50 protein-coding genes are annotated in these 45,490 nt (G+C 67.3%); 20 read left to right on the top strand and 30 right to left on the bottom strand.

Annotated elements, in window-relative coordinates:
* Positions 1-311: 311 nt before the first annotated feature.
* Complete coding sequence (locus C8N44_RS23855) at positions 312-710, bottom strand: hypothetical protein (RefSeq protein WP_244641029.1); 399 nt, start codon at positions 708-710, stop codon at positions 312-314.
* Positions 711-771: 61 nt separating this feature from the next.
* Positions 772-1,176 (bottom strand): hypothetical protein, encoded by a 405-nt coding sequence (locus C8N44_RS23850; protein WP_244641028.1) that lies wholly within the window; start codon positions 1,174-1,176, stop codon positions 772-774.
* 348 nt (positions 1,177-1,524) lie between these two features.
* Here C8N44_RS23850 and C8N44_RS15605 point away from each other — a divergent pair, with 348 nt between their 5' ends.
* Both C8N44_RS15605 and serA read left to right on the top strand, forming a co-directional pair.
* Positions 1,525-2,679: a phosphoserine transaminase gene (locus C8N44_RS15605; RefSeq protein ID WP_107977700.1), complete on the top strand. Its 1,155-nt coding sequence runs from the start codon at positions 1,525-1,527 to the stop codon at positions 2,677-2,679.
* 123 nt (positions 2,680-2,802) lie between these two features.
* Positions 2,803-4,398, top strand: coding sequence for a phosphoglycerate dehydrogenase (gene serA / locus C8N44_RS15600; protein ID WP_107977699.1), 1,596 nt, complete (start codon positions 2,803-2,805; stop codon positions 4,396-4,398).
* A 361-nt stretch (positions 4,399-4,759) separates the two neighbouring features.
* Here serA and C8N44_RS23845 read toward each other — a convergent pair whose 3' ends face one another.
* Together C8N44_RS23845 and C8N44_RS23840 are read right to left on the bottom strand one after the other, a co-directional pair.
* Complete coding sequence (locus tag C8N44_RS23845; protein WP_244641027.1) at positions 4,760-4,981, bottom strand: hypothetical protein; 222 nt, start codon at positions 4,979-4,981, stop codon at positions 4,760-4,762.
* Entirely contained in the window at positions 4,978-5,118 is a 141-nt protein-coding gene (locus tag C8N44_RS23840; protein WP_244641026.1) for a hypothetical protein, read from the bottom strand. The genes C8N44_RS23845 and C8N44_RS23840 overlap by 4 nt, the downstream gene beginning before the upstream one ends.
* 105 nt (positions 5,119-5,223) lie before the next feature.
* Between C8N44_RS23840 and C8N44_RS15590 the strand changes: the two genes are divergently transcribed.
* A complete protein-coding gene (locus tag C8N44_RS15590) occupies positions 5,224-5,943 on the top strand; it encodes a metallophosphoesterase family protein (RefSeq protein ID WP_107977698.1) in 720 nt (239 codons plus the stop codon).
* Here the strand turns inward: C8N44_RS15590 and C8N44_RS15585 are convergent.
* The 3 genes from C8N44_RS15585 to C8N44_RS15575 all read right to left on the bottom strand — a co-directional run bounded on the left by C8N44_RS15585 (position 5,875) and on the right by C8N44_RS15575 (position 10,132).
* Positions 5,875-7,638 (bottom strand): SulP family inorganic anion transporter, encoded by a 1,764-nt coding sequence (locus C8N44_RS15585; RefSeq protein WP_107977697.1) that lies wholly within the window; start codon positions 7,636-7,638, stop codon positions 5,875-5,877. The genes C8N44_RS15590 and C8N44_RS15585 overlap by 69 nt on opposite strands.
* Positions 7,639-7,736: 98 nt before the next feature.
* On the bottom strand, positions 7,737-8,750 hold the full coding sequence (locus tag C8N44_RS15580; RefSeq protein ID WP_107977696.1) for a cytochrome d ubiquinol oxidase subunit II: 1,014 nt from the start codon (positions 8,748-8,750) through the stop codon (positions 7,737-7,739).
* A 5-nt stretch (positions 8,751-8,755) separates the two neighbouring features.
* Complete coding sequence (locus C8N44_RS15575) at positions 8,756-10,132, bottom strand: cytochrome ubiquinol oxidase subunit I (RefSeq protein ID WP_107977695.1); 1,377 nt, start codon at positions 10,130-10,132, stop codon at positions 8,756-8,758.
* Between the two features lie 314 nt (positions 10,133-10,446).
* Here C8N44_RS15575 and C8N44_RS15570 point away from each other — a divergent pair, with 314 nt between their 5' ends.
* Positions 10,447-11,163 carry a phosphotransferase enzyme family protein gene (locus tag C8N44_RS15570; RefSeq protein WP_107977694.1) on the top strand — a complete coding sequence of 239 codons (717 nt, stop codon included), beginning with the start codon at positions 10,447-10,449 and terminating at the stop codon, positions 11,161-11,163.
* A 172-nt stretch (positions 11,164-11,335) separates the two neighbouring features.
* Here the strand turns inward: C8N44_RS15570 and rpmE are convergent, their stop codons facing one another.
* The gene (gene rpmE / locus C8N44_RS15565) at positions 11,336-11,557 is read right to left on the bottom strand and encodes a 50S ribosomal protein L31 (protein WP_107977693.1); all 222 of its coding nucleotides are present in this window, start codon (positions 11,555-11,557) and stop codon (positions 11,336-11,338) included.
* A complete protein-coding gene (gene rplS / locus C8N44_RS15560; protein ID WP_107977692.1) occupies positions 11,554-11,958 on the bottom strand; it encodes a 50S ribosomal protein L19 in 405 nt (134 codons plus the stop codon). Before rplS ends, rpmE begins: the two co-directional genes overlap by 4 nt.
* A 350-nt stretch (positions 11,959-12,308) precedes the next feature.
* Here rplS and C8N44_RS15555 point away from each other — a divergent pair, with 350 nt between their 5' ends.
* On the top strand, positions 12,309-14,120 hold the full coding sequence (locus C8N44_RS15555; RefSeq protein WP_107977691.1) for a methyl-accepting chemotaxis protein: 1,812 nt from the start codon (positions 12,309-12,311) through the stop codon (positions 14,118-14,120).
* Positions 14,121-14,145: 25 nt separating this feature from the next.
* Here C8N44_RS15555 and trmD read toward each other — a convergent pair whose 3' ends face one another.
* The 12 genes from trmD to C8N44_RS15495 form a co-directional block, all read right to left on the bottom strand.
* Positions 14,146-14,955 carry a tRNA (guanosine(37)-N1)-methyltransferase TrmD gene (gene trmD, locus C8N44_RS15550; RefSeq protein WP_107977690.1) on the bottom strand — a complete coding sequence of 270 codons (810 nt, stop codon included), beginning with the start codon at positions 14,953-14,955 and terminating at the stop codon, positions 14,146-14,148.
* A gap of 69 nt (positions 14,956-15,024) precedes the next feature.
* On the bottom strand, positions 15,025-16,134 hold the full coding sequence (locus C8N44_RS15545) for a hypothetical protein (protein ID WP_146178851.1): 1,110 nt from the start codon (positions 16,132-16,134) through the stop codon (positions 15,025-15,027).
* Between the two features lie 225 nt (positions 16,135-16,359).
* Positions 16,360-16,866 (bottom strand): ribosome maturation factor RimM, encoded by a 507-nt coding sequence (gene rimM / locus C8N44_RS15540; protein WP_107977688.1) that lies wholly within the window; start codon positions 16,864-16,866, stop codon positions 16,360-16,362.
* Between the two features lie 203 nt (positions 16,867-17,069).
* Positions 17,070-17,432 (bottom strand): 30S ribosomal protein S16, encoded by a 363-nt coding sequence (rpsP, locus tag C8N44_RS15535; RefSeq protein ID WP_107977687.1) that lies wholly within the window; start codon positions 17,430-17,432, stop codon positions 17,070-17,072.
* Between the two features lie 43 nt (positions 17,433-17,475).
* Positions 17,476-17,772 carry a chorismate mutase gene (locus C8N44_RS15530; RefSeq protein WP_188758666.1) on the bottom strand — a complete coding sequence of 99 codons (297 nt, stop codon included), beginning with the start codon at positions 17,770-17,772 and terminating at the stop codon, positions 17,476-17,478.
* 7 nt (positions 17,773-17,779) lie between these two features.
* Complete coding sequence (locus tag C8N44_RS15525) at positions 17,780-18,382, bottom strand: GNAT family N-acetyltransferase (RefSeq protein ID WP_107977685.1); 603 nt, start codon at positions 18,380-18,382, stop codon at positions 17,780-17,782.
* Positions 18,382-18,957 carry a GNAT family N-acetyltransferase gene (locus C8N44_RS15520; protein ID WP_107977684.1) on the bottom strand — a complete coding sequence of 192 codons (576 nt, stop codon included), beginning with the start codon at positions 18,955-18,957 and terminating at the stop codon, positions 18,382-18,384. The genes C8N44_RS15525 and C8N44_RS15520 overlap by 1 nt, the downstream gene beginning before the upstream one ends.
* The gene (locus C8N44_RS15515) at positions 18,954-19,517 is read right to left on the bottom strand and encodes a GNAT family N-acetyltransferase (RefSeq protein WP_107977709.1); all 564 of its coding nucleotides are present in this window, start codon (positions 19,515-19,517) and stop codon (positions 18,954-18,956) included. The genes C8N44_RS15520 and C8N44_RS15515 overlap by 4 nt, the downstream gene beginning before the upstream one ends.
* 17 nt (positions 19,518-19,534) lie before the next feature.
* Positions 19,535-20,071, bottom strand: a complete 537-nt coding sequence (locus C8N44_RS15510; protein WP_107977683.1) for a GNAT family N-acetyltransferase — start codon at positions 20,069-20,071, stop codon at positions 19,535-19,537.
* On the bottom strand, positions 20,068-20,577 hold the full coding sequence (locus tag C8N44_RS15505) for a GNAT family N-acetyltransferase (RefSeq protein ID WP_158274068.1): 510 nt from the start codon (positions 20,575-20,577) through the stop codon (positions 20,068-20,070). The genes C8N44_RS15510 and C8N44_RS15505 overlap by 4 nt, the downstream gene beginning before the upstream one ends.
* Positions 20,578-20,594: 17 nt before the next feature.
* Positions 20,595-22,073, bottom strand: coding sequence for a signal recognition particle protein (ffh, locus tag C8N44_RS15500; RefSeq protein WP_107977681.1), 1,479 nt, complete (start codon positions 22,071-22,073; stop codon positions 20,595-20,597).
* A gap of 296 nt (positions 22,074-22,369) precedes the next feature.
* A complete protein-coding gene (locus C8N44_RS15495; RefSeq protein ID WP_107977708.1) occupies positions 22,370-22,948 on the bottom strand; it encodes an FMN-dependent NADH-azoreductase in 579 nt (192 codons plus the stop codon).
* A gap of 125 nt (positions 22,949-23,073) precedes the next feature.
* Here C8N44_RS15495 and C8N44_RS15490 point away from each other — a divergent pair, with 125 nt between their 5' ends.
* Both C8N44_RS15490 and C8N44_RS15485 read left to right on the top strand, forming a co-directional pair.
* Positions 23,074-23,955 (top strand): LysR family transcriptional regulator, encoded by an 882-nt coding sequence (locus C8N44_RS15490; protein WP_107977680.1) that lies wholly within the window; start codon positions 23,074-23,076, stop codon positions 23,953-23,955.
* Positions 23,949-24,824, top strand: coding sequence for a DMT family transporter (locus tag C8N44_RS15485; RefSeq protein WP_308421217.1), 876 nt, complete (start codon positions 23,949-23,951; stop codon positions 24,822-24,824). Before C8N44_RS15490 ends, C8N44_RS15485 begins: the two co-directional genes overlap by 7 nt.
* A gap of 23 nt (positions 24,825-24,847) precedes the next feature.
* On the opposite strand, the gene C8N44_RS15480 is transcribed toward C8N44_RS15485, so the two are convergent.
* Entirely contained in the window at positions 24,848-25,108 is a 261-nt protein-coding gene (locus C8N44_RS15480) for a spike base protein, RCAP_Rcc01079 family (RefSeq protein WP_107977679.1), read from the bottom strand.
* An 84-nt stretch (positions 25,109-25,192) separates the two neighbouring features.
* Positions 25,193-25,564, bottom strand: coding sequence for an ArsR/SmtB family transcription factor (locus C8N44_RS15475; protein ID WP_107977678.1), 372 nt, complete (start codon positions 25,562-25,564; stop codon positions 25,193-25,195).
* Between the two features lie 249 nt (positions 25,565-25,813).
* Here C8N44_RS15475 and C8N44_RS15470 point away from each other — a divergent pair, with 249 nt between their 5' ends.
* The 6 genes from C8N44_RS15470 (at position 25,814) to C8N44_RS15445 (ending at position 29,447) form a co-directional block, all read left to right on the top strand.
* Positions 25,814-26,209, top strand: coding sequence for an AtpZ/AtpI family protein (locus tag C8N44_RS15470; RefSeq protein ID WP_107977677.1), 396 nt, complete (start codon positions 25,814-25,816; stop codon positions 26,207-26,209).
* Positions 26,184-26,957 carry a F0F1 ATP synthase subunit A gene (locus C8N44_RS15465; RefSeq protein WP_107977676.1) on the top strand — a complete coding sequence of 258 codons (774 nt, stop codon included), beginning with the start codon at positions 26,184-26,186 and terminating at the stop codon, positions 26,955-26,957. The genes C8N44_RS15470 and C8N44_RS15465 overlap by 26 nt, the downstream gene beginning before the upstream one ends.
* Positions 26,958-27,033: 76 nt before the next feature.
* On the top strand, positions 27,034-27,258 hold the full coding sequence (locus tag C8N44_RS15460; protein ID WP_107977675.1) for a F0F1 ATP synthase subunit C: 225 nt from the start codon (positions 27,034-27,036) through the stop codon (positions 27,256-27,258).
* A 92-nt stretch (positions 27,259-27,350) separates the two neighbouring features.
* Positions 27,351-27,902 carry a F0F1 ATP synthase subunit B' gene (locus tag C8N44_RS15455; protein WP_107977674.1) on the top strand — a complete coding sequence of 184 codons (552 nt, stop codon included), beginning with the start codon at positions 27,351-27,353 and terminating at the stop codon, positions 27,900-27,902.
* A 4-nt stretch (positions 27,903-27,906) separates the two neighbouring features.
* On the top strand, positions 27,907-28,473 hold the full coding sequence (locus tag C8N44_RS15450) for a F0F1 ATP synthase subunit B (RefSeq protein WP_107977673.1): 567 nt from the start codon (positions 27,907-27,909) through the stop codon (positions 28,471-28,473).
* 164 nt (positions 28,474-28,637) lie between these two features.
* Positions 28,638-29,447 (top strand): division plane positioning ATPase MipZ, encoded by an 810-nt coding sequence (locus C8N44_RS15445; protein ID WP_107977672.1) that lies wholly within the window; start codon positions 28,638-28,640, stop codon positions 29,445-29,447.
* A 3-nt stretch (positions 29,448-29,450) separates the two neighbouring features.
* On the opposite strand, the gene C8N44_RS15440 is transcribed toward C8N44_RS15445, so the two are convergent.
* Positions 29,451-30,002 (bottom strand): HdeD family acid-resistance protein, encoded by a 552-nt coding sequence (locus C8N44_RS15440; protein WP_158274067.1) that lies wholly within the window; start codon positions 30,000-30,002, stop codon positions 29,451-29,453.
* Between the two features lie 251 nt (positions 30,003-30,253).
* Here C8N44_RS15440 and smc point away from each other — a divergent pair, with 251 nt between their 5' ends.
* Genes smc through C8N44_RS15425 form a run of 3 tightly spaced genes read left to right on the top strand, consistent with a single transcriptional unit; the run spans position 30,254 to position 35,810 of the window.
* On the top strand, positions 30,254-33,709 hold the full coding sequence (gene smc / locus C8N44_RS15435; protein ID WP_107977670.1) for a chromosome segregation protein SMC: 3,456 nt from the start codon (positions 30,254-30,256) through the stop codon (positions 33,707-33,709).
* 42 nt (positions 33,710-33,751) lie between these two features.
* Positions 33,752-34,624 (top strand): DMT family transporter, encoded by an 873-nt coding sequence (locus C8N44_RS15430; RefSeq protein WP_280514078.1) that lies wholly within the window; start codon positions 33,752-33,754, stop codon positions 34,622-34,624.
* 37 nt (positions 34,625-34,661) lie between these two features.
* Entirely contained in the window at positions 34,662-35,810 is a 1,149-nt protein-coding gene (locus C8N44_RS15425; protein ID WP_107977668.1) for an alpha-D-ribose 1-methylphosphonate 5-triphosphate diphosphatase, read from the top strand.
* Between the two features lie 3 nt (positions 35,811-35,813).
* On the opposite strand, the gene C8N44_RS15420 is transcribed toward C8N44_RS15425, so the two are convergent.
* The 3 genes from C8N44_RS15420 to C8N44_RS15410 all read right to left on the bottom strand — a co-directional run bounded on the left by C8N44_RS15420 (position 35,814) and on the right by C8N44_RS15410 (position 38,020).
* Positions 35,814-36,902: a 5-(carboxyamino)imidazole ribonucleotide synthase gene (locus tag C8N44_RS15420; protein ID WP_107977667.1), complete on the bottom strand. Its 1,089-nt coding sequence runs from the start codon at positions 36,900-36,902 to the stop codon at positions 35,814-35,816.
* Between the two features lie 66 nt (positions 36,903-36,968).
* Positions 36,969-37,457, bottom strand: a complete 489-nt coding sequence (gene purE, locus C8N44_RS15415; RefSeq protein ID WP_107977666.1) for a 5-(carboxyamino)imidazole ribonucleotide mutase — start codon at positions 37,455-37,457, stop codon at positions 36,969-36,971.
* A 62-nt stretch (positions 37,458-37,519) separates the two neighbouring features.
* Entirely contained in the window at positions 37,520-38,020 is a 501-nt protein-coding gene (locus tag C8N44_RS15410; protein ID WP_107977665.1) for an Lrp/AsnC family transcriptional regulator, read from the bottom strand.
* Positions 38,021-38,207: 187 nt separating this feature from the next.
* On the opposite strand from C8N44_RS15410, the gene trxB reads away from it, so the two are divergent.
* The 4 genes from trxB to C8N44_RS15390 all read left to right on the top strand — a co-directional run bounded on the left by trxB (position 38,208) and on the right by C8N44_RS15390 (position 43,775).
* Complete coding sequence (trxB, locus tag C8N44_RS15405) at positions 38,208-39,212, top strand: thioredoxin-disulfide reductase (RefSeq protein WP_107977706.1); 1,005 nt, start codon at positions 38,208-38,210, stop codon at positions 39,210-39,212.
* Between the two features lie 306 nt (positions 39,213-39,518).
* Positions 39,519-41,597: a bifunctional sulfate adenylyltransferase/adenylylsulfate kinase gene (locus C8N44_RS15400; protein WP_107977664.1), complete on the top strand. Its 2,079-nt coding sequence runs from the start codon at positions 39,519-39,521 to the stop codon at positions 41,595-41,597.
* Positions 41,598-41,748: 151 nt separating this feature from the next.
* On the top strand, positions 41,749-42,498 hold the full coding sequence (map, locus tag C8N44_RS15395) for a type I methionyl aminopeptidase (protein WP_107977663.1): 750 nt from the start codon (positions 41,749-41,751) through the stop codon (positions 42,496-42,498).
* A gap of 77 nt (positions 42,499-42,575) precedes the next feature.
* Positions 42,576-43,775 carry an oxidoreductase gene (locus tag C8N44_RS15390; RefSeq protein WP_107977662.1) on the top strand — a complete coding sequence of 400 codons (1,200 nt, stop codon included), beginning with the start codon at positions 42,576-42,578 and terminating at the stop codon, positions 43,773-43,775.
* A 7-nt stretch (positions 43,776-43,782) separates the two neighbouring features.
* On the opposite strand, the gene C8N44_RS23650 is transcribed toward C8N44_RS15390, so the two are convergent.
* From C8N44_RS23650 to C8N44_RS15380, 3 genes are all read right to left on the bottom strand, one after another.
* Positions 43,783-44,133: an alpha/beta hydrolase gene (locus C8N44_RS23650; RefSeq protein ID WP_210204172.1), complete on the bottom strand. Its 351-nt coding sequence runs from the start codon at positions 44,131-44,133 to the stop codon at positions 43,783-43,785.
* The gene (locus tag C8N44_RS15385) at positions 44,103-44,849 is read right to left on the bottom strand and encodes an alpha/beta hydrolase family protein (protein ID WP_210204171.1); all 747 of its coding nucleotides are present in this window, start codon (positions 44,847-44,849) and stop codon (positions 44,103-44,105) included. Before C8N44_RS15385 ends, C8N44_RS23650 begins: the two co-directional genes overlap by 31 nt.
* 127 nt (positions 44,850-44,976) lie before the next feature.
* The gene (locus tag C8N44_RS15380) at positions 44,977-45,264 is read right to left on the bottom strand and encodes a hypothetical protein (protein ID WP_107977661.1); all 288 of its coding nucleotides are present in this window, start codon (positions 45,262-45,264) and stop codon (positions 44,977-44,979) included.
* Between the last annotated feature and the right edge of the window lie 226 nt (positions 45,265-45,490).

Below are 45,490 nucleotides of genomic sequence, written 5' to 3'. Positions count from 1 at the left end.
GTAATCTTTGACATGACCGCCTCCCATTAAGGATTGTTGCGATCCCACCTTGGCACAGCGATGCCGTCGGGGGGCGGTTACAGCATCAAAGCCGCAACATGTCGGCGAGGGCGCTGCGCCCCTCGACCCCGCGTGCGGCTTCGCCGCCGATCCGTTCCGGATCGAAGCCACTTTCAGTGGCTGCCAAACCCACCCTCCGCCAGCCGTCTGATGGGCGCTGCGGGTGTGTTTGGCGAAGGGGCGACACGGCAGCGCTTGTGTCGTTTCGGCGCCGTTGGTCCGCTTCCGGGAGCGTTGGTCGCGTGTCCAGGTCATTTCAGAACACCGGCTGCCGTGGCTTCGTCACGCGTGATCAGGCCCCGCTGCAAGGCGGCTGTGACCTGGCCGCTTGTCACGTGGCGGCACATCCCGTGGCGGGTCTTCACCCAGCCAGCGACCTGTCTCAGGATCTTCTCGGCACTCTCCGATGATGTGGCCTTCTGCTGCCGCAGCGCATCCACGTGCCGCCATTTTCCGAGCCGCAGCCAGTTGTCGAGGAGGCACACCTTCGAGCGCGTGTAGCCATCGGATTCGGCGGCGTACGCAGTGGCAGCGGCAGCCAGCTCTTCGACCGACGCGTCGCCTAGCGCCTCTGCGAAGTGGCGGCGACAGCCCGTGCGGTCCCGGCGACGGTCGGAGGGGTAAGCCGCCCAGATCTTATCCAGATCCACCTCCTCCACCTCGCGCGCCTCTGCGCGCGTAGGAGGTTTCAAAGGATTGTTCCCAGGATTGTTAGGGGGTCGTGGTGAACCCCGTCGACGGGTCACCGTGCCCCCCCCTTGGGGTATCATCGTGAACCGGGTTCACCGTGACCCCGGTCTCTTTTGACACCTTCTGGGGCAGCAGCGACTCCAGTTCGGACACCGCTTCGAGGACGAGGCGATAGACGACGGTATGGCCGTGATCGCAGGGCCGCCGTTCGCCGGTTTCGACCAGCAAGCCCTCGTCGAGGAAATCACGGATCGTCCGTTTTACGGTGGCGAGGCTCAGCTCCGTATGCCGCGCTATGGTGTGCTTCGAACACCAGATCCCGGCCCCGTCGTCGCTCGCCTTGTTCGCGAGGTACATGGCGATCTGCTTGCGGGCAGCGCTGCCGAATCTGCGGCGGTCGCAGAGCGCTTCGACGTGGTAACTCATCGCGCGGCCCTCTTTGCAGGGGTGCCACCGAGATGAATTCCATCTTCGGCAGTGGTCCTGTGGGCCCTAAAATCGGCAAGGCGCAGGGAGGCGTCGCACCACGTGCCAATCGGCGGGAAACCTGCCGTCAGACCATGCGAAACGGCATGATTTCCTGCCCCGGTCCGAAAGATCGCTGTGTCAGATTTGTGCCAATCCGAGGGCGATGTTCCCTCATCGTTCCGGAACTTCCCGCAGCCAGTTTCAAGGCAAACCACTTTGGATCTTGCTTGTTTTAAAGGGCAGGCGTATGTCCGGCGGTGGGACACCCCTCCCCAACGAGGGGCGACTATCTGGAAGGTTAGCGACATGGCTATGACCAAACCGGCAACGCGGCCGGGCAATCCGCGTTTTTCCTCGGGCCCCTGTGCCAAGATCCCGGGCTTTTCCCTCGACATGCTGGATGACGCGCCGCTGGGCCGGTCGCATCGCGCCAAGGTCGGCAAGGACAAGCTCAAGGCGGCGATCGACGGGACCCGCGAGATCCTTCAAATTCCGGACGACTACCGCATCGGCATCGTCCCCGCCTCGGACACCGGCGCCGTCGAGATGGCCATGTGGTCCATGCTGGGCGAACGCAAGGCGACCATGGTCGCCTGGGAAAGCTTCGGCGCAGGCTGGGTGACCGACGTGGTGAAGCAGCTCAAGATCGACGCCGAGGTGCGCGAGGCCGACTACGGCGAGATCGTCGACATGACGACCGTGGACTACGACACAGACGTCGTCTTCACCTGGAACGGCACCACCTCGGGTGTGCGCATGCCGTCGGGCGACGCGATTCCCGCCGACCGCGCGGGCCTGACCATCTGCGACGCCACCTCGGCGGCCTTCGCGCAGGATCTGCCCTGGGACAAGCTCGATGTCGTGACCTTCTCCTGGCAGAAGGTGCTGGGCGGCGAAGCGGCCCACGGCGTGATCGTGCTGTCGCCCCGCGCCGTCGCGCGGCTGGAAAGCTACACCCCCGCCTGGCCCCTGCCCAAGATCTTCCGCATGACCAAGGGCGGCAAGCTCAACGAGGGCATCTTCGAAGGCGCCACCATCAACACGCCCTCCATGCTCGCGGTCGAGGACTACCTCGTCGCGCTGGACTGGGCGCGCTCGGTGGGCGGCCTCAAGGGCCTGATGGACCGCGCCGACCGCAACGCGAAAGCGATCTGGGACTTTTGCGAAAGCCGCGACTGGATCGCCAACCTCGCCAACGATCCGGCGACGCGCTCCAACACTTCGGTCTGCCTGAAGTTCACCGATCCGCGCATCGCCGACCCGGCGGCCTTCGCCAAGGCCGTGCAGAAACGGCTCGAGGCCGAGGGCGTGGCCCACGACGCCGGCGCCTACCGCGACGCCCCCGCGGGCCTGCGCATCTGGTGCGGCGGCACGGTCGAGACGGCGGACATCGAGGCGATGCTCCCCTGGCTCGACTGGGCCTTCGAGGAAGAGATCGAGGCACAGGCCAAGGCCGCCTGAGCGGTCCGCGCGTCAAGCGGTGCGTGCAGAGCACGCACCCTACCTCTCCACATCTCCGAGTTTCCGTAAGGTGCGTGATCTCACGCACCTTCCTCCCGAATTCCCATGCAAGGAACGCCTGACATGGCTCCCAAGGTTCTCGTTTCCGACAAGCTTTCCGAAACCGCCGTCCAGATCTTCCGCGACCGCGGCATCGACGTCGACTTCATGCCCGACCTCGGCAAGGACAAGGACAAGCTGGCCGAGGTCATCGGTCAGTACGACGGCCTCGCCATCCGCTCGGCCACCAAGGTCACGCCGACCATCCTCGAAAAAGCCGACAAGCTGAAGGTCATCGGCCGCGCCGGCATCGGCACCGACAACGTCGACAAGGAAGCGGCGTCCAAGAAGGGCGTGATCGTCATGAACACGCCCTTCGGCAACATGATCACCACGGCCGAGCATGCCATCGCCATGATGTTCGCCGTCGCCCGTCAGATCCCCGAGGCCTCCGCCTCGACCCACGCCGGCAAGTGGGAGAAGTCCAAGTTCATGGGCGTCGAGCTCACCGGCAAGACGCTGGGTGTCATCGGCGCCGGCAACATCGGCGGCATCGTCTGCGACCGCGCCCGCGGGCTCAAGATGAAGGTCGTGGCCTACGATCCCTTCCTTAGCGAGGAGCGCGCCGACAAGATGGGCGTCGAGAAGGTCGAGCTGGACGAACTCCTGTCCCGCGCCGACTTCATCACCCTGCACGTGCCGCTGACCGACCAGACCAAGAACATCCTGGGCCGCGAGAACCTCGCCAAGACCAAGAAGGGCGTGCGCATCATCAACTGCGCCCGTGGCGGTCTGGTCGACGAGGAAGCGCTGGCCGAGATGCTCAAGGACGGCCATGTCGCCGGCGCAGCCTTCGACGTCTTCAAGGAAGAGCCCGCCAAGGACAACCCGCTCTTCAACCTGCCCAACGTGGTCTGCACGCCGCACCTCGGCGCTGCCACGACCGAGGCACAGGAAAACGTCGCCCTCCAGGTGGCGGAGCAGATGTCCAACTACCTGCTGACCGGCGCCGTGGAAAACGCGCTCAACATGCCCTCCGTCACCGCGGAAGAGGCCAAGGTCATGGGCCCCTGGATCAAGCTTTCCGACCACCTCGGCAACTTCATCGGCCAGATGACGGATGAACCGATCAAGGCGATCAACATCCTCTACGACGGCTCCGCCGCCGAACTGAACCTCGATGCACTGAACTGCTCGCTGATCGCCGGCATCATGAAGTCGATCAACCCGGACGTGAACATGGTCTCGGCGCCGCTCATCGCCCGGGAACGCGGCGTGAAGATCAGCACCACCAACCAGAACCAGTCCGGCGTCTTCGAGGGCTACATCAAGGTCACCGTGGTCACCGACAAGCGCGAACGCTCCATCGCGGGCACCGTCTTCTCGGATGGCAAGCCGCGCTTCATCCAGATCAAGGGCATCAACATCGATGCAGAGATCGGCCGCCACATGGTCTACACGACCAACCAGGACGAACCGGGCATGATCGGCATGCTGGGCACCATCTGCGGCGAGCACGGCGTGAACATCGCGAACTTCACGCTGGGTCGCTCCAAGGCCCAGTCGGAAGCCATCGCCATGCTCTACGTCGACGGCGAATTCCCGCAGGGCGCCATCGACGCGCTCAAGGCCACCGGCAAGTTCCGGCAGGTCCAGCCGCTTGAATTCGACGTGGCCTGAGCCGCCGCGCCGAACCTATCCAGAAAGGCGTCGCGCCCCGCGCGGCGCCTTTTTTCGTGGGGTGTGCGAAACCCTGTTTCAAACGGACATTGCTGCCCTCCGGATCATGCCCTGAAGGGCCCGGAACAAGGGGCTTCAGCCCCGCCGGGCCAGCGCCGGACCGTCGCCGCGGTCTGGCGCTTTGACAATTGCAGGGCATCGTTCAGAGGTCATCCGGGTTGGCGGGCATAAAGCGCTTCGATCAACCGTGGCAGCGCCAAACCATGGTCCGGCGCTGGCCCGGCTTCCGTTGTGCGATCATCAAACGTGAAATGGGCTCAAAGCCGAGCAACACGTTTCCGGGACACACCCCTTTCCCGGCCTAGCGCCGGATCACCACCGCCGCGAACAGCGCCATCGCCGCGATCGTCAGCACCGATCCCAGCTTGGCCAGCGTGTCGCCCTGCGCCGCCAGCGCAAGCGCGATGCCCGGCACGATGAGGACAAGCCCCACCGCCGCCACCCCGAAATTCAGCTTCGGCAGAACGCCCCGTTCGGCGCCCGGCACCACAAGGTAACAGACCGCGAAGATCGGGTAATTCACCCAACCCAGCAGATTGGATGCGCATGCGCCGGGGCCATCCCGTGATCGCCCGAGGCCGACATCTGGATCCCCCGGGCCATGCCCAAAAGCGCGCTGAACACGCCCAGGGCCATGAAGGCAAACGCCAATCCGTTCATGCAATTCACTCCGTCCTGAAAATACGGGAAACCGGAACCTGGCAGCACCGGCGCGGCTTGCCTTCCCGCGCCGCGGCGTGCCACCTGCCCGCAAAGGAGAGTCCCATGATCGATCCCATCATCGCCGTGGGCGACATCCACGGCTTCAGCGACCAGCTCGACCGCGCGCTCGGCGTGATCGAAACGCAGGGACTTGGCGACGTGCCCGTGGTCTTCGTCGGCGACTACATCGACCGCGGCCCCGACAGCCGCGGGGTCATCGACCGGCTGATGCAAGGCCAGGCCGAGGGCCGGCCCTGGACCTGCCTGACCGGCAACCACGACACCTTCATCACCGAATTCTTCGCCGGCCCCTCCAACCACGCCCCCGAGGACTGGATCGGCAACCGCTGGCTGACAAGGGACTTCGGCGGCGCGGCCACGCTGCGTTCCTACGGGGTCGAGGCCGAGGGGCGCGATCCCCTGCGCGTGCTGGAAGAGGCCGACGGCACGATCCCCGACGCCCATGTCGGCTGGCTCGAGGCGCTGCCGCGCATGCACATGACCGAAGACCATGTCTTCGTGCATGGCGGCATCCGCCCCGGCGTTCCGCTCGAGGATCAGGACCCGAACGATCTCATCTGGATCCGCGAGCCATTTCTCAGCGACACCCGCGATCACGGGCGGCTGGTCGTGCACGGCCACACGCCCGGCCAGCGCCCGGAACACCTCGGCAACCGGGTGAACCTCGACGGCGGCGCGGGCTACGGCCGGACGCTACACCCGGTCCTTCTGGAGGGGCGCGACGCCTTCATCCTCACCGGCACCGACCGCCTCCCCCTCTAGCGCGCACCACGCGTCGTACTGGGCGAGGAACACCTGTCCGGTCAGCTCGTCGAGGAAATGGCTCCGCTTCAGCCGGTCCATCACCGGGCCCTTCACCTCGCTCAGGTGAAGGGTGATGTCCATTTCGCCCAGCCGCCGATTCAGTTCTTCCAACGTCTCCAGCGCGCTCATGTCGACCTCGTTCACGGCGGCGAAGTGCAGCACCACGTGCCGCAGCGCGCGGTCCTCGGTGACCCGGTCCAGCACGCAGTCCTCGAGGAACCGCGCGTTGGCGAAGTACAGGCTCTCGTCCACCCGCAGCGTCACGAGGTGCGGCCGCGTCTCGACCCTGTGGCGATTGATGTTGCGGAAGTGCTGCGTGCCGGGCACTAGCCCCACCTCGGCCACGTGCGGGCGCGAGGTCTTGTAGAGATGCAGCAGCACCGACAGCACCACGCCCGCCGACACGCCGGTTTCCACGCCAACCACCAGCGTCAGCACGATGGTCGCCGTGACCGCGGCGAAATCCACGCGTGAGAAGGTCCACGCCTTCCGCAGGATGCTCAGGTCGACGAGGCTCAGTACCGCCACGATGATCGTCGCGGCCAGCGTCGCCTTGGGCAGGAAGAACAGCAGCGGCGTCAGGAGCAGTGCCGCCAGCGCGATGCCAATGGCGGTGAAGATGCCCGCCGCCGGCGTCTCGGCGCCCGCGTCGAAGTTCACGACCGACCGCGAAAAGCCGCCCGTCACCGGGTAGCCGCCCGACACACTGGCCGCGATGTTGGAGGCGCCCAGCCCGATCAGCTCCTGATCCGGCACGATCCGCTGACGCTTCTTGGCGGCCAGCGTCTGCGCGACCGAAACCGACTCCACGAACCCGATGACCGAGATCAGCGCCGCCGAGAGTGCAAGCTGGCTCACCTGGTCCATGCTGAACCCCGGCACGGTCAGCGGCGGCAGCCCGCTCGGCACATCGCCGACGATGGCCACGCCGCGGTCGGCCAGTCCCAGCGCCCAGGTGACCGCCGTGGTTGCCGCCACCGCCACAACCGGCCCCGCCTTGGCGGTGATATCCGCCCCGCGCGGGCCCATCCCGGCCTTCAGCAGCAAGGGCTTCAGCCCCTTGCGCACCCAGAACAGGAACCCCAGCGTCGCACTCCCCAGCACCAGCGTCGGCAGGTTCACCTCCGGCAGGTGGCGGATCAGCGACGCACCGACCTCCACCGCCGTGTGCCCCCCGGCCTCGACCCCGAGGATATGGCGCAGCTGGCTCAGCGCGATCAGGATGCCCGAGGCGGTGATGAACCCCGCGATCACCGGGTGCGACAGGAAGTTGGCCAGGAACCCCAGCCGCAGCACACCCGTCAGCACCAGCATCGCCCCCGACATCAGCGCCAGCGCCCCGGCCGCGGCGGCGATCTGCGCGGGATCGCTCAGCCCGAGGTTGCCGATGGCCGTCGCCGTCATGAGCGAGACCACCGCCACCGGTCCCACCGCCAGCGCCCGCGAGGTGCCGAAGACCGCGTAGGCCACCAGCGGCAACACCGAGGCGTAAAGCCCCATCTCCGGCGGCAGCCCCGCCAGCAGCGCGTAGGCCAGCGACTGCGGGATCAGCATGATCGTCACGATCACCGCGGCCACGCCGTCCGACAGGGCCGTGTCGCGATCGTAGGTGCGCGCCCAGGTCAGGATGGGCAGGTAACGGGAGAGGGTCATGGGAAAGGTCCGTTCAGATGTTGGACCTCATATATATTCACATAAACGAATTTGAAAGGGCAAAAGCGCGGGAGCCGCCACCGCGGCCCCCCGCACTCTCAGTAATAGCTCAGCTCCGTCGCCTTGCCTCGGAAGACCGTGTAGGACAGCACCGTGTAGCCCGCGATCAGCGGCAGCACCACGCAGACCCCCACCAGCATGATGAGCAGGCTTTCCGGGGCCGACGCAGCCTCGTAGATCGTCAACCGGTCCGGCACCACGTAGGGGTAGAAGCTGTAGGCCATGCCCCCGAAACCCAGCACGAAGACCCCCACCGCAAGGAAGAAGGGCCAGGCGCTGCCCTTGTCGTCCGACCGCGGCAGCCGCCGCAACGACAGCCACAGCCCGACGATCAGCAGCGCGGCGGCGGCGGGAAGCAGCGCCAGCACGAAAACCTCGGGCATGGTGAACCACTTGTCGAAGATCCGCGTGCTCACCAGCGGCGAGGCGGCCGAAACCGCCCCCATCCCGAGGATCACGCCCCAGATGCCCCCCTTGGCCCAGCCCACGGCCTTGGCCTGCAACGCCCCGTCGGTCTTCAGGATCACCCAGCAGGCCCCGATAAAGCTGTAGGCCACCGTCAGGAAAACCGCCGTCACCACGGCAAACCCCATCGTGAACGGGGTATGCCCCAGCCCCATGATGTAGAGCCCGAGCATCCAGCCCTGCGACAGCGCCGTCATCAGCGACCCGGCAAAGAACGCCCCGTTCCAGCTGCGCTTCCACGGCGCCGGTGCCTTGACCCGGAATTCAAACGCCACGCCGCGCAAGATCAGCCCGATCAGCATGATCGCCACCGGCAGGTAGAGCGCCGACAGGATCACCCCGTGCGCCACCGGGAAGGCCACCAGCAACAGCCCGATGGCCAGCACCAGCCATGTCTCGTTGGCGTCCCAGAACGGCCCGATCGAGGCGATCATGCGGTCGCGCTCCTCGTCGTCGGCAAAGGGGAACAGCACCCCGATGCCAAGGTCGAACCCGTCGAGCACCACGTAGATCAGGATCGACACGCCCATGAGGGCCGCGAAGATGAAGGGCAGGAGCGTGTCCTGCGACTGGAATATCTCACTCATCGCACTCACTCCGCGACCACGACCTGGGCCGCCTCGGACGAGGGCAGCTCAGGCTCGATATCATCCCCGTGGCTCGCCTTGCGGGCCAGGTAGAACAGCACCGCCACATAGGCGAAGAGCAGCAGTGCGTAGACCACGAGGTAGGCAACCAGCGTGCTTGCCACCATCGGCGTGGGCACGTCTGCCACTGCCTGATCGCGGGTCAGGATGCCGGTCACAAGCCAGGGCTGCCGCCCGATCTCGGTGGTGTACCAGCCCGCCAGCGTCGCCACCCAGCCCGAGAACGCCATCGGCACCATCAGGAACAGCAGGGGTTTGGGGAGGTTGCCGGTGCCGCGCCGCCAGCTCAGGAAGGCGCCCAGCCAGCTCAGGCCGAGCATGGCGAACCCCGTCGCCACCATGATCCGGAAGGCGTAGAAGACCGGCGCCACCGGCGGGTGCATCACCTCGCCCTCCTCGGTGACGAAATCGTTCAGCCCCGGCACGACGCCGTCGGCATGGTGCGTCAGGATCCACGAGGCCCCGTTGGGCACCGCGAGCTCGAACCGGTTCTCGCGCGCCTCCTGGTCGGGCACGGCGAAAAGCACCAGCGGCACGCCCGACTGCGTCTCCCAGTTGGCCTCCATCGCGGCGACCTTCTGGGGCTGATGCTCAAGTGTGTTCAGCCCGTGCATGTCGCCGGCGACGATTTGCACGGGGATCAGGATCGCCCCGGCCCAGAGCCCGAAGCGCAGCGTCGCATCCACCGCCGGGCTGCGATCGCCCGACAGCTTGCGAAAGGCGCTGATCCCCGCGATCAAAAAGGCCACCGTCAGCCCCGAGGCCAGCAGCATATGCGCCAGCCGGTAGGGCATCGACGGGTTGAACAGGATCGCCAGCCAGTCGGTGGCATGGGCCACGCCCTCGCGCATCTCGTAGCCCACCGGCGTCTGCATCCAGCTGTTCAGAACAAGGATCCAGAAGGCAGACATGGTCGTGCCGAACGCCACGAGGAAGGTCGCCGTGGTGTGCAGCCAACCCGGGACCCGCGAGAACCCGAACAGCATGATCCCGAGGAATACCGCCTCGAGGAAGAAGGCCGTCAGCACCTCGTAGGCCAGCAGCGGCCCCGCGATGTTGCCCACGGTCTCCATGAAGCCCGGCCAGTTGGTCCCGAACTGGAACGACATGGTGATGCCGCTCACCACGCCCATGGCGAAGCTGAGCGCAAAGACCTTCACCCAGAAGCGGTAGGCCTCCATCCACTTGAAGTCGCCGGTGGCGTTGTAGCGCAACTTGAAGAACAGCAGCGCCCAGCCAAGGGCGATGGTGATGGTCGGGAACAGGATGTGGAACGAGATGTTCGCTCCGAACTGTATGCGGGAAAGTAGCAGGGTATCCATTGTCAGCGGCTCGCCTGGTTGGGTTAACCAACAGGTAGGACTCATCTTGCGGTTTGTCCCCCCGGTGCGACAGCGCTACACATGCAAGATGCATTATGCGTCAAGGCGTCACGGACAATGCGCCGCGGTGCGGCATCGGCCGGCTCATGCGGCTCCGATGCTTGACCCCGCTCCCGGGTTACCGGTTTCCGTTTCGCGCCAAGCGGTTGCCGGGAAACGGGCGGCGGGTCGCACCGATCCCGCCCGCAACAAGAGTATGAACCTCCACCGGTGACCGCCTTGCCGCCGGGCAAAAACCGCATCTATCTGGCGCAATGAGCATCGCCGGTTCCCGCCCTCCCGCCCACCTCTGGGCCATCAACGCCGAGCTGCGGCCTCTGTCTGGCGGCAACCGCAACGCGGTCTTCCGCACCGTGGGGCTGGACGAGGAGCTTGTCTTCAAGTCCACTCGCCGTCCGCCCGAAGCCATCGACTGGCTGCGCGAGGTGCATGACATGGCGCGCGAGGCGGGCTTCACCGTGCCGCGGATGCTCGAAACCCGGGAGGGCGCGCTCGTGGCGCAGGGCTGGACCTGCGAGCCATACATCCCGGGCGACCCCTGCGATCCCGCCGATCTGCCCGAGGTGCGCGAGGCGCTCAGCCGCTTCCACGATCTGGCCCGCGACATGCCCCAGCGCCCGGGGTTCCTTTCGTCGCAGGACCTGCTGGGGGCCGAACGCGGGGGTGACGTGGATCTTGGCGCCATGCCCGAGGCCGTGGTCGCGCTCTGCCGCGAGGCGTGGGGCGCCGTCTCGGACGGCGTCATGACGCTGGTGCACGGGGACCTGAACTTCGCGAACCTGCTGCGCTCTCCTGAGGGGCGCGTGACGCTCATCGACTGGGACGAATGTCGGCGCGACCTGTCGCTCTTCGATCTGGCCGTCCTGCCTGGCGCCCGCGCGGTCGAGGCCCGCGCGCTGCTCGCCTGGGAGGCCGCCTGCTCGTGGCATCGCGAGCCCGATTACGCCCGCACCATGGCCGGGCGGCTCTGAGCGGGCCCGCGCCTCAATCCCCCCAAGTCTTACGTCCCGGTTAACGCGGACAGCCAAACCTTTGATTTCACTGGGTGCGAAAAATGTCCCGGCCCGGGACACCCGAAACGAAAGACGCCGCCCGAAAGGGGCGGCGTCCTGAAAATCTCGTATCGTGCCGGAGGCAGCTGGCTCAGAAACCGAGGCCTTCGTACTTCTTCTTGAAGCGCGAAACGCGGCCACCCTGGTCCATGAGGCGCGAGTTGCCGCCGGTCCATGCCGGGTGCGACGTGGGGTCGATGTCGAGCGTCAGCGTGTCGCCCTCGGCACCCCAGGTGGTCCGGGTCTGGTACTCGGTGCCGTCGGTCATCTTGACGGTCACCATGTGGTACTCGGGATGGATGTCCTTTTTCATGTCGCGCTTCCTTGCACCGGCTTCTTGCCGTCATCCTTGGGCTTGTAGTTGGTGTTCTCGGCGATACGGGCCGACTTGCCGCGGCGCGAACGCAGGTAGTACAGTTTGGCGCGGCGGACACGGCCACGACGCACGACCTCGATGGACTCGATGTTGGTCGAGTACAGCGGGAACACGCGCTCGACGCCTTCGCCGAAGGAAATCTTGCGGACCGTGAAGGTGCCGGCGATGCCTTCGCCGTTCTTGCGGCTGATGCAGACGCCTTCGTAGGCCTGCACACGCGTCCGCGTCCCTTCGGTCACCTTGTAGCCGACGCGCACGGTGTCGCCGGCCTTGAAGTCGGGAATGTTCTTCCCGAGCGAGGCGATCTGTTCCGCCTCGAGCTGGGCAATCAGGTCCATCGACCTTCTCCTTGGATAGCTCACGGTTGGTCCGTGAAGGTTTGTGCCGTCCCAGAGCTCCGGGTCTTCTGACCGGGTCCGCCGTAGCGCCCGCCGGAGATTTCGAACTGTCTTTGCCTTTCGTCGCCTTCCGGCGGGCCCACGGGGGCGTCGAAGACCGACGCGGGGCACATACCGGAATCGGCCCGCGCGGCCACGCCGGCGGGCCCGCGCCGTATAAGCGGTACAGGCCGCTTGATCAAGCGTCAATTGCCCCGCGGCACGCCCGAAAAAGGTCAGGCCATGCTCACCGCACGTTTAGATTTGGCCTCTATAGCCCGAAGCAAGTTGAAGCAGAACGGGCAGCACCGATGAAGCGTTTCAAATCCCTCCGGCTACAGGTGGCATGCGGTGTCATCCTGATCGTCTTCGCCACCGCGGTGGCACTTTCCGCGACCCTTGAGCGGCAGTCGGAGCAAGCGCTGGTCAAGGCCGCGCAGGCGCGGCAGGACACCTCGCTGCGCATCCTCGTGGACAGGTTCATGCAGCGCTACGACGGGATCACGGCCGTCTACGATGCCGGGGGGTCCATCGAACGGGTCAGCTGGGGGGACCTGCCTGCCATCGAGGGGCACGAGCTGATCGACGGCGTCGGCCGGATCTCGGGTGAAACCGCCACGGTCTTTGCCTGGGATCCCGCAGAGGGGGATTTCATTCGACGTACCACCAACATCGTGAAGCCCGACGGCAACCGCGCGGTCGGCACGTATCTCGGAACCTCCAATCCAGTCTTCGCCTCGATGATGGAAGGCGAGATCTTTCGCGGACGCGCCGTGATTCTCGGCAACAGCTATCTGACGATCTATGTCCCGATCATGGGGCCGAACGACCAGCCGATCGGCATCTTCTACGTCGGCGTGGCGGAGGCCGAGATCGCCGCAGCCCTGCAGGCCCAGCGTTTCAGCGCCATGGCTGTAATCGCGGGATTCGTGATTTTCGCCATTCTCGCCACTTTCTTTGGACTGCGCCTTGCGCTGCGGCCCTTGGTCCGGCTCGAAAGGGCCGTAAGGCGGATCAGCGAGGGCGAGCTCGACCGTCCGGTGGATGGGATCGACCGCTCCGACGAAGTGGGGCGCATCGCGAGCACCGTCGACGGCTTCCGGCTGTCCCTGAAGGATGCACGGCTACGCGACGAGGAAGACGCCCTGCGGCGTGAAGAGCAGGAGCGGGCCGTCGAGGCGCTGAGCCAGAGCATGTCGCGCCTCGCGGACAAGGACCTCGGCTGTCGTATACCGCAGGCGGCTGGCTTCCCGCCCGAATACGAACGCCTTCGCAGGGATTTCAACGCCGTGGCCGAGAATCTGGCCGGTGCCGTGGCCGACATCAGCCGCGTTTCCGCCAATGTCGAAAGCACGGCCAGCCGCATCGGCAGCATGTCCAACGATCTCTCCCTCCGGGTCGAAAAGCAGGCCGCTTCTCTCGAGGAAACCGTGGCCGGGCTCGACCTTCTCACCCAGTCGGGGGATCAGATCGCGACCCGCGCCTCCGAGGCAGATGGCCTTGCCGGCGAAAGTCGCGAGCTGTCGCGGGAAAGCGGCGCAGTTCTGGATCGCGCCGTCGCCGCCATTGCCGAGGTCGAGGCCGCGTCGGACCAGATCGGCCGCATCGTCGAGGTGATCGAGGACATCGCCTTCCAGACCAACCTTCTGGCGCTGAATGCCGGGGTCGAGGCCGCGCGCGCCGGCGAGGCGGGCAAGGGGTTCTCGGTGGTCGCCACCGAAGTGCGCGGGCTGGCGCATCGGGCCTCGGATTCAGCCGGCGAGATCCGCAATCTCGTCCAGTCCACCGTCAACCAGGTCCGAGACGGCAGCCAGCTGGTCCGCGACACGGGAACCTCAATCGTCCAGGTGCTCGAGAAGGTGCACGCCCTTGGATCGCTCGTCTCCGCCATCGCGACGGATGTCGAGGGACAGGCCCGCAGCATGTCCGAGATCAACGTCGGCATGCAGCAGCTCGATGTGGCGACCCAGGAAAGCGCCGCGCTCGCGGCCGAAGCCGACGGCGCCAGCCAGGAATTGCAGTCCGAGGCGCGCGCGCTGGCGCATACGCTCGACAGCTTCTCGCACCATGACGCCGCGGAGGGAGAGGCAACCGGCCGGGCCGTGAGCTCACGCGCTGCCTGAGTGCCGCACCGCGGGGCCGCCGGTGTCAGCCTTGACCGCTGCCCTTGCGGCGAAGGAAGGCCTCCCAGAGGTCGGGGCGGCGTGCCTCGGTCAGGCCCTCGGCTTGCGCCTGCCGCCACTTCTCGATCTCCCCGTGGTGCCCGGATAGCAGCACATCCGGCACCGCGTGCCCGCGCCATTCGGTCGGGCGCGTGTACTGGGGATGCTCCAGAAGACCGCTGGAAAAGCTCTCTTCCTCGGTCGAGGCGGAATTCCCAAGTACCCCGGGCAAGAGCCTGATGGTCGCGTCGAGCATGGCCTGGGCCCCGATTTCACCACCCGTCATGACGAAATCGCCCAGGCTCACCTCGGTCATGCCATAGGCGTCGATCACGCGCTGGTCGAGCCCCTCGAACCGGCCGCAGATCAGCGTCGCGCCCTGGGTGCGCGCCAAATCGCGCGCCATCGCCTGGTCGAACGGGCGACCACGGGGCGAAAGATAGAGAATCGGCGCCTGCTCGGGCATGCGGGCCCGCGCACTGTCGAGCGCGCGCGCCATGACGTCGGCGCGAAGAACCATGCCGGCGCCGCCGCCCGTCGGTGTATCGTCCACGTTCCGGTGGCGCCCCTCGCCGAACTCGCGAAGACCCACGGTATCGAGCTGCCACAGCCCATCCTTCAGGGCCTTTCCGGTCAGAGAGAGCCCCAGTGTCCCCGGAAAGGCCTCCGGAAAGAGCGTGACGACCTGTGCCCGCCAAGCCCGCGCCAACTCCGCCCCAGGGGACATGAGATCCCGCGGCTGGAGTGAGGGGCGGATGGCCTTGCGCCCGTGCGACCGGGAGGGCGTATCTGACATCTGGGGGCTCCGGCGAATGCTGCGCGCCGTGTCTACTGCCCACCCGTGGTGCCGTAAAGCCTGCCGGCTTCAGGCGGCGGCGGGCTGCATGGGCCGGTAGTCCGCGGGTCTCGGTGCCGAGATCAGCAGGCCGGTGGTCGGGCACCAGGCGGGACGCGGCTGAGGCGCCCGCCCCGCGTGATGCGCTGACAGGCCCTCGGGGGCGGGAAGCCTGGGTGCCCCGGTTTTCTCTGCAAGAGTGTCGAGCTCGCGCGCGAAGTCTGCGTCCGCCCCGCCCCCGATTTCGGCCGGGGCCAGTCCGATCCTGTCGCGTGCGTAGATCTCATCACGCCACTGACGCAGTACCACTGCAATTGCCTCGCAGAATTCGTGGTCACCGCGCCGTGCCGCGGCGCTCAGTGCGCGCGTGCGGGCGATACCGGAAAGGTAGGCGGCAACGGTCGACCGATCGCAGCCGGGCTGCCGCACGCACCAAAGCGCAGTGGCCCGAGACGCTGGATCGGTCGCGTCATGGGCCAGCACAACGTGGTGCCACAGGTCCGGATCATCGACGCAGAGACTTTCGAGCCCGATCAGGCTTCCGGTGGCCTGGCCTGCTTGCCACAGCAGATCTGTCGTTGCGAGGGTCAGGTCCTGCCGACAGCGCTCGGACAGGCCGCCATACGCATCAAGTTGGTCGCGCAGAGCCAGCACGGCATCCGGCCGATGGAAAAGGCGGGCCAGGTCACCGGCCAACGCCTTGTCGGCTTCGAGCAGTCGGAACAGTGCGTAGAGCTCAAGGACCTCTCCCCGGGAAAGACTTTCGACAGATCTGTGGCCCCAGAGACCAAGCATCCGCTGCAGAAGCCGGCCGCGTCTCGCGGGCTTGTCGCTTGAAGTGCCGGGGGTGCCGTCGCCACGGCCCTCGGCAACCGCCGCTGCGAGCAAAGTCTTTTGTACCTCGGGGCTGGGCAGGGAGAGCATCGAGCCAACCATCCGCGGGGCCGCGGGACGCAGCAACCTGCCCGGACCGGTCGCAAGCGAGAGCCCGCCGGTCAGGCTGGAGACCATCGCCCACAGCCCGCCCGCGCCCGCCAGACCAAGCAGCACCGGGGATGCGCCGCCGCCCTGTGGCATGAGCACGGCTGCCATGGCCGGAACCATGGCGAGGCTCGCAATGTAGACAGGCTGGCCGCTCATGCCGAGCACCGGGCCAGAGTGTGAAGCGAAATTTCCGCCGGTAACGTGGTCTGCAAATCGGGCCTTCGGATCGTGATGCTTCATTGTTCCGCGGGTTTTCCGCAAAAATCCGAGCAACAACGCACCGGCTCCGACGGCGGTTCCCGCGCGCTCACGACTCCCGGCCGGCAGGTCCCGGATCCGGCGGAAATCCGCGCAGCCGATCATACGGGACGCGACGCTGATTCAGTCCAGCAGACCCTCGGGCGGATCGGCGACGATCCGGCCCGCGGTGAGGTCGACGGTCGGCACGGCCTCTCGCGTGAAGGGAAGCAGCACCGTGCGCGATTGCCCCGGCACGTGCAGTTCCAGGAGGTCCGTGGCCCCGTGGTTCAGCACGGCACGGACCTTGCCCAGCGGCGCGCCGCCGGTGTCGTAGACCGCCACCCCGATCAGGTCGGCATGGTAGAATTCGTCGTCGGGAAGCGAGGGCAGGCGATCGCGAGGCGCATAAAGCCGCAGCCCGCGCAGGGCATCGGCCTGCTCCTTGGTTTCGACCCCGCTCAGCAGGGCGGCAAACCCGCCTTTGATCTCGCGCATCAGCTCCACCTCGAAGCTGCGCGCGCCGTCCTCGCTGGTCAGCGGGGCGTAGTCGGCCACCGCCGCCGGTTCGGCGGTGAAGCTTTTCAGGCGGACCTCGCCGGCAACCCCGAAGGCGCCGGCGATGGCCGCGACACAGACGCGATCATCCATCGCTTACCTCATAGGTACAAAGGCCGCTGGCACGCCAGTCGCCGCCAACTATCGCACATTCCTCGCGCCGGGAACTCCTCTCGTAGAAGATCCCCGCGACAAAGGCCACGAACAACAGGACGGCCAGTCGGAACAGGCGCATCATGGCGCGGACCCCGCGAATGGCGCCCGACCCGCGTCAGAGCGGCGGGCCGGGAACGCGATCACTCTGCGTCGGCCGATGCGACTTCGGCTGCCTTGGCTTCACGCTCCTTGGCGCGCTCCTGGGCTTTCTTGCCCGGGGTGCCTTTCTTGTAGTTGTGACGCTCTTTCTTCTCGATGTCGCCCGAGCTCTCGAGGAAGCGCGACACGCGGTCGGTCACCTGGGCGCCGTGCTCGATCCAGTGCTTGGCGCGATCCACGTCCATCTTGACGCGGTCCGGGCTGTCCTTGGGAAGAAGCGGGTTGTAGGTGCCGATCTTCTCGATGAAGCGGCCGTCGCGCGGCATACGCGAATCGGCAACGACGATGCTGTAGTGGGGGCGCTTCTTGGAGCCGCCACGGGCGAGTCGGATCTTCAGGGCCATTGAGTGTCTCCTTGTTCGAATGGCGTGGTCTGCGGCGCGGCCGTCATGGCTGCTGGCGCCGGTGGTGCTGGATCACTTCCTGAATGATGAAATTCAGGAACTTCTTGGCGAATTCCGGGTCCAGATCAGCCCGGGATGCCAAATCCTGGAGCCGCGCGATCTGAGTCTCCTCGCGCGCGGGGTCGGATGGCGGGAGGTCGTGATGCGCTTTCAGCGCACCCACGGCCTGCGTGTGCTTGAACCGTTCGGCCAGCGTGAAGACGAGGATCGCGTCGAGCCGGTCGATGCTGTCGCGGTGCTCCTTGAGGAGCTCGGCGGCGCGCGCCGTATCGTCCGTCATGGGGGTCTCAGTCAATAGCCCAGCCTCTCGGTTTGAAAAGGGGATCGGCGTAATGCGCGATTTCCATGTCGATGCCATGCGCCAGCTGCGTACCCTGCAACCGGGCGGGCGCCGGGTGGCGGTAGACGGCGTCGTTGCCGTCGACGCCCGGCGCGGCATGGTCCTTGGTCGCCCCAAGCCGCTCGGCCAGCCGGATGCTGTCGAGGTTCTTGGGATCGATGTAGCTGACCGCGCCGTCCCAGCCCTTTTCCTCGAAGAAATACCGGCGCACCCGCTGCGTCGCCTCGAGGGCAAAGCCCTGTCCCCCGCGGTCGGGCCAGATGATCCAGGCGATCTCGCGCTCGGGCCACTTGGCGGGAAACCAGCCGCCCGCCATGCCCACGGTCTCGCCGGTCGCTTTCAGGTGGACCATCCACATGCCGAAGCCGCGGATCTCCCAGTGGCCGATCTCGGCGGCGTAGAGCATCCAGGCCTCGTAGGCATTCAGCGGGCCGCCCATGAAACGCGACCGGTACGAGGCGAAGGTTGCCTTGAAGTCGGGGTAGTCCTCGGGCTCGGGCGCCCGCAGCACCAGTCGTCCGGTCTCCAGCACGGGAATGTCGAGCGCCATCACGCACCTCCCCCGGCCGGAACATGGCGGAACACGAGGGTTCCGCGGCCCATGGCGGCCTCGGATTGCGCGTCGCGAAAGGCGCCCAGGCGCTCCATCAGCGCGACGCAGCGGGTATTGGAGGCATCCACGTAGGACACGACGCTCTCCCAGTCGAGCGTCTCGAAGGCGTAGGTGCGCACGGCCTCTGCGGCCTCCTGCGCAAAGCCCTGCCCCTCGGCATCTTCCGTCAGGAAGACGCCCAGCTCCGCTTCGGGGTCGTCGTATTCGTACCCCAGCAGGACAAAGCCGCAGGAGGGGCCGAACTGGCAGTCGATCGTCCAGAGGCCGTGCCCATGCAGCATCCAGAGCGCCGTATAGTTGGCGAACTCAGCCCAGGCCTCGGGGCGCGACAGCGGCCCGCCCATGTATTCCGCCCGGTCCGAGCAGAGGATCGCGGCGAAGGCGCCGAAATCGTAGATCCGCGGCCCGCGCAACTGCAGCCGCGTGGTGTCGAGCACGGGCACCTTGCCGCCAAGACGGGCGGCGGCACGGGCACCGGGGCCGGGGCGATGCTGCTCGATCGGCGGGATCATTCGGACCTCGTGGGACCGGGGTGGCGGTAGAGCAGGTCCTCGCCCATGTTGGGGTTGAGATAGGCCCGCTCGTAGTGCGCGCCCATCCGCTCGGCGAGGGCGATGGAGCGGGTGTTGCCCGGCACGATGTTCGAGGTCAGCGTGCTGAAGCCGAGATCCTCGTAGGCCCAGCGGCGGGCGCGCTCGGCGCCTTCGCGGGCGATGCCCTTGCCCTCGTAGCCGTCGAAGACGACCCAGCCGACCTCGGGTTCGGGCCAGCCCTCGGGATTCCAGATGCCGGTGATTCCGGCCATCTCGCCCGTGTCCTTCATCTCGATCGAGAAATAGCCGTAGCCGTGAATGTGCCAGTGCCCGACGTTCAGGGCGAACCAGCGCCAGGCATCGCTCCGGTTGTCGTAAGCGCCGAAGCCCGCGGCGCGCTCCTGGTCCATCAGGAAGGTCATCATCGGCTCGGCATCGCGCGGCTGCGGCCCGCGCAGGATCAGCCGCTCCGTCTCGAGAAGGGGCGCGGCGGTCAGCGGACGCTGTTCGTGGGTGGTAAAAGGCGCCGCACCGAGCATGGAGTTCTGCCGTTGGCTCATGCGTAGGCCTCCGGGCTGCCATCGGCATCTGGGCTGTGCCGGTAGACGACTGTCTGCGTCGCGGTCTCTCCCTCGGGGCGCGCAGCCTGCGTGTCCACCACGGCGCCAAGCCGCTCGGCCAGCGCCCGCGACCGGGCGTTCCCCGGATCGACATAGCTCACCAGCGTCGGCAAGCCGCGCTCGGACCAGGCCCAGTCCAGCGCCGCCATGGCTGCCTCGGTGGCATAGCCATGCCCCTCGGCACCTTCGACCAGCATCCAACCCAGCTCCACCTCGGGGAAATGCGGAGGTTTGCCGATGGCGATCTGCCCGAGGAAGGCGCCCTCGCGGGTCTCAATACCCCAGCCGCCGAAGCCGAGAAGATCCCAGCTTCCCGCGTCGGCAGCGATCATGATCCAGGCCTCGCGCCTCGAATATGGCCCGTCCATGAAACGCGACCGGTCGCTGGCCAGAAGCGCGCAAAGCGGCTCCATGTCCGACAGGACATGGCCGCGCAGCCGAAGCCGCCGGGTTTCCAGGACGGGTGCGCTCATGCTGCCATCTCCCGCGACACGCGGAAGGTCAGGGCGCCGGGATACCACTCCGGCGCGGGCTTGTCGGTGCGCTGCGCGCCAAGGCGCTCGGCCACCCGCAGCGAGGCCGCGTTCTCGGGCAGCACCCGCATGATCAGCTCGGGCCAGCCGCAATCCTCCAGCAGATGCGCCACGACGGCGCGCGTGGCCTCGGTGGCGATGCCACGGCCCTCGGCCGCGTCCTGCCAGAGCGACCACGTCATCTCGGGCACCGTGCCCGCCCGCATCTGCAGGGGCCCGACATGGCCTACCGGCCGGCCATCGTGCTCGATCACGTAGCGCCCGAAGCCGCGCAGGTCCCAGTGACCGGACATGGAGGCGAACTTGTCGAAGGCGCGGCTCTCGTCGAAGGGGCCAAGCACGAAACGCGCCCGGTCCGAGGTCGCATAGGCAATGAAGGCGGACAGGTCGCCCGCCTGCGGGCGCCGCAATACAAGCCGCTCGGTCCGAAGGACCGTACGGGGCATATGGCGCACGCCGCTGCTCATTTCTTCTTGCCGAACCCGCCAAGACCCGGGGGAAGACCACCGCCGCCGCCCATGCCGCCCATCTGCTTGGCGGCCTGCTCCAGCGACTTCTGGTCCATGCCTTCCATGCCGGCGGGCATGCCACCCTTGCCGAACATGCCTTTCATGGCCTGTTTCATCATGCCGCCTTTGCCCATCTTGCCCATCTTCTTCATCATGTCGGACATCTGGCGCTGCATCTTGAGAAGCTTGTTGAGGTCGCTCACCTCGAGCCCGGCACCGCCGGCGATGCGCTTCTTGCGGCTGGCCTGAAGAATCTGCGGGTTGGCGCGTTCCTTCTTGGTCATGGACTGGATCAGCGCGATCTGCTGCTTGAGCACGCGGTCATCCATCCCCGCGTCGCCCATCTGCTTGGCCATCTTGCCCGCGCCCGGCATCATCTGGAGCATCGACTCCATGCCGCCCATCTTCATCATCTGTTCCAGCTGCATCTTGAGGTCGTTCATATTGAACTGACCTTTCTGGAACCTCTTCATCATCCGCTCGGCCTGTTCGGCCTCAAGCGTCTGCTGCGCCTTCTCGACCAGGGTGACGATGTCGCCCATGCCCAGGATACGGCCTGCGACACGGTCCGGCTCGAAGGTCTCGAGCGCGTCCATCTTCTCGCCCAAACCGACGAACTTGATCGGCTTGCCGGTCACCGCGCGCATGGAAAGCGCCGCACCGCCGCGGCCGTCGCCGTCCATCCGGGTCAGCACGACGCCGGTGATGCCAATGCGCTCGTCGAAGTTCTCGGCCGTGTGCACGGCGTCCTGGCCGGTCAGGCCATCGACCACCAGCAGCGTCTCGCGCGGGTTGGCGACGTCGCGCACCGCCTCGACCTGGCTCATGAGTTCCTCGTCGATCGACAGGCGACCCGCGGTGTCGAGCATGTAGACGTCGTAGCCGCCCAGCCCCGCTTGCGTCTTGGCACGCTTGGCGATGGTCACCGGGTCCTCGCCCTTGACGATCGGCAGGGTGTCGACCCCGATCTGCGTGCCGAGGATCTGCAGCTGCTCCATGGCCGCCGGGCGGTTCACGTCGAGCGAGGCCATCAGGACCTTCTTGCCGTCGCGCTCCTTCAGCCGCTTGGCCAGCTTGGCGGTGGTCGTCGTCTTGCCGCCGCCCTGCAGGCCGACCATCAGGATCGGCGCCGGCGGGCTGTCGACGCGCAGGCTGCCGGGCTCGCCTTCACCGCGTAGTGTCTCGATCAGCTCGTCATGGACGATCTTGACCACCTGCTGGCCGGGCGTGACCGACTTGGTCACCGCGGCGCCGGTGGCCTTCTTCTCGACCGTCTTGATGAAGTTGCGCGCAACGGGCAGTGACACGTCGGCTTCCAGAAGGGCGACGCGCACCTCGCGCAGGGCGGTGCGCACATCCTCTTCGGACAGGGCACCCTGCTTGGTCAGGCGGTCGAAGACGCCGCCGAGGCGTTCGGAGAGAGATTCGAACATGGGGCTTGCGCCCTCCTTTCCCGTTTCTCGGTTTTGCGCCCCAAACGTAAGAGGCCGCGGCGGTCATCACAAATGCCAATGCGGAAATGCCCCCGTGGGCGCAACGCGCTGACGGGGGGCGATCCCTGGCACAGCCAATGGGACCGGAAGGCCTGCGGACTTCCGGGAGTTGGCGACGACTAATAGAGAGCCGCACCACTCCGAGTCAAGGGGGAAGCAGCCGGGCCCTGTGCCGGTGGGGCGGCGCAGGGCCCGGTGGTCGACGAGCGGCGTGTCTGCCGCCCCTCGTGTCGTCGTCAGGCGGCGAGGCCCGCGATGTCGGCCTCGGCCTGCGCGCGCGACCCGTCAGGGTCGAGGATCTGGCGGTCCGAACGCACCATCTGCACGTCGGTGATGCCGACGAAGCCCAGCATGTGGCGCATGTAGGGCGTTGCGAAATCGACGGGGCCGCCGACCTCGGTGCCGCCCGAGGCCACCACGAGGATGGCGCGCTTGCCGGTCAGCAGGCCCTCGGGTCCGTTCTCGGTGTAGCGGAAGGTGACGCGCGCCCGCGCGATCATGTCGACCCAGGCCTTGAGCGCCGAGGGAATGTTGAAGTTGTAGACCGGCACGGTGATGAGCACCGTATCGGCGGCCTGCAGCTCCTCGATCAGCGTATCCGACAGTGCCAGCACGGCGCGCTGCGCCTCGGTGCGCTCCTCGTCGGGCGTGAAGTTGGCCGTGACCCAGTCGGCGTCCACCTGCGGCATGCCCGAGGACAGGTCGCGCTGGATCGTGGTGTCGGCGTTCAGGCGGGCCGCGGTGGCGTCGGCCAGCTCGCGGGTCATTGAATCGGCGGCGCGGGCTGATGCGTCGATGCGCAGGAGTGTGGTCATTTGAAATGTCTCGCGTAGATGTGTGTGAAGGACATGGTTCGTTTCCATCCACTTCGGTCCTTGCATCAGCGAACGCAATTGCCGCAAATGCGCAGAAATTGTGAGACAACGCACAAGGCCCGAAGATGGACAACTGGGACGAGATCCGAACCGCCTACCAGGTCGCGCGTCTGGGGACCGTCAGCGGCGCCGCCGAGGCGCTTGGCGTCCACCATGCCACCGTGATCCGCCATATCGACGCGCTCGAGGGGCGCATGGGGGTGAAGCTCTTCCAGCGCCACGCCCGTGGCTACACCCCGACCGAAGCCGGCACCGATCTCGCCCGCGTCGCACAGACGACGGCCGACCAGTTCCAGCAGCTCGAGGGCCGCATCAAGGGCCGCGGGGCCGAAGTCTCGGGGGATCTCCTCGTCACCTCGGTCATCGCCTTCGCCCCTCTCATCGTTGGCGCGCTGACCTCGTTCCAGCGCGAATATCCCGACATCGTGGCACGCTACCTGACCGACGACCGGGTCTTCCGCCTGGAATACGGCGAAGCACACGTCGCTCTGCGCGCTGGCAAGGCGCCGGAGGAGCCCGACAACGTCGTGCAGCCCTTCGCCAGCGAGCAGATCGCTCTCTACGCCGCCACTTCCTACATCGAGGAACATGGCAAGCCGGCCGACGAGGACGATTTCGCCGACCACCGCTTCGTTGCCCACGACAACCCCGACAGCCGTGCGCCCTTCCAGCGCTGGCTGCGTGGCAAGATTCCCTACAGCCAGGTCGTGTTCCGGTCGACCGACGCGCGGGTCCTCGACCAGGCCGTTCTCGAAGGTGCCGGGATCGGCTTCTTTCCCGTCCGCGCCGCCGAGCAACAGGCCGATCTCGTCCAGATTCTGCCGCCGCGCGACGAATGGGCGGCGCCGCTCTGGCTCGTCACCCACGTCGATCTTCACCGGACGGCCAAGGTGCAGGCCTTCCTGAGGCACCTCAAGGCCTACGCCGACCGGGACAAATCGTGCTGAGCCAATCGGCGCGCGGCCATATCGTCATGCTGACATTCTCCGCCCTCGTGGCGGGGTCCTTCTCCCTCGGTCGGATGGCGGCGCCCTTCGTCGACCCGGCGGTGCTCAACGCCGTCCGTTTCGTGGTCGCAGCCTTGGCGCTGGGCGTGCTGGCGCTGAAAAGCGGGGCAGGGCGCGAGGTGTTCGACGCCCCTTGGCGCTACGTGATCCTCGCCGGCCTCTACGCGACCTATTTCGTCACCATGTTCGAGGGGCTAAAGACCGCGCCACCGGTGAACATGGCGGCCGTCTTCACGCTTTCGCCCCTGATGGCGGCGGGCTTCGGCTGGCTCGTCCTGCGCCAGCGCACCACCCTGCGCGTCCTATTCGCCCTCCTGCTGGGCGGGCTCGGCGCCGTCTGGGTGATCTTCCGCGCCGACATCCAGGCGCTGTTCGCCTTCGAGATCGGCCGGGGCGAGATGATCTACGTCTGGGGCTGCGCGGCCCATGCGCTATTTGCGCCGTTGCTGAGCAAGTTCAGCCGGGGGGAACCCGCGGTGGCCTTCAACGCGGTGATGCTGGTGATGGGGGCGGTGCTGCTCGGGTTCTGGGGCGCGCACGACATCGCCACGACCGACTGGGCGGCGTTGCCGCGCATTGTCTGGATCACCATCGGCTACACCGCCATCGCGGCCACCGCCACCACCACGCTCTGTCTGCGCTATGCGGCCATGCGGCTGCCCGCCTCCAAGGTGCTGGCCTACACCTACCTTGTCCCGTCATGGGTCATCCTGTGGGAAATCGCCGTGGGCCACGGCGCGCCGCCGGCGCTGGTTCTGCCGGGGGTGGCCGTCACTTGCCTCGCCCTGCTGCTGCTGCTCAAGGACTAGACGGCGGACCACCCCGGCCCGCATCAGATCAGGCCGACGATCCCGGTCGCATCGGTCCCCGTGGACCAGACCCGCGAGACGCGGACCGGCCAGGGCGCCCCGGCGACCACGTAGATCGTCGCGGTGCTGCCGCCCACCGCGGTGACCCGGACATGACCCGAGGTGTTCACGGCAAGCGCGCGCGGAAAGACCGACAGGTCCTGAGCGTCATCGGGCGTGATCTCGTGAAGGTCGGTGGCCGGGCTGGAAAGGCCGCTGCTGAAGTTCTCGAACGGATCGGACATGCTGGAATCCTTCTGGGGAGGGGCCGGTCCGGTGAGGTCCGGCTGCCGGGTCGCGAAAGACCGCGCCAGATCACAGCAAGCGCCCTAAGAAAGCCCTGCACCTGCGCCCGGTCGAGCGTCAGGGGCCTCGTCCCGCTCTTCGAGCTCCTGAGCCAGGAAGCGCTCGAAAGCGTCAAGGTGGATGGGTTCGAACTGGCCGAACCCCTGCATCCAGACGCTCGCCTCGCGCAGCGCATCCGGTTCGAGCTTGCACCACTTCAGGCGGCCGCGCTTCTCTTGGCTGATCAGCCCCGCGCCTGCGAGGATCGACAGGTGCTTGGACACTGCGGCCAGCGACATCTCGAAGGGCTCGGCCACGTCGGTCACGGCCATGTCGTCTTCGAGCAGCATGGCTAGGATCTGCCGCCGCGTGCGGTCAGCCAGCGCCGCAAAGACGATATCGAGCGGTATACTCATGCCTCTGCATCAAGCGCGGGCAGGGGCGCCCGTCAAGCGCCGCCACGCATTCTCAACCAATCCGTTGAATATGGATTCAGGCACAGTTACCGCCAACATTGCCGTGGCGCGGGGACCACGCGCAAGGCGGCGGATTCCGGGAATCGTTTTATATCAATATCTTAATTTGGGTGATTGCGGTGGATTCCGGCAGTTGACGAGACACCCGTTCCGCCGTAGCAACCGCTTAACACTCCGATGGGGCACCAAGTGAGCGATCCCGATCCGAAACGGAAACTGGAAGAGCTCGAAATCCGGCTGGCAAGGCTGCGCGCGGCACGGCAACCGGAAAAGCCCCATCAGCAGGACTACCACTCCCAGGCGCAGCTGGCCTGGCGGATGGTGACGGAAATGGTGGCCGGTCTCGCGATCGGCTTTGGCATCGGTTTCGGGCTCGATACCCTTCTGGGGTCCACGCCCTGGCTGATGGTGACATTCACGGTCCTCGGGATCGTTGCCGGCATCCGCGTGATGATGCGTTCGGCAGCGGAACTACAGGCCGACTACGTGCCGCCCGAAGACGCGGGCGACTTGCAGGACGACGACGCCTTCGAGGCGGACGAAGACGAGGGGAACGGCTATGGCGACGGAAACGCACGGCGCTGAGGGCGCCGCACACGGCGAAGGCGGGCTGGTTTTCCACCCGATGGACCAGTTCATCGTCAAGCCGCTCTTCGGCAATGGCGAGGTGGGCCTGTTCACCGTGACCAACGTCACGTTGTGGATGGTGATCGCGGTGCTCTGCATCACCGCGCTGATGGTCTGGGGCACCTCGCGCCGCGCCATCATTCCCGGCCGCACACAGTCCGTGGCCGAACTGGCCTATGGCTTCATCTACAAGATGGTCGAGGACGTGACCGGCAAGGACGCCGTGAAGTACTTCCCCTACGTGATGACGCTGTTCATGTTCATCGTCTTCTCGAACTTCCTGGGCCTCATCCCCATGGCCTTCACCCTGACCTCGCACTTCGCCGTGACGGTGGTCCTGGCTCTTGCGGTCTTCCTGAGCGTGACGGTTCTGGGCTTCGTGCTGCACGGGACCAAGTTCCTCGGCCTGTTCTGGCCCACTTCGGCGCCGCTGCCGCTGCGCCCGGTTCTGGCCGTGATCGAGCTGATTTCCTACTTCGTGCGCCCGGTCAGCCACTCCATTCGTCTTGGCGGCAACCTCATGGCCGGTCACGCCGTGATCAAGGTCTTCGCCGGCTTCGCTGCGCTCGCCGCCGTGTCGCCGCTCTCGATCCTCGGGATCACGGCCATGTACGGGCTCGAGGTCATGGTGGCCTTCATCCAGGCCTACGTGTTCACGATCCTGACCTGCGTGTACCTCAAGGACGCGCTTCACCCGAACCACTGATACCGCCGCCGGGCATCCCGCCCGGCCGGTCCCGAACACCCGAAATCGAAACTTCCAGACGTAAGGAGATACCCCCATGGAAGGTCAAATCGCACACATCGGCGCAGGTCTCGCAGGTCTCGGCTGCGGTCTCTCGGCACTTGGCGTCGGCAACGTTGCCGGCAACTTCCTCGCCGGTGCCCTGCGCAACCCCTCGGCTGCGGCATCGCAGACCGCCACGCTCTTCATCGGCATCGCCTTCGCCGAAGCGCTCGGCATCTTCTCCTTCCTCGTCGCACTGCTGCTGATGTTCGCCGTCTGATCGGCGACGTCTGAGGATCCTTACGCCCGGGCGCGGCCACCCCTCGCGGTGGCCCGCCCGATGGAATTCACAACGGTCCGACGGAGGACGACATGGCAACCGAAACACCCGGTGCCGCAGCCGCAAGCTCCTGCGTGGGTCCCGATGGCAGCGCCATCGGCATGCCGCAGCTGTGCTTTGACTGGTGGCCCAACCAGATCTTCTGGCTGATCCTCGCGCTGCTGGCGATTTTCTTCGTTCTGTCGCGCATTGCTCTGCCGCGGATCGCCTCGGTGCTCGCCGAACGGCAAGGCACCATCACCAACGACATCGCCGCTGCCGAAGATCTCAAGCGCAAGGCGGCCGACGCCGAGAAAGCCTACGAAAAGGCCCTCGCCGACGCCCGTACCGAAGCGCAGAAGATCGCTCAGCAGACGCGCGACGAAATCAAGACCGAACTCGACGCCGCCATGGCCAAGGCTGATTCCGAGATCGCTGAAAAGACCAAGGGGTCCGAGCAGCGCATCTCCGAGATCCGCGCCAGCGCCATGGAAAACGTCGAGATCGTCGCCAAGGACACCGCCGAAGCCATCGTTCAGGCGCTGGGCACCACCGCCGACAGCAGCCAGGTCAATGCGGCTGTCGACAACCAGCTGAAAGGGTAAGGCCATGCTGCGCACCACACTCGCCTCCGGCGCCGCGCTCGCGCTGACCGCCACCCCGACGCTCGCGGCCACCGGCCCGTTCTTCTCGCTGCAGAACACGGACTTCATCGTGCTTCTGGCCTTCCTGCTCTTCATCGCGATCCTGGTCTATTTCAAGGTCCCGGGCATGCTGGGCAAGGAGCTCGACAAGCGCGCCGACGGCATCCGCACCGAACTCGACGAGGCCCGCCAGCTTCGCGAAGAGGCGCAGGCGCTTCTGGCCAGCTACGAGCGTCAGCAGTCCGAGGTGCAGGGCCACGCCGACCGCATCGTCGCCCAGGCCAAGGAAGAAGCGGCCCTCGCCGCCGAGCAGGCCAAGCAGGAGATGCAGCGCAACATCGAGCGCCGCCTTGCCACGGCCGAGGCACAGATCGCCGCCGCCGAAGAGCGTGCCGTCAAGGACGTGCGCGACCGGGCGATTGCCGTCGCCATCGCCGCTGCCCGCGAAGTGATCGCCGCACAGATGACCGAGGACGAAGCCAACCGCCGCATCGACGCGTCGATCAACGAGGTCGGCAACAAGCTTCACTGAGCCTCAGCACCAGAGCAAACACCAAGGCCCGGCCCCGCGCCGGGCCTTTTTCGTGACCGTGGTGCCGCGCAGCGGTCACGTCATTCCACCCATCTGTGCGAAGCGTCTTTTCCGTTGCGGGGCAAGCCGCTATCAGTCCGACATTCGGAAAGAAGGGGTGAACCTTGGCGCAGATCATCGTGGTCGGCAACGAAAAGGGCGGTGCGGGCAAGTCCACCGTCTCCATGCACATCGCCACCGCCCTCGCGCGGCTCGGCCACAGCGTCGGTGCGATCGATCTCGACCTCCGCCAGCGCAGCCTCGGCCGCTACATCGAGAACCGCTACCGCCATCTCGAGAAGATCGGCGCCGATCTTGCCAGCCCACGGCTGCTCGACCTCCCCGAGGTCGACCGGGAGGCGCTTGGCGAGAACGAGAACGAATACGACCAACGCATCGGGCGGGCAGTAAGCATCCTGGAACGCGATTGCGAATTCATCGTCATCGACTGCCCCGGTGCCCACACCCGGCTTGCCCAAGTGGCCCATTCGCTGGCCGACACACTGGTGACGCCGCTTAACGACAGCTTCGTGGACTTCGACCTGTTGGCCCGCATCGACAACGACGGCGAAAAGATCCTCGGCCCGTCAGTCTATTCCGAGATGGTCTGGGGCGCCCGTCAGCTTCGCGGTCAGGCCGGTCTTCCGGCGATCGACTGGATCGTGCTGCGCAACCGTCTCGGCGCCCAGCACATGATTAACAAGGTCAAGGTCGAGAAGGCGTTGACTCAGCTCGCCAAGCGGATCGGTTTTCGCACGGCGCCCGGCTTTTCCGAACGTGTGGTCTTCCGCGAACTTTTCCCGCGGGGGCTGACCCTGCTGGACTTGCGCGACGTCGGTGTCCGTCAGCTCAGCATCTCCAACGTCGCCGCCCGGCAGGAGCTGCGCGACCTGATCAAGGCGCTCCAACTGCCAGGTGTCGAGGTGAAGTTCTGAGCGTCACAGGCGCCGCGCGATCAGCGCGGCGGCCACGGCGGTAAGGCCCGAACTCAGAAGCTCCACGCCCAGAAAGATGCCCAGGATACCCAGAGCTCCCGTCGGCACGGCGATGAGGATGAGCAGGCCAAGCAGGGCCGAAACCGCCCCGGCGGCCATCATCCAGCCCGACGCCGGCCGGGGTCTCAGCCGGTAGCCGATCCACAACCGCACCAACCCGAGCAGGACAAAGAAGAACCCCAAAAGGATCGTGAGTGAGATCACACCGCCCAGCGGATCGAATATCACGGCGACCGCGAAGAGCAGGAACAGCACGCCCAGGATAACCGACCCGGCACGCGATCCGCTGCCGTCGAGCCCCGAGAAGCCCATGCAGATCTGGAGGACCCCCGCCACGAAGAACGCCGCCGCCGCAATGGCCGTGGCGGTCAGGGAGGCCGCAAGCGGGTTGAGCAGGGCAATGAGGCCGCTAAGGATCAGCAGCACACCAAAGGCCAGAAGCCACTTCCAACTCGGCCTCATGACAGGATCTGTCTCGAACGAATGGTCAGCCATGAAACATACTCCGTAACCTTGGTGGAAAAACGCTGCGCGGTGGACTGCGTTCCCCGATCGTGCAGCAACCCGACATCCGATAGAAGCCTGCTCGGCGCCTTCGCGCGAATGCCGCACCAAGACCTGCGCAGCCTCGCCATATCTTGTGGAAAACTGGCCGGAGTCCGCCATATAGGGGCGCATTTCGTTGACACACGGCGCCCCAGACAGGCAAACTGGCGGCCAACCCAGAACCCAGGACGGGATCCGATTTGCGCTTCTCACGGCTCCGACTGACAGGCTTCAAGAGCTTCGTCGACCCCACCGATCTCGTCATCAATGACGGGCTCACCGGCGTCGTCGGGCCGAACGGCTGTGGCAAGTCGAACCTGCTCGAGGCGCTGCGCTGGGTCATGGGCGAAAACCGCCCCACCGCCATGCGCGGCGGCGGGATGGAGGATGTGATCTTCGCGGGTGCCTCGTCCCGGCCCGCCCGCAACTTCGCCGAAGTGGTGCTCAGCCTCGATAACTCCGAACGCCTCGCGCCCGCGGGGTTCAACGACAGCGACCATCTGGAAATCGTCCGCCGCATCACCCGCGACGTGGGTAGCGCCTACAAGGTCAACGGCAAGGACAGCCGCGCCCGCGACGTGCAGATGCTCTTCGCCGACGCCTCCACTGGCGCGCATTCGCCCGCGCTTGTCCGGCAGGGCCAGATTTCCGAGCTGATCAACGCCAAGCCCAAGAACCGCCGCCGCGTGCTCGAGGATGCCGCCGGGATCGGCGGTCTCTACCAGCGGCGCCACGAGGCCGAGCTCAAGCTCAAGAACACCGAGACCAACCTCGCCCGCGTCGACGACGTGGTCGAACAGCTCGCAGGCCAATTGGCGCAGCTTGCCCGGCAGGCCAAGCAGGCCGCCCGCTACCGCGCCATCGGCACCGAACTGCGGCAGGCCGAGGGCATGCTGCTCTACCGCCGCTGGCGCGATGCCGACCAGGCCCGGGAAGGGGCCGAAGCCGCCCTACGCGAACGCCTGACCGAAGCCTCCCGCGCCGAACGCATCGCCCGCGAGGCCGCCGAGCGCCGCGAGGAGATGGAGGAACGCCTGCCCCCCCTGCGCGAGGAAGAGGCCATCGCCAGCGCCATCGTGCAGCGCCTGACCGTGCAGCGCGACGCGCTGTCAGACCAGGAGACTCGCGCCCAGGAAACCATCCGCACGCTCATGGCCCGGATCGAACAGCTCGCCCACGACATGGAGCGCGAGACCGGCCTCAACCGCGACGCCGGCGAAACCATCGAGCTGCTGGAACAGGAAGCCCGCGAGCTTGAAGAGGCCCACGAAGGCTTCGACGACAAGCTCTCCGAGGCGCAGGAGATGGCGAGCGAGGCCGCCGAGGTCCTCCAGGACCGCGAGGCCGACTATTCGACCCAGACCGAGGACGTCGCCCGCCTCTCGGCTAAGCACCAGTCCGCCCAGCGCCTGCGCGAGGACAGCCGCAAGACCGTGGAGCGCAACGAATCCGAGGCCGCCCGCGCCCGCGAGGCACTGGAACAGGCCGAAACCGCCCTCGAAGACGCCGGCAGCGCCATGGAAGAGGCCCGCGAGGCCGCAGAAGCCGCGCAGGAGGCCGCCGAGGAAGCCGAAGAGCGCCTCATCGACACCGAGGCCGCCCGCTCCGAGACGCAGGAGCAGGAGGCCGAGGCCCGCGGCGCCCGCTCCGAGGCCGAGGGCGAAACCAACACGCTCCGCGCCGAGGTCACGGCGCTCGCCCGCCTGCTCGAACGCGACACCGCCGAGGGCGGCCAGATCCTCGATCGGCTCCAGGTCGAACAGGGCTTCGAAAAGGCGCTTGGCGCCGCGCTCGCCGACGACCTGCGCGCACCCGAGGTCGACCCCGACGGCCCCACCGGCTGGGCCATCCTGCCCGCCTACGACGCCGACCAGCCCCTGCCCGAGGGCGTGACCTCGCTCGCCAGCCACGTCACCGTGCCGGACGTGCTCGTCCGCCGCATGTCCCAGATCGGCCTCATCGACACCGCCGATGGCCCCCGCCTGCACACGCAGCTGAGGCCCGGACAGCGCCTCGTCAGCCGCGACGGCGACCTCTGGCGCTGGGACGGCTACCGCGCTTGGGCCGCCGACCAGCCCTCCGCCGCCGCCCTGCGGCTCGAACAGCTCAACCGGCTGGAACAGCTCAACCGGGACCTTGCCGAGGCCGAGACCCGGCTCGAAGCCGCGCAAGAGGCCCACGAGGCACTGGTGGCCCGCCTGACCGAGCTGACCGAGGCAGACCGGGCCGCCCGCGAGGCCCGCCGCGCCGCCGACCGCGCCCTGACCGAGGCCTCGCGCGCCCAGAGCAAGGCCGAGGCCGACCGCGACATGGCGCAGGGCAAGCTGGAAAACCTCGCCATGACCCTGCGCCGGCACGAGGACGAATCCATCGCCGCCCGCCAGCGCCTGACCGAGGCCGAGCGCGCCGTCGAGGAACTCGAAGACCTCGACGAGGCCCGCGCCCGCGTCGAGGACCTGCGCATGACGGTCGAGGCCGCGCGCATGACCATGATGACCCGCCGCTCGGCTGCCGACGAACTGCGCCGCGAGGGCGAGGCGCGCAAGGCCCGCATGCAGTCGGTCGCCAAGGAACTTGCCGGATGGCGCCACCGGCTCGAGACCGCCGAGAAGCGCGCGGGCGAACTGGCCGAGCGCAAGGAGGCCGCCGAGGACGAGCTGGCCGAGGCGCACGAGGCCCCCGAGGCGCTGGCGACCCAGCGCGAGGAACTGTCCGAGCAGATCGAGACTGCCGAGGAGCGTCTTTCCTCCGCGCGCGACACGCTCGCCACCTCGGAAACCACGCTGCGCGAAGCTGTCACCACCGAGCGCGACGCCGAACGCCACGCGGGCGAGGCACGCGAGGCCCGCGCCGCCTCCGAGGCCCGCCGCGACGGCGCCCGCGATGCCGCCTCCGAGGCCGCCGCCCGCATCCAGGACGAGATGGAGATCACCCCCCAGGCGCTTTTCGAACAGCTCGGCACCGCCGCCGAGGACATGCCGCCCTCCGAGCGGATCGAGGCCGAGGTCAGCCGCCTCAAGCGCAGCCGCGACGCGCTCGGCGCCGTGAACCTGCGCGCCGAGGAAGACGCCCGCGAGGTGCAGGAGGAACATGACACGCTCGTCGCCGAGAAGGAGGACCTCGAAGAGGCCGTCCGCACGCTGCGGGGCGGCATCGCGAGCCTCAACCGCGAAGGGCGCGAAAGGCTGCTGACCGCCTTCGAGCAGGTGAACGCCAACTTCACCATGCTCTTCACCCACCTCTTCAACGGCGGCGAGGCCAAGCTGGTCATGGTCGAAAGCGACGACCCGCTGGATGCGGGGCTCGAGATCATGTGCCAGCCGCCGGGCAAGAAACTTTCGGTGCTCTCGCTGCTGTCGGGGGGCGAACAGACCCTGACGGCGCTGGCGCTGATCTTCGCGGTCTTCCTCGCCAACCCCGCGCCGATCTGCGTGCTGGACGAGGTCGACGCCCCGCTCGACGACGCCAACGTGACCCGTTTCTGCGACATGCTGGACGAGATGGTGCGCCGCGCCGACACGCGCTTCCTGATCATCACCCACCACGCTGTCACCATGAGCCGCATGGACCGGCTGTTCGGTGTGACGATGCAGGAACAGGGTGTGAGCCAGCTTGTCTCGGTCGACCTGAAGCGGGCCGAGAAGATGGTCGCATGACCCCATGGCGGGTTACGGGCCGCGGATGACGGATTTGAGTATTTGAGCCAAGAAGAAGCACGGGACGCGGGAAGGATCCTCCCGCTGGCGGCGCTGACCATGGTCGCCTTTGCCGCCAATTCCGTGCTGAACCGCGCGGCGGTTGCCGGAGGCGGCATCGACGCGGTGAGCTTCGGCACCATCCGGCTGGTTGCGGGCGCGGCGATGCTGGCGGCGCTCGTGCTGCTGCGGCAGGGGCGGCTGCGCCTCGGCGGGCCGGGGCGCGTGACCGGCGTGCTGTCGCTGCTGCTCTATATCTACGGGTTCTCGCTGGCCTACAGGGCACTCGATTCGGGGATGGGGGCGCTGATCCTGTTCGGCATGGTGCAGGTGACCATGTTCGCAGGCAGCCTTCTGGGCGGTGAGCGCCCCGGCCCGGCCCGCTGGTCGGGGGCGGCGCTGGCCTTTGGCGGGTTGGCCTGGCTGCTCTGGCCGGGCGAGGGTGTCTCCGTGCCGCCGCTTGCAGGGCTCGCGATGGTCCTCGCGGGCGTCGGCTGGGGGCTTTATTCGCTGGCCGGGCGGGGCGCGCGCGATCCGCTCATGTCGACGGCAGCGAACTTCCTGCTGGCGGCGCCCGCCGGCGTGACCGTGGGCCTTCTTCTGTTGCCCGAGGCCACGCAGCTCTCGGCCCCGGGCATCCTGCTGGCGGTGCTGTCGGGCGCCGTGACTTCGGGGCTGGGCTATGCGCTGTGGTATTCCGTGCTGCCGCGCATCGACGGGACCACGGCGGCGGTGGCGCAGCTCACCGTGCCGATAATCGCCATGGCGGGCGGCATGCTCTTTCTCGGCGAAGCACTGAGCGCCGCCTTCGTGCTGGCCGCCGTGTTGGTGCTGGGCGGCGTGGCGCTCTCGGTCCTCGGCGGACGGCGGCGCTGATCTTCCCAAAGTCGCCGTGTCGCGCTATCGCGGCGCTATGACCGCTCCTCTCGATCTCACCCTCACCGGCGCCCGTGTGCTGCGCCCCGATGGCTGGTCCGACGCGCCGCTTGCGATCTGCGATGGTCATATCGCCGAGAGCGCGGGCCGCGCCGTGGATCTGACTGGCTACGAGGTGCTGCCCGGCATCGTCGATCCCCACGGCGACGGGTTCGAGCGCCACATGGCCCCGCGCCGGGGCGCCCTGCGTGAACGCGACGCCGGGATGGTGGCCTGTGCCGCCGAGCTCGCCGCCAATGGCATCACCACCGCCATGCTTGCCCAGTTCTGGAGCTGGGAGGGCGGCATGCGCGGGCCGGAGTTTGCAGAGGAGGTCTTTGCCGCCGTCGCTGCCGTGGCGCCGACCGTGCCTGTTGACCTGCGCCTGCAGCTGCGGCTCGAGACGCATTACCTCGAGAGCTTCGCCCGCGCCGAAGCGGCCGTGGACCGCTGGGGCATCACGCAGGTGGTCTTCAACGACCACCTGCCCCACGACCGACTGGCCGAGGGCCGCCGCCCGCCGCGTCTCACCGGGCAGGCGCTGAAATCCGGCCGCAACCCCGAGGCGCACCTCGCCCTCATGATGCGCCTGCACGCGGCGGCGTCCGACGTACCACACGCGCTCGACGCGCTTTGCGCCCGCCTTGCCGCCAAAGGCGTCGCCATGGGCAGCCACGACGACCGCACGCCCGAGGGCCGCGCCGCGTGGCGCGCACGTAGCGTACGCCTGTCGGAGTTCCCCGAAACGATGGAGGCCGCGAGGGCGGCACGCGAGGGCGGCGACGGCGTGGTGCTCGGCGCGCCCAACGTGGTGCGCGGGGCGAGCCACGCGGGCAACATCGCCGCCTCCGAGATCATCGCGGCTGGCTTCTGCGATGCGCTCGCCTCGGACTACCACTACCCCTCTCCCGCCCGCGCCGCGTTGCGGCTGGTGGAGCTGGACATATTGGACATGCCCTCCGCCTGGCATCTCGTCAGCACCGGCCCCGCCCGCCTGCTGGCGCTCCATGACCGAGGCCAACTGGCACCAGGCAAGCGCGCCGACCTGATCGTCGTGGACCGCGAAAGCCACCGCATCGTGGCCACCCTCGCCGGCGGTCAGGTGGCCTGGATGTCCGGCCCCGTGGCCGCGCGCTTCCTCGGTTGAGGTTCAGCCGGAGGCGGCGCGTTCGTCCCGCTGCACGCGATTCACGTGGCCCATCTTGCGACCGGGCCGCGCCTCGGCCTTGCCGTAGAGGTGCAGCGCAGTGTCGGGTTCGGCGGCCAGCGCGGGGATCTTCGACACGTCGTCGCCGATCAGGTTTTCCATCTGCACGTCTGCAAAGCGGCTGCCGTCTCCCAGCGGCCAGCCTGCCACGGCGCGGATGTGCTGCTCGAACTGGTCCACTGTACAACCGTTCTGCGTCCAGTGGCCCGAGTTGTGCACGCGCGGCGCGATCTCGTTTACGATCAGCCCGGCGGGTGTCACGAAAAGTTCCACTCCCATCACGCCCACGTAGTCGAGCGCGTTGAGGATGCGGCCGGCCAGCAGCACCGCGTCGGTGCGCAGGCTGTCGGGGATCGGCGCGGGGACGGTGGTGGTCCGCAGGATGCCGCCCACGTGCACGTTCATGCCGGGATCGAAGGCCGCCACGTCGCCTCGTGACGAACGGGCGCCGATGACCGAGATCTCGGAGGTGAAATCCACCATCCCTTCAAGAATCGCCGGCGCGCCGGCCAGGCTGTCGAGCGCCGATCCCGCGGTCTCGCGGCTGTCGATCCGGACCTGCCCCTTGCCGTCGTAGCCGAAGCGCCGGGTCTTCAGAATTGACGGCACGCCGATCATCTCGATCGCCTGCGCCATGTCCTCGGCGCTGTCGACCGCCGCGAAGGGCGCAACGCCGAGACCCAGGTCCGACAGGAAGGTTTTTTCCGTCAGCCGGTCCTGGCTCACCCTCAGCGCCTCGCGCCCGGGCCGGATCGGGCGGTGTCGTTCCAGCAGGTCCAGCGCCGCCGTGGGGATATTCTCGAACTCGTAGGTGATGACGTCGACCGAAGCCGCAAAGGCCTCCAGCGCGGTGGCGTCGTCGTATTCGGCGGTAGTCACCGCGTGGGCCACGTCGCCCGCGGGCGGATTGGCGCCGGGCTCGAAGACATGGGTCTTCAGCCCGAGTCGCGCCGCCGCGACCGAGAGCATCCGGCCAAGCTGGCCTCCGCCGAGAATTCCGATTGTGCCACCGGGGGCAATGGGGTCCGTCATGCCGCGCTCCGCTCGTCCGAGAGTCCGCGTCTTGCTAAGCGCAAACGGCCCCCGGATGCAAAGGGATCAGTCGTCCGAGGGCGCCTCGGGGATCGACTCGGCCAGCGCCGCGCGCCAGCTGTCGAGCCGCTCGGCCAGGCACGCGTCCTGCAGCGCGAGGATGCCCGCCGCCATCAGGCCCGCGTTGACCGCGCCGCTCGCGCCGATCGCCATGGTCGCCACCGGAAAGCCACGCGGCATCTGCACGATGGAATAAAGGCTGTCGACACCGCTCAGCGCCCGCGTCTGCACCGGTACGCCGACGACGGGCAAGCGCGTCTTGGACGCCATCATGCCGGGCAGGTGCGCCGCGCCACCGGCGCCCGCGATGATGACCTGCAGGCCCCGGTCCACGGCACTCTTGCCGTAGTCCCAAAGCCGGTCCGGCGTACGGTGGGCCGACACGATGCGCGTCTCGTAGGGCACGCCAAGCTCGTCGAGGATATTCGCCGCTTCCTTCATCGTGGGCCAGTCCGATTGGCTGCCCATGATGATGCCGACCTTCACTTCCGTCATCGCACCCTCCGCCTATGGAAGGGCGCAGTATAAGCAGCGCGCCGGCAGGGGCAATCGGGCCGTCAGGCGCTCCGGCTCAGCCTGTCTTCCAGAACCTCGAAGGGTACGCCCGGCGCCTTCTTGGCGCCCCGGATCACCAGCGAGGTCTTTACGCTTGCCACGTTGGGCGCGGTCAGCAACTCACCCGTCAGGAAGCTCTGGAACGTCGACAGATCCGGCGCCACGCACTTGAGGATGAAGTCCACCTCGCCGTTGAGCATGTGGCACTCGCGCACCAGCGGCCATCCCTGGCAGCGGTCCTCGAAGGCGCGTAGGTCGGCCTCGGCCTGGCTCTGCAGCCCGACGCTGGCAAAGACCTGCACCTCGAAGCCCAGCGCCCGTGAATCGACCTCTGCGTGGTAGCCCTGGATGTAGCCCTGCTCCTCCAGCGTGCGCACACGCCGCAGGCAGGGCGGCGCGCTGATGCCCACGCGGCGGGCAAGTTCGACGTTGGTCATTCGGCCGTCCTGCTGCAGTTCGGCGAGAATCTTGCGGTCGATCGGGTCGAGCCTGTGAGATGACATTCCGGTCCCCTGGGGTGAAATCGCGATTGTTATAGCACAGACGCGACAATGCGCAATAATGTTTCAACTCTGCGCAATATTATTAACGAAAGGTGTATGGCTCGCGGGGAAGGGCGCCGGGGTGGCACCGCGCCCGAAGGATGGCTATATGCAGGTCCCGACACGCCACATGCAAGGGGGGCGCACCATGTCCAAGACACGCCACGCACGGGTCCTCATCATCGGGTCCGGCCCGGCCGGCTACACTGCCGGTGTCTACGCGGCCCGCGCCATGCTGGAGCCGCTGCTGATCCAGGGCCTCGAGCCCGGCGGCCAGCTCACCACCACCACGGATGTCGAGAACTGGCCCGGCCACATCGAGATTCAAGGTCCCGAACTCATGGTCACCATGGAGGCGCACGCCCGTGCCATGGGCTGCGAGATCGAGGGCGACATCATCTCCAAGCTGGAGCTCGACAAGCGGCCCTTCGTGGCCCACGGCGACAGCGGCACGACCTACACCGCGGATTCCGTGATCCTCGCGACCGGCGCCCGCGCAAAGTGGATCGGCCTCGAGACTGAGGAAGCCTACAAGGGCTTCGGCGTCTCGGCCTGCGCCACCTGCGACGGCTTCTTCTACCGCGGCAAGGAAATCGTCGTGATCGGCGGCGGCAACACCGCCGTGGAAGAGGCGCTGTTCCTCACGAATTTCGCCTCCAAGGTCACGCTCATCCACCGCCGCGACACGCTGCGGGCCGAGAAAATCCTGCAGGACCGCCTGTTCAAGCACCCCAAGATCGAAACCCTCTGGCACCACCAGCTCGAGGAAGTCGTGGGCGAGGACGATCCCAAGGGCGTCACCGGCGTGAAGGTCCGCCACGTGGAAACGGGCGAGATCACCGAGCTCTCCTGCGCGGGCGTCTTCGTCGCCATCGGCCACGCGCCGGCCAGCGAACTGGTCAAGGACCAGCTCGAGACCCACATGGGCGGCTACGTTGTGACCAAGCCCGATAGCACCGAAACCTCGATCCCCGGTGTCTTTGCCGCGGGTGACCTGACCGACCACAAGTATCGTCAGGCCGTTACCTCGGCCGGCATGGGCTGCATGGCCGCGCTCGAAGCCGAACGCTACCTCGCCGAGGTCGGTCTCGACGAGGGCAAGGTCGAGACCGAGCCCCTCGGCTATGGTGCCGAGAACCCGGCGGCCGAGTAAGGCCCCCACGTGCCGGAACGAAGAAGCCCCCGCATCCCCGATGCGGGGGTTTTCGTTTGTGCCCTTCGCAAGGCTCCAAGTCTCAATCCTCTCCCGTCTTCTTCGCAATCCGGTCCGGGAGCTCCCGGAACCGGTGCACCTCCCGGCCTCCGTGATCTCCGCCACGATGGTGGCGTCAAAACCGGCATGGTTGTGCCGATGAGCCCGGCTGAGGCCGGGAAATTTGCCATTCTCCCGGATTTCCACTTTTCTGCACCTGCAAACAGTGACAAGCGTTCAGTCGTGAACACACATTGAGTCGCCGTCATGTCTGCGCCGTCCGAAACGACATCGTTGCCAGAAAATGACCTCCTTTTCCGCCTGCTTCGTCAGCTGGAAAGGATGCCCGGGGCGTCGCAGCGCGCCACCGCCGAGGCTCTCGGCATCTCGCTGGGCCGGCTCAATTCACACCTCAGGGCCGCGAGCGATGCCGGCCTGATCACCGTCAGCGACCGTCCGGGACCGGACCGCCGCCAGCGGTTCGCCTATGCGCTCACCCCCGAGGGGACGGCGCTCAAGGACCGCCTGGTCCAGACCTTTCTCACCCGGAAATTCGCGGAATACGCAGCCCTTCATGCCGAACTCACCGGCTCGGCCGCAGATCTCGTGCCTTTGAAGTACAGGAGCAATCTCATGCATTCCAACCTAGCCCCAATACCGGAGCTCTACGTCAGCTACGACAGCGCACAGAAGCTGAAGGTGGAGGCCGGCGAGCTGGTCAGCCACGACCTGACCCCTCGCCAGATCTGCGACCTCGAACTGCTCATGAACGGCGGCTTCTACCCGCTCAAGGGCTTCCTCGGCCAGGAAGATTACGACAGCGTGGTCAAGGACATGCGCCTTGCCGATGGCACGCTCTGGCCGATGCCCATCACGCTCGACGTGACCGAGAAGTTCGCCGACTCCATCGAGCTCGGCCAGGACATCGCCCTGCGTGACCAGGAAGGCGTGATTCTCGGCACCATGACCGTCACCGACATGTGGACCCCCGACAAGTCGCGCGAGGCCGAGATGGTCTTCGGCGCCGACGACGAGGCCCACCCCGCCGTGCACTACCTGCACCACACCGCGGGCAAGGTGTACCTCGGTGGCCCCGTCACCGGCATCCAGCAGCCGGTGCACTACGACTTCCGCGCCCGCCGCGACACGCCCAACGAGATGCGCGCCTTCTTCCGCAAGATGGGCTGGCGCAAGGTCGTGGCCTTCCAGACCCGCAACCCGCTGCACCGCGCGCACCAGGAACTCACCTTCCGCGCCGCCAAGGAAAGCCAGGCCAACCTGCTCATCCACCCCGTCGTGGGTATGACCAAGCCGGGCGACGTCGACCACTTCACCCGCGTGCGCTGCTATGAGGCCGTGCTCGACAAGTACCCGTCGTCGACCACCACCATGTCGCTGCTGCCGCTTGCCATGCGCATGGCCGGCCCGCGCGAGGCCGTCTGGCATGGGCTCATCCGCCGCAACCACGGCTGCACCCACTTCATCGTCGGCCGCGACCACGCCGGCCCGGGCAAGAACAGCCAGGGCGAGGACTTCTACGGTCCCTACGACGCCCAGGACCTCTTCACGAAGTTCAAGGACGAGATGGGCATCGAGATGGTGCCGTTCAAACACATGGTCTACGTGCAGGAACGCGCCCAGTACGAGCCCAACGATGAGATTGAGGACAAGGACAAGGTCACCATCCTCAACATCTCGGGCACCGAGCTGCGTCGCCGTCTTCAGGAAGGCCTCGAGATCCCCGACTGGTTCTCCTTCCCCGAGGTCGTCAAGGAACTGCGCCGCACCAAGCCGCCGCGCTCCAAGCAGGGCTTCACGGTCTTCTTCACCGGCCTCTCCGGCTCGGGCAAGTCGACCATCGCCAACGCCGTCATGACCAAGCTCATGGAAATGGGCGGCCGCCCGGTGACGCTGCTCGACGGTGACATCGTCCGCAAGAACCTCAGCTCCGAGCTGGGCTTCTCCAAGGAGCACCGCGACCTCAACATCCAGCGGATCGGCTACGTCGCCTCCGAGATCACCAAGAACGGCGGCATCGCCATCTGCGCGCCCATTGCCCCCTACGCGGCCACCCGCCGCAAGGTCCGCGAAGGCATCGAGCAGTACGGCGCCTTCGTCGAGGTCCACGTGGCGACCAGCCTCGAGGAATGCGAAAAGCGTGACCGCAAGGGTCTCTACAAGCTCGCCCGCGAAGGCAAGATCAAGGAGTTCACCGGCATCTCCGACCCCTACGACGAGCCCGAGAACCCCGAGCTGCGCGTGGACACCGAAGGCCAGGACGTGGACAACTGCGCCCACCAGGTGATCCTCAAGCTCGAAGCCATGGGCCTGATCGCCGGCGGCTGAGCCGTCCACCGAACGCATGACACACGAAGGGCCGCCCGCCGGGGCGGCCCTTCCTCGTTGCACCGTCTCGTGACAGCACATCCCCGTGAAAACCTCGGGACATGCCGCGCCCGCAATGGCAAAACGGGCGGCGAGGACAGGAAGGCAGGCCATGACCATCACCCAGGAAGACGAACTCGACGGTCTCAAGCTGATCGGCCGCATCGTCGCCAACACCATGCAGGCCATGGCCCGCGCGCTCGAGCCCGGCATGACCACCCGCGAGCTGGACGAGATCGGCCGCGCCTTCCTCGAACGCGAAGGCGCGCAGTCCGCTCCCGAAGCCACCTACGACTTCCCCGGCGCCACCTGCATCAGCGTCAACGAGGAAATCGCCCACGGCATCCCCGGCGACCGCACCATCGCGGCGGGCGATCTCGTCAACATCGACGTCTCCGCCTCCAGGGACGATTATTTCGCCGACACCGGCGCCACCTTCCGCGTCCCGCCGGTGCAGCGCTCGCTCGACCGGCTCTGCCGCGACGGGCGCCGCGCCATGCAGATCGGAATCGCCCAGGTCGGCGCCGACAAGCCGCTGGCGGGCATCGGCAGGGCCGTCGGCCGCTTCGCCTCGGACCGCGGCTACACGCTGATCCGCAACCTCGCCAGCCACGGCGTCGGCCGCGCCCTGCACGAAGAGCCGGGCGAGGTGCCCACCTGGCCCACCCACGACGAGCGCCGCCGCATCAACCGCGGCCTCGTGCTGACGGTCGAACCCTTCCTGTCGCGCGGCGGCCTCTGGGCCGCGACACGCGACGACGAATGGACGCTCTACAGCGAACCCGCCGCGCCAGTGGTCCAGTACGAGCACACCGTCGTGGCAACAGATCGCCGCCCGATCATCCTGACCCTTCCCGGCTGATCCCGGCGCCGCCCGGGTTTGACAGGAACGGCGCCGCACGGGCAGCCTGCCCCCAACCCCGTGCAAAGGCAACACGCATGCAAGACCCGACAGGAACCGACGCGCTTTTCGCGCCGCTGCAACTGCCCTGCGGCGTCACGCTGAAGAACCGCCTCGCCAAATCGGCCATGTCGGATTCGCTTGGTGACGGCACCGGGCACCCCACGCCCGAACAGATTGCGCTCTACCGGCGCTGGGCGCAGGGCGGCGTGGCGCTCTCGATCATCGGAGAGGTGCAGGGCCGCCACGACGCCCCCGAAAAGCCCGGCAACCTTGTCCTGAACGACCAGAGCAACCTCACCCGCTTCGAAGCGCTCGCCGAGGCGGGGCAGGCGGACGGCGCGCAGCTCTGGCTGCAACTCGGACACGCGGGCGCCCTGGCCTTCCCGCCGATCAGCAGGCCGAAGGGGCCCAGCGCGCTCGATCTTCCCGGCCTGACATGCGCCGAACTGACCCTGGACGAAATCGCCGCCCTGCCGGAGGAATTCGCCCGCACCACGCGCCTCGCCCGCCGGGCGGGATTCGGCGGCGTGCAGGTCCACGCCGCCCACGGCTTCCTGCTCAGCCAGTTCCTCTCGCCACTCTTCAACCGCCGCACCGACGGCTACGGCGGATCGCCCGAAGCCCGCCGTCGTCTTCTCTTCGAGGTGATCGAGGCCGTCACGTCCGAGGCCGGGCCGGGCTTTGCCGTCGGCATCAAGCTCAACGCCACCGATCAGCTCCAAGGCGGTCTCACCCGCCCCGAGGCGCTCGACGTAGTCGCCGCCCTCGACGCCACCGCCGTAGATCTCATCGACATCAGCGGCGGCACTTATTTCCCCGGGGCGCCGGCCGCCTCGGACGGGGGCGGGCGCGGGCCCTATTTCACCGACTTCGCCGCGCTGGCGCGGGGCCGGACGAGCAAGCCTCTGATGGTCACCGGCGGCTTCAAGACGGCCGAGCAGGCCGAAGCCGCCCGCGCCGCCGGGGCGACCGACATGATCGGCCTTGCCCGTGCACTGGCCCTCTTGCCCGATCTGCCGCGGCGCTGGCAGGCGGGCAGGGACCGCGCGCCCGCCTTTCCACGCTTCCGCGACCCGCCCGAGGGCGGCGTGACCGCCTGGTACACCATGCGCCTGACCGCCCTTGCCGAGCAGGGCAACGGCCCGGACCCCGGCGATCTTCCCGAGATCATCGCGGCCTACGAGGCGCGCGACCACGCCCGCGCCGAAACCTGGCGCGGGCACTTCGGAGCCTGAGCCGCGCTCATTCGCGCCGCAGCGCCGCGCGGAAAGCCTCGGTGACCAGTCCCACCAGTTCCGCGTGGATCTCGGCCCTCGACCGTGCACTGCCGCCGTCGCCGCAGATCGGATCCTCGATGCCCTCTTCCAGCGCGATTTCCGCGGCCCCCGGCTTGCACAGGCCGAACATGGAATCGTGGCTGGCGTCCGTCACTACCCTGTACCTGGCCTCGGGCAGCGCCTCGGCGATCCGGTCGGCGCGCACCGTCGCCGGAAGCTCGTCTTCGGGCCCGAGGTTCACCAGCTCCACGGGGATGTCGATGCCGATCAGGCTGTCGGGCGCGATCACGTCGGACATCGCGGGGTCGATCGCCATCGCAAAGCGCACCCGCGCGTCGCCGCGGTCCCGGCCCACCGGGCGCTGTCCATGGCATGCAGGTCGACGCCGCTCATCCGCACCCAGCCGCAAAGCGACGGGTTGAGCTCCATGGTGTCGCAATAGCCCGCCCAGAGCGCCGGATCGAGCTGCGCGCCCGCCAGCAGCAGCGCCGAGTTGCCGCCCATCGACAGGCCCAGCACGCCCGTGCCGTAGGGGGTCAGGTGCTCCGAGAGCTGATCATCGGACGACACCGCGTCGAGCGTTGCCGACAGGTCCGCGGGCCGCAGCCAGAGCTTCATGGTCTCTTCTGCCGATCTCTCGGGCCCGGTGTTGAAGGGATGCGTCGGCGCCGCCACGACAAAGCCGGCCTCGGCCAGCGGCGCCCCGATCCAGCTCATGGCATCGGCGCGTCCGGCCAGACCCGCGCCGTGCGACAGCAGGATCAGCGGGAAACGGCCCTCGGCCACCGGCGCGTCGGCGCGGGCCGGGGTGCCTTCGAAAAAGATGTTTTCGCCCAGCGTGACGGGTGTCCCGGCGTCGGTGGCTGGATACCAGACCGTGACTTCCAGGCCCGTGCCGCGTTCGCCGGACATCACCGTCATCGTCCGGACACCGGCCGCATGCTCGGCCGCAAACAGCGGCAGGGGCGCCAGCAGCGCGGCGGCAAAGGCCAGTGCCCGGGCCGCACGGCGGTCTTTCAGGATCGTTTTCATCTCTTCCGGAATCTCCCCACGTGGCGCGCGACGCCCCCCTCGCTACCGGGATACAGGGCGCATCCTGTCCGCACAACGTCGGGGAATGCTGTCTGCGGCGCTTGCCGGGGAAAGCGCCCGAACCCGGTCAGTCCGGCTCGCAGATTTCGACAACCGAGGCCGCGCCGCGGCCCTCCTCGCGAATGTAGCGCATCCGGTTGCCCCTAACCTCGATCAACTCGCAGTCGCTCCCGAGCTCCTCGCCGCCAAGCGCGGCCCAGTGGAAGAAAAGCGCGTCGCGCCAGATCCATTGCCCGGCCAGCGGTACACCGTCGATCTCGCCCGTCATCCCGCCGTCGGACCGGATCGTGAAGCAGATCCCCTCCGCCCGCAGCGGCCTGTCCGTCACGCGTGCGATGAACTTTGCCTCTGTCATGATACGCGTCCAGCGGCCGGGCTCTGTCATGGTGTGAGTAGACACCCGACCGCGGTGCCGGACAAGCCCGCGGCATCGACCGGCCCGAAACGACAGCGCCCCCACCGAGAGCCGGCGGAGGCGTAAAATGCGAAACACCTAGCTTGTACAGATCCGGTTAGGCCCCCGTTCCGCGGGACATTCCTGAGAAATGGTTAAACCGTCTCTGTAAGTCATTGATTTATAT

The organism is Allosediminivita pacifica, assembly GCF_003054175.1.
Classification (GTDB): domain Bacteria; phylum Pseudomonadota; class Alphaproteobacteria; order Rhodobacterales; family Rhodobacteraceae; genus Allosediminivita; species Allosediminivita pacifica.
The sequence above is the reverse complement of the archived record's forward strand: the minus strand, read 5'-3'. Positions and strand labels throughout refer to the sequence as shown.

What these genes read in the sequence shown, in the direction of transcription:
- C8N44_RS23850 (WP_244641028.1), bottom strand. Translation starts at nt 1,176, where the DNA reads ATGAGTTACCACGTCGAAGCGCTCTGCGACCGCCGCAGATTCGGCAGC.
- C8N44_RS15605 (WP_107977700.1), top strand. Translation starts at nt 1,525, where the DNA reads ATGGCTATGACCAAACCGGCAACGCGGCCGGGCAATCCGCGTTTTTCC.
- serA (WP_107977699.1), top strand. Translation starts at nt 2,803, where the DNA reads ATGGCTCCCAAGGTTCTCGTTTCCGACAAGCTTTCCGAAACCGCCGTC.
- C8N44_RS23840 (WP_244641026.1), bottom strand. Translation starts at nt 5,118, where the DNA reads ATGAACGGATTGGCGTTTGCCTTCATGGCCCTGGGCGTGTTCAGCGCG.
- C8N44_RS15590 (WP_107977698.1), top strand. Translation starts at nt 5,224, where the DNA reads ATGATCGATCCCATCATCGCCGTGGGCGACATCCACGGCTTCAGCGAC.
- C8N44_RS15585 (WP_107977697.1), bottom strand. Translation starts at nt 7,638, where the DNA reads ATGACCCTCTCCCGTTACCTGCCCATCCTGACCTGGGCGCGCACCTAC.
- C8N44_RS15580 (WP_107977696.1), bottom strand. Translation starts at nt 8,750, where the DNA reads ATGAGTGAGATATTCCAGTCGCAGGACACGCTCCTGCCCTTCATCTTC.
- C8N44_RS15575 (WP_107977695.1), bottom strand. Translation starts at nt 10,132, where the DNA reads ATGGATACCCTGCTACTTTCCCGCATACAGTTCGGAGCGAACATCTCG.
- C8N44_RS15570 (WP_107977694.1), top strand. Translation starts at nt 10,447, where the DNA reads ATGAGCATCGCCGGTTCCCGCCCTCCCGCCCACCTCTGGGCCATCAAC.
- rpmE (WP_107977693.1), bottom strand. Translation starts at nt 11,557, where the DNA reads ATGAAAAAGGACATCCATCCCGAGTACCACATGGTGACCGTCAAGATG.
- rplS (WP_107977692.1), bottom strand. Translation starts at nt 11,958, where the DNA reads ATGGACCTGATTGCCCAGCTCGAGGCGGAACAGATCGCCTCGCTCGGG.
- C8N44_RS15555 (WP_107977691.1), top strand. Translation starts at nt 12,309, where the DNA reads ATGAAGCGTTTCAAATCCCTCCGGCTACAGGTGGCATGCGGTGTCATC.
- trmD (WP_107977690.1), bottom strand. Translation starts at nt 14,955, where the DNA reads ATGTCAGATACGCCCTCCCGGTCGCACGGGCGCAAGGCCATCCGCCCC.
- C8N44_RS15545 (WP_146178851.1), bottom strand. Translation starts at nt 16,134, where the DNA reads ATGAGCGGCCAGCCTGTCTACATTGCGAGCCTCGCCATGGTTCCGGCC.
- rimM (WP_107977688.1), bottom strand. Translation starts at nt 16,866, where the DNA reads ATGGATGATCGCGTCTGTGTCGCGGCCATCGCCGGCGCCTTCGGGGTT.
- rpsP (WP_107977687.1), bottom strand. Translation starts at nt 17,432, where the DNA reads ATGGCCCTGAAGATCCGACTCGCCCGTGGCGGCTCCAAGAAGCGCCCC.
- C8N44_RS15530 (WP_188758666.1), bottom strand. Translation starts at nt 17,772, where the DNA reads ATGACGGACGATACGGCGCGCGCCGCCGAGCTCCTCAAGGAGCACCGC.
- C8N44_RS15525 (WP_107977685.1), bottom strand. Translation starts at nt 18,382, where the DNA reads ATGGCGCTCGACATTCCCGTGCTGGAGACCGGACGACTGGTGCTGCGG.
- C8N44_RS15520 (WP_107977684.1), bottom strand. Translation starts at nt 18,957, where the DNA reads ATGATCCCGCCGATCGAGCAGCATCGCCCCGGCCCCGGTGCCCGTGCC.
- C8N44_RS15515 (WP_107977709.1), bottom strand. Translation starts at nt 19,517, where the DNA reads ATGCTCGGTGCGGCGCCTTTTACCACCCACGAACAGCGTCCGCTGACC.
- C8N44_RS15510 (WP_107977683.1), bottom strand. Translation starts at nt 20,071, where the DNA reads ATGAGCGCACCCGTCCTGGAAACCCGGCGGCTTCGGCTGCGCGGCCAT.
- C8N44_RS15505 (WP_158274068.1), bottom strand. Translation starts at nt 20,577, where the DNA reads ATGCCCCGTACGGTCCTTCGGACCGAGCGGCTTGTATTGCGGCGCCCG.
- ffh (WP_107977681.1), bottom strand. Translation starts at nt 22,073, where the DNA reads ATGTTCGAATCTCTCTCCGAACGCCTCGGCGGCGTCTTCGACCGCCTG.
- C8N44_RS15495 (WP_107977708.1), bottom strand. Translation starts at nt 22,948, where the DNA reads ATGACCACACTCCTGCGCATCGACGCATCAGCCCGCGCCGCCGATTCA.
- C8N44_RS15490 (WP_107977680.1), top strand. Translation starts at nt 23,074, where the DNA reads ATGGACAACTGGGACGAGATCCGAACCGCCTACCAGGTCGCGCGTCTG.
- C8N44_RS15480 (WP_107977679.1), bottom strand. Translation starts at nt 25,108, where the DNA reads ATGTCCGATCCGTTCGAGAACTTCAGCAGCGGCCTTTCCAGCCCGGCC.
- C8N44_RS15475 (WP_107977678.1), bottom strand. Translation starts at nt 25,564, where the DNA reads ATGAGTATACCGCTCGATATCGTCTTTGCGGCGCTGGCTGACCGCACG.
- C8N44_RS15465 (WP_107977676.1), top strand. Translation starts at nt 26,184, where the DNA reads ATGGCGACGGAAACGCACGGCGCTGAGGGCGCCGCACACGGCGAAGGC.
- C8N44_RS15460 (WP_107977675.1), top strand. Translation starts at nt 27,034, where the DNA reads ATGGAAGGTCAAATCGCACACATCGGCGCAGGTCTCGCAGGTCTCGGC.
- C8N44_RS15455 (WP_107977674.1), top strand. Translation starts at nt 27,351, where the DNA reads ATGGCAACCGAAACACCCGGTGCCGCAGCCGCAAGCTCCTGCGTGGGT.
- C8N44_RS15450 (WP_107977673.1), top strand. Translation starts at nt 27,907, where the DNA reads ATGCTGCGCACCACACTCGCCTCCGGCGCCGCGCTCGCGCTGACCGCC.
- C8N44_RS15440 (WP_158274067.1), bottom strand. Translation starts at nt 30,002, where the DNA reads ATGGCTGACCATTCGTTCGAGACAGATCCTGTCATGAGGCCGAGTTGG.
- C8N44_RS15425 (WP_107977668.1), top strand. Translation starts at nt 34,662, where the DNA reads ATGACCGCTCCTCTCGATCTCACCCTCACCGGCGCCCGTGTGCTGCGC.
- C8N44_RS15420 (WP_107977667.1), bottom strand. Translation starts at nt 36,902, where the DNA reads ATGACGGACCCCATTGCCCCCGGTGGCACAATCGGAATTCTCGGCGGA.
- purE (WP_107977666.1), bottom strand. Translation starts at nt 37,457, where the DNA reads ATGACGGAAGTGAAGGTCGGCATCATCATGGGCAGCCAATCGGACTGG.
- C8N44_RS15410 (WP_107977665.1), bottom strand. Translation starts at nt 38,020, where the DNA reads ATGTCATCTCACAGGCTCGACCCGATCGACCGCAAGATTCTCGCCGAA.
- trxB (WP_107977706.1), top strand. Translation starts at nt 38,208, where the DNA reads ATGTCCAAGACACGCCACGCACGGGTCCTCATCATCGGGTCCGGCCCG.
- C8N44_RS15400 (WP_107977664.1), top strand. Translation starts at nt 39,519, where the DNA reads ATGTCTGCGCCGTCCGAAACGACATCGTTGCCAGAAAATGACCTCCTT.
- map (WP_107977663.1), top strand. Translation starts at nt 41,749, where the DNA reads ATGACCATCACCCAGGAAGACGAACTCGACGGTCTCAAGCTGATCGGC.
- C8N44_RS15390 (WP_107977662.1), top strand. Translation starts at nt 42,576, where the DNA reads ATGCAAGACCCGACAGGAACCGACGCGCTTTTCGCGCCGCTGCAACTG.
- C8N44_RS23650 (WP_210204172.1), bottom strand. Translation starts at nt 44,133, where the DNA reads ATGGCGATCGACCCCGCGATGTCCGACGTGATCGCGCCCGACAGCCTG.
- C8N44_RS15385 (WP_210204171.1), bottom strand. Translation starts at nt 44,849, where the DNA reads ATGAAAACGATCCTGAAAGACCGCCGTGCGGCCCGGGCACTGGCCTTT.
- C8N44_RS15380 (WP_107977661.1), bottom strand. Translation starts at nt 45,264, where the DNA reads ATGACAGAGGCAAAGTTCATCGCACGCGTGACGGACAGGCCGCTGCGG.